General features: G+C 38.3%; 40 protein-coding genes (2 of these 40 running past the window's edge). 19 read left to right on the plus strand and 21 right to left on the minus strand.

The genetic code is table 11. The annotated features are described in order from the left end of the window. The 3 genes in view from J0M15_05995 to J0M15_06005 are tightly spaced (at most 26 nt apart) and all read left to right on the plus strand, a layout consistent with a single transcriptional unit that may run on beyond the window. Positions 1-5,546, plus strand: the 3' portion of a protein-coding gene (locus J0M15_05995; protein MBN8536585.1) for a fibronectin type III domain-containing protein. 370 nt of this gene lie to the left of the window's left edge; only the last 5,546 of its 5,916 coding nucleotides appear in the window; the start codon falls outside the window, past its left edge; its stop codon occupies positions 5,544-5,546. A gap of 26 nt (positions 5,547-5,572) precedes the next feature. Next, positions 5,573-8,878: a VCBS repeat-containing protein gene (locus J0M15_06000; protein MBN8536586.1), complete on the plus strand. Its 3,306-nt coding sequence runs from the start codon at positions 5,573-5,575 to the stop codon at positions 8,876-8,878. Next, a complete protein-coding gene (locus J0M15_06005) occupies positions 8,805-15,818 on the plus strand; it encodes a fibronectin type III domain-containing protein (GenBank protein MBN8536587.1) in 7,014 nt (2,337 codons plus the stop codon). The genes J0M15_06000 and J0M15_06005 overlap by 74 nt, the downstream gene beginning before the upstream one ends. A 24-nt stretch (positions 15,819-15,842) precedes the next feature. On the opposite strand, the gene J0M15_06010 is transcribed toward J0M15_06005, so the two are convergent. Next, positions 15,843-17,303, minus strand: coding sequence for a HalX domain-containing protein (locus tag J0M15_06010; GenBank protein MBN8536588.1), 1,461 nt, complete (start codon positions 17,301-17,303; stop codon positions 15,843-15,845). Positions 17,304-17,495: 192 nt separating this feature from the next. Between J0M15_06010 and J0M15_06015 the strand changes: the two genes are divergently transcribed. The 8 genes from J0M15_06015 to J0M15_06050 all read left to right on the plus strand — a co-directional run bounded on the left by J0M15_06015 (position 17,496) and on the right by J0M15_06050 (position 25,727). Beyond that, entirely contained in the window at positions 17,496-18,254 is a 759-nt protein-coding gene (locus J0M15_06015; protein ID MBN8536589.1) for a LysM peptidoglycan-binding domain-containing protein, read from the plus strand. Between the two features lie 72 nt (positions 18,255-18,326). Beyond that, the gene (locus J0M15_06020; protein MBN8536590.1) at positions 18,327-19,397 is read left to right on the plus strand and encodes a hypothetical protein; all 1,071 of its coding nucleotides are present in this window, start codon (positions 18,327-18,329) and stop codon (positions 19,395-19,397) included. A 106-nt stretch (positions 19,398-19,503) separates the two neighbouring features. Further along, positions 19,504-20,157, plus strand: coding sequence for a tetratricopeptide repeat protein (locus J0M15_06025; protein MBN8536591.1), 654 nt, complete (start codon positions 19,504-19,506; stop codon positions 20,155-20,157). Next, positions 20,154-21,965, plus strand: coding sequence for a hypothetical protein (locus J0M15_06030; protein MBN8536592.1), 1,812 nt, complete (start codon positions 20,154-20,156; stop codon positions 21,963-21,965). Before J0M15_06025 ends, J0M15_06030 begins: the two co-directional genes overlap by 4 nt. Next, complete coding sequence (locus J0M15_06035) at positions 21,940-22,566, plus strand: hypothetical protein (protein MBN8536593.1); 627 nt, start codon at positions 21,940-21,942, stop codon at positions 22,564-22,566. Before J0M15_06030 ends, J0M15_06035 begins: the two co-directional genes overlap by 26 nt. A 99-nt stretch (positions 22,567-22,665) precedes the next feature. Then, positions 22,666-23,454, plus strand: coding sequence for a MotA/TolQ/ExbB proton channel family protein (locus J0M15_06040; protein ID MBN8536594.1), 789 nt, complete (start codon positions 22,666-22,668; stop codon positions 23,452-23,454). Next, entirely contained in the window at positions 23,451-24,173 is a 723-nt protein-coding gene (locus J0M15_06045) for a flagellar motor protein MotB (GenBank protein MBN8536595.1), read from the plus strand. The genes J0M15_06040 and J0M15_06045 overlap by 4 nt, the downstream gene beginning before the upstream one ends. An 84-nt stretch (positions 24,174-24,257) precedes the next feature. Then, positions 24,258-25,727, plus strand: a complete 1,470-nt coding sequence (locus J0M15_06050) for a DUF4339 domain-containing protein (protein MBN8536596.1) — start codon at positions 24,258-24,260, stop codon at positions 25,725-25,727. Positions 25,728-25,806: 79 nt separating this feature from the next. Here J0M15_06050 and J0M15_06055 read toward each other — a convergent pair whose 3' ends face one another. The 9 genes from J0M15_06055 to J0M15_06095 form a co-directional block, all read right to left on the minus strand. Then, complete coding sequence (locus J0M15_06055) at positions 25,807-26,508, minus strand: DJ-1/PfpI family protein (GenBank protein ID MBN8536597.1); 702 nt, start codon at positions 26,506-26,508, stop codon at positions 25,807-25,809. 216 nt (positions 26,509-26,724) lie between these two features. Further along, entirely contained in the window at positions 26,725-27,393 is a 669-nt protein-coding gene (gene infC / locus J0M15_06060; GenBank protein MBN8536598.1) for a translation initiation factor IF-3, read from the minus strand. Further along, positions 27,389-29,353: a threonine--tRNA ligase gene (gene thrS / locus J0M15_06065; protein ID MBN8536599.1), complete on the minus strand. Its 1,965-nt coding sequence runs from the start codon at positions 29,351-29,353 to the stop codon at positions 27,389-27,391. Before thrS ends, infC begins: the two co-directional genes overlap by 5 nt. 132 nt (positions 29,354-29,485) lie before the next feature. Beyond that, positions 29,486-30,685: a molybdopterin oxidoreductase gene (locus J0M15_06070; protein MBN8536600.1), complete on the minus strand. Its 1,200-nt coding sequence runs from the start codon at positions 30,683-30,685 to the stop codon at positions 29,486-29,488. 8 nt (positions 30,686-30,693) lie between these two features. Beyond that, positions 30,694-31,251: a cytochrome c gene (locus J0M15_06075; protein ID MBN8536601.1), complete on the minus strand. Its 558-nt coding sequence runs from the start codon at positions 31,249-31,251 to the stop codon at positions 30,694-30,696. Between the two features lie 2 nt (positions 31,252-31,253). After that, the gene (locus tag J0M15_06080) at positions 31,254-31,778 is read right to left on the minus strand and encodes a DUF3341 domain-containing protein (protein ID MBN8536602.1); all 525 of its coding nucleotides are present in this window, start codon (positions 31,776-31,778) and stop codon (positions 31,254-31,256) included. After that, positions 31,778-33,154: a polysulfide reductase NrfD gene (nrfD, locus tag J0M15_06085; GenBank protein MBN8536603.1), complete on the minus strand. Its 1,377-nt coding sequence runs from the start codon at positions 33,152-33,154 to the stop codon at positions 31,778-31,780. Before nrfD ends, J0M15_06080 begins: the two co-directional genes overlap by 1 nt. Next, the gene (locus J0M15_06090) at positions 33,151-36,333 is read right to left on the minus strand and encodes a TAT-variant-translocated molybdopterin oxidoreductase (GenBank protein ID MBN8536604.1); all 3,183 of its coding nucleotides are present in this window, start codon (positions 36,331-36,333) and stop codon (positions 33,151-33,153) included. The genes nrfD and J0M15_06090 overlap by 4 nt, the downstream gene beginning before the upstream one ends. Positions 36,334-36,354: 21 nt before the next feature. Further along, complete coding sequence (locus J0M15_06095) at positions 36,355-36,918, minus strand: cytochrome c3 family protein (protein MBN8536605.1); 564 nt, start codon at positions 36,916-36,918, stop codon at positions 36,355-36,357. 586 nt (positions 36,919-37,504) lie between these two features. On the opposite strand from J0M15_06095, the gene J0M15_06100 reads away from it, so the two are divergent. The 3 genes from J0M15_06100 to J0M15_06110 all read left to right on the plus strand — a co-directional run bounded on the left by J0M15_06100 (position 37,505) and on the right by J0M15_06110 (position 42,761). Further along, positions 37,505-39,841, plus strand: coding sequence for a hypothetical protein (locus J0M15_06100; GenBank protein ID MBN8536606.1), 2,337 nt, complete (start codon positions 37,505-37,507; stop codon positions 39,839-39,841). Between the two features lie 276 nt (positions 39,842-40,117). Continuing rightward, complete coding sequence (locus J0M15_06105; GenBank protein ID MBN8536607.1) at positions 40,118-41,902, plus strand: hypothetical protein; 1,785 nt, start codon at positions 40,118-40,120, stop codon at positions 41,900-41,902. A 193-nt stretch (positions 41,903-42,095) separates the two neighbouring features. Further along, on the plus strand, positions 42,096-42,761 hold the full coding sequence (locus J0M15_06110; protein ID MBN8536608.1) for a hypothetical protein: 666 nt from the start codon (positions 42,096-42,098) through the stop codon (positions 42,759-42,761). Positions 42,762-42,868: 107 nt separating this feature from the next. Here the strand turns inward: J0M15_06110 and ccsA are convergent, their stop codons facing one another. From ccsA to J0M15_06125, 3 genes are all read right to left on the minus strand, one after another. Continuing rightward, positions 42,869-44,521 (minus strand): cytochrome c biogenesis protein CcsA, encoded by a 1,653-nt coding sequence (gene ccsA, locus J0M15_06115; GenBank protein MBN8536609.1) that lies wholly within the window; start codon positions 44,519-44,521, stop codon positions 42,869-42,871. Then, entirely contained in the window at positions 44,518-45,894 is a 1,377-nt protein-coding gene (locus J0M15_06120; protein MBN8536610.1) for a cytochrome c biogenesis protein ResB, read from the minus strand. Before J0M15_06120 ends, ccsA begins: the two co-directional genes overlap by 4 nt. 64 nt (positions 45,895-45,958) lie before the next feature. Beyond that, positions 45,959-46,756, minus strand: coding sequence for an N-formylglutamate amidohydrolase (locus J0M15_06125; GenBank protein MBN8536611.1), 798 nt, complete (start codon positions 46,754-46,756; stop codon positions 45,959-45,961). Between the two features lie 29 nt (positions 46,757-46,785). On the opposite strand from J0M15_06125, the gene J0M15_06130 reads away from it, so the two are divergent. Together J0M15_06130 and J0M15_06135 are read left to right on the plus strand one after the other, a co-directional pair. Then, on the plus strand, positions 46,786-47,403 hold the full coding sequence (locus J0M15_06130; GenBank protein ID MBN8536612.1) for a cob(I)yrinic acid a,c-diamide adenosyltransferase: 618 nt from the start codon (positions 46,786-46,788) through the stop codon (positions 47,401-47,403). Continuing rightward, complete coding sequence (locus J0M15_06135; GenBank protein ID MBN8536613.1) at positions 47,400-48,527, plus strand: hypothetical protein; 1,128 nt, start codon at positions 47,400-47,402, stop codon at positions 48,525-48,527. Before J0M15_06130 ends, J0M15_06135 begins: the two co-directional genes overlap by 4 nt. Positions 48,528-48,597: 70 nt before the next feature. Here the strand turns inward: J0M15_06135 and J0M15_06140 are convergent, their stop codons facing one another. Then, entirely contained in the window at positions 48,598-48,996 is a 399-nt protein-coding gene (locus J0M15_06140) for a (2Fe-2S)-binding protein (protein MBN8536614.1), read from the minus strand. A 54-nt stretch (positions 48,997-49,050) separates the two neighbouring features. On the opposite strand from J0M15_06140, the gene J0M15_06145 reads away from it, so the two are divergent. Further along, positions 49,051-49,983 carry a hypothetical protein gene (locus tag J0M15_06145; GenBank protein ID MBN8536615.1) on the plus strand — a complete coding sequence of 311 codons (933 nt, stop codon included), beginning with the start codon at positions 49,051-49,053 and terminating at the stop codon, positions 49,981-49,983. 128 nt (positions 49,984-50,111) lie between these two features. On the opposite strand, the gene J0M15_06150 is transcribed toward J0M15_06145, so the two are convergent. The 5 genes from J0M15_06150 to J0M15_06170 form a co-directional block, all read right to left on the minus strand. After that, positions 50,112-50,459 carry a nucleotidyltransferase domain-containing protein gene (locus tag J0M15_06150; GenBank protein MBN8536616.1) on the minus strand — a complete coding sequence of 116 codons (348 nt, stop codon included), beginning with the start codon at positions 50,457-50,459 and terminating at the stop codon, positions 50,112-50,114. Then, a complete protein-coding gene (locus tag J0M15_06155) occupies positions 50,456-50,857 on the minus strand; it encodes a HEPN domain-containing protein (protein ID MBN8536617.1) in 402 nt (133 codons plus the stop codon). Before J0M15_06155 ends, J0M15_06150 begins: the two co-directional genes overlap by 4 nt. A gap of 39 nt (positions 50,858-50,896) precedes the next feature. Continuing rightward, positions 50,897-51,934: a DUF21 domain-containing protein gene (locus tag J0M15_06160; protein MBN8536618.1), complete on the minus strand. Its 1,038-nt coding sequence runs from the start codon at positions 51,932-51,934 to the stop codon at positions 50,897-50,899. Positions 51,935-52,188: 254 nt separating this feature from the next. Next, positions 52,189-52,677, minus strand: a complete 489-nt coding sequence (locus J0M15_06165) for a TlpA family protein disulfide reductase (GenBank protein ID MBN8536619.1) — start codon at positions 52,675-52,677, stop codon at positions 52,189-52,191. Then, positions 52,667-53,317, minus strand: coding sequence for a hypothetical protein (locus J0M15_06170; protein MBN8536620.1), 651 nt, complete (start codon positions 53,315-53,317; stop codon positions 52,667-52,669). The genes J0M15_06165 and J0M15_06170 overlap by 11 nt, the downstream gene beginning before the upstream one ends. A gap of 74 nt (positions 53,318-53,391) precedes the next feature. Here J0M15_06170 and J0M15_06175 point away from each other — a divergent pair, with 74 nt between their 5' ends. Next, positions 53,392-54,291, plus strand: a complete 900-nt coding sequence (locus J0M15_06175; protein MBN8536621.1) for a glycosyltransferase family 2 protein — start codon at positions 53,392-53,394, stop codon at positions 54,289-54,291. Here the strand turns inward: J0M15_06175 and J0M15_06180 are convergent. Beyond that, entirely contained in the window at positions 54,229-55,230 is a 1,002-nt protein-coding gene (locus J0M15_06180; GenBank protein MBN8536622.1) for a COX15/CtaA family protein, read from the minus strand. The genes J0M15_06175 and J0M15_06180 overlap by 63 nt on opposite strands. 129 nt (positions 55,231-55,359) lie before the next feature. Between J0M15_06180 and J0M15_06185 the strand changes: the two genes are divergently transcribed. Further along, positions 55,360-57,354, plus strand: coding sequence for a DUF3854 domain-containing protein (locus J0M15_06185; GenBank protein ID MBN8536623.1), 1,995 nt, complete (start codon positions 55,360-55,362; stop codon positions 57,352-57,354). Here the strand turns inward: J0M15_06185 and J0M15_06190 are convergent. Next, positions 57,351-57,671, minus strand: partial view of an LON peptidase substrate-binding domain-containing protein gene (locus tag J0M15_06190; GenBank protein ID MBN8536624.1) — the 3' portion only. The gene runs 297 nt beyond the window's last position; the window shows 321 of its 618 coding nt (coding positions 298-618); its start codon lies off the right edge, out of view — the gene reads right to left on this strand; the stop codon is at positions 57,351-57,353. The genes J0M15_06185 and J0M15_06190 overlap by 4 nt on opposite strands.

A 57,671-nucleotide genomic window follows, 5' to 3' on the forward strand; every position in this document is an offset into this window, starting at 1 on the left:
AAGTTAATGATCCAAATAAAGTCGATATTGGAGCCATACCTTATGGAGGTATTTCTTCCGTAGAAGTTCAGAGTTCGACAACGGCAGTTTTTAAATATGCTGATGGAAGTAATGCAGATAAGATTTTAGTTTACTGTAAAGTTGGATTGCTTGCTATTGAAGAAACCCTAATTGCTACAATTACAAATACGACAAATTCGCAAAGTTTGATTTCTGATTTAATACCAGGAGAAACCTATAAATGCAGAGTTGTCTTAGATATTGGTGGGTTTCAAGATAACAATACAACTACAGTTACTTTTATTCCATTAGGTGAGGCTTCACAACTTGTTTTTTCCTCACAACCAACAAGTGGAAGCGCTGGCGTGGCTATTCCAGGACAACCCGTTGTTTCTATTCAAGACAGTAGCGGTAATGTGATTGTTGCAGGACCTGATTCTACGGCTCAGGTAACCCTGACCATTGCACCTCCTGGAGCTGGAGTGGTTGTTGGTACATCTACAGTTACAGCAGTTAAGGGAGTGGCCACATTTACGGGCCTAAGTTTCCAAGAGGCGGGATTAAAGTCTTTAAGGGCGACAAAATCAGACACTTCAAATCAAACAAATGGTTCAGCGCCCTTAACAGTTGATTCGGATAGTTTTACAATTTCTCCAGGACCAGTAGACGCAACAAAATCCTCCATCAGTATTTCCCCTGCCGTACCTCCTGCAACTCCATTGGTAGCGGATGGCAATGCCTCCTATTCCGTCATCATCACTTTAAAGGACCAATATAATAATCCGATTTCAGGTATTAAACCCACCTTTGCATCTTCAATTTCAGGAGACAATCTAACTCAACCTTCGGCATTTACAGACTCAACGGGAAGCTCTTCAGGATCAATAAGTTCAACCATCGCAGACACTTCGTCACCTTTTAGATCTTTAACGATTTCATCTCCGGCGGGTTTAGGAACCCTTTCGGTTTTGGCACCTTTTGTTCCTGGAGTCGCTACAAAGCTTGGCTATATTGTTCAACCCGTAAATTCGCCAGGCGGAGCCTTAGGGATGGCCCCCATTCAAATAGCTATCATGGATGCTAACAGTAACGTGGTTAATACGGGTGCGGCTTCGACATCTTCAATTACCGTATCCATTGCCTCGAATGTTAACGGCGCGGTGCTTTCAGGAACGACAACTGTTACTGCAGTTAATGGAATTGCTGCGTTTAGCAATTTAGGAATTGACAAGACTGCAGTAGGATATAAGCTGCTAGCCAGTTCTGGAAGCTATATTCCCTCCTATAGCAATTCGTTCAATATTACTTCGGGAACTCCGCAAAAAATAACAGTGACCTCAGGATCAAATTCTGTGGTTTCAAATGTTTGTAGCGGAGTTATTACGGTCCAGCTTAAAGACAACGGAAATAATCCAGCAAATGCCATTCAAAACACCCCCATTTCAATTTCAGGTTTAGGTAGTGGCTCTTTATATACAAGCAGTACTTGCAGCGGTTCACCCATTTCAGCAACTCTAACGTTTGCAGCAGCCACAAATACGAAAACTTTGTATCTAAAAGACTTATCCAGCGAAACCTTAAATTTAGTCTTTAGTGATACCTCCAGTGTTTTAACCACTGGTACCTTTACAATGAATGTATTGCCGAACAAGATTAGTATCGCAGCCAACATGCCCTCACCTCCAGCTGCTTCAGGCACACCGATGTCAGTTGTGGCAGGAGCTTGTTCACCCGCAATTGTTATCACTCCAAGGGGCGAGAATGGCACTCCCGGACCTTTACCAGCCATTACGAGTGTTTCAATCACAGGGTTAATCGGTACAAGTGCGCAAATATACTCAGACTCAAGTTGTACGCAGCTACTGACTCCCTCTAATGTCTCTTTGCCAATCACTGCAGGAACAGGGACTTACCCAATTAATATTTATTTAAAGGATCCAAAGTCTGAGGCCTTGAATCTCAATGTAACAGATAACGCAGCCGTTATGACTTCGACTTCTTCAAATCAACCAATTTCTATTTTACCCTCTAAAATTATTTTCAGCGGCCCCACGACTGTTGTTGCCGGAAGATGCTCAACGGCTTACACCGTGTCACTCAAAGACGAGCAAAATAATCTTGTAAATGCAGATACAAATAAAACAATAAATATCAATGGCCTTAGCGGGACAACAACTGGAGCTTTTTACAATACAAACAATTGCAGCGGTTCGCCATTGAACACACAACTTGTTATTCCCCAAGGGAGTCCATCGGTAATGGTCTATTTCTCAGACACAACAGCTGAAAGTTTAACTGTTCACCTGTCAGATCCCAATGGTCTAATGAGCAATTCAGCATCGATATCCATAGGAATTTCCCCTGCGGCATTTCAAATCACCGGGCCAACACCGGCAAACTCTAAAACAACGGTTTGTGCAGGTCCATTTACAGTCAACACCTTAGATGGAGCGACTGTACCTAACATCACGGCAGCTATTAATTCGATTGTAGCCAATCTAGCCCAATCAGGTTACGCCGCCGGATTTATTGATGCTGGGAAATTTTACAGTGATAGTCATTGCGGCACCCAAATAAGTAGTTTGACTTTTAATTCAGGAGATAATTCTAAAATCTTCTATTTTAAAGGCCAATACCCTGCCGCATCCCTTACAATTGCGGCGTCTGATGCGGCGGCAGTTTTAGATTCAGGTTCCACAAACTGGACAATCCTTGGTGAAAAGGGATGGATTGGAACTCTTGGCAGTTTTTTGGATTCCGCTGGAGAACTCCTCTGGTTTAGAACAGGAGTCAGCCCGGTTTCGGCAAGAATGGATGCTCCTTCGACTATTAGAGATTTAACTTTTGATTCATCTAAAACGTTTCTATATGCAGTGGATGAGTCTGGCCAAAGAATTATTAAATTTGATTACGTAAATCAAAGATATGTCGGATGGCTCGGTGGATTTTCTAATCCAAATAATGCAGCGGCACTCATTTCAGGAAGCAAGAAATCGCTTTACCCAGCTCTGCCTTCCTCAGCAAGTTGCATCGCCACCACCTCGGGAAACGTCACACCGGGATGGTGCTTAGGTGGTCAATCTTATGCTTCAAGTAATTCAACCTCTGGAGTTTTATATAAACCTCGACAATTGACAGTGGACAGCACTTACGTCTACGTAACCAATTACAATTCCCACATTGTCACCAGATATGATGCTAATTCTGGAGCCTATGCAGGCTGGATAGGAGGAATAGCTTCAACACCCACGGGAATTGGTCCTGGAGGTCCAGGAAGCTGTACAAGCACATCTTCTGGTATTACGCCTGGATGGTGCAAGGGGGGGAATAATGCCGCAAACACCAGCTCCACATCAACGTGGGGGAATGGAAATGGTTACATGTACTACCCGAATGCCATCGCAAATGACGGCACGTATTTATACGTCGGTACCTACGGTGCTATCTTAAGATTTAATCTAGCTAGTGGTGCTTTTGCAGGGTGGATTGGCAAAGCCTATACCACTCAACCAACCTCAGGTGCTTCGGGCTGTACCTCCTTATCTTCTGGAACAACGACGCCTGGATGGTGTTATGGTGGTACCTTTCAAAGTATCAATCCAAATACTGCCACAGGAATAGGAAGCCTAAGGGGAGGAATTAACTTTCCAAGATCCATATATTTAAAAGATGGTTTTCTTTATGTTCTTCATAATGATTCTAGTGGAACTATAAACTATTATAATGCCTCTACGGGAGCGTATGTCGATAGACTACCAAGCTTGTCTTTTAATTGGAATGGGTCTATCGATTTTGTTTTTGATACAATTACAAATCTATTTTATGTTGCTGACACATCAAGAGTCATCGCTGTGGATAGCGATGGATTAGTTAATGGCTGGCTTGGTAAAGTCAATAATACTAGTTCACTCACATCGGCGCTTGGCTATACCGGTGATTGTTCTGTTCTTGGAACCAACGACAACACCCCTGGATGGTGTTTAGGCGGATCTGCAAAATCTGGAATGGACGAACAGGCTTTTGAGGAAAGCTATTCTATAGAAAATGACGGCAATGGAAATATTCTCGTTGGAAATTACCGAACCGCCTTAATTAAAAAATATAATATGACGACAGGAGCCTACATTGGCTCCTTAGGCTATTCAAGCACGGCCCCTGAAGAGTGGTCAAATGACGCTACTACCGAGGCTGAATTGTATGGTTTTGGAAATAATGATTTTTATTCCCCGATGGGAGGATATAGTGACGGCACTTACCTCTACGTTTCAGATTGGGGAAATGGAAGAGTTAAAAAAATAAGCTTAGCAACCGGAAAGCTTATTGGTTGGATTGGTGGCGTCACAACTACGCCCACAGGAGGAACACACTCAGACTGTGTGACAACAAATCCTATGTCAGTGACTCCAGGCTGGTGCACAGGAGCCTTGGCTAATCCTTGGTACCATATTCTTAACTTCGCTGGAAGCGGTCAAATCAGTGGATTGATGCAAATTCCTAACGGAATTACTGGAGATGGAACCCATATTTATGTGACAGATCAGGCTTTACATCGAATCAACAAATTTAATGCCGCAACGGGAGCTTTTGTTGGGTGGGTTGGAAATATCGCAACTTCACCAACAGGAGGTGCCGGCGGCTGTGTGGGTGCCACTGTGGGAACATTCACTCCTGGTTGGTGTACCGGCGGTCAGAGTGGCTCTGGAACCGGCGATGGGATGTTAAATTACCCTAGCGCTATCACCTATGTGGCGGCCTCTGGAAAATTATACGTTGTTGATAATTTAAACCATCGAATTTCTTCTTATAACCCCTCAACAGGCGCCTTTACAGGCTGGATTGGGCGTATTGGGTCAGCTCCCAGCGGAGGATGCTCCACAGTAGACAATGGCTCTTACAACGTTTCTACAGGAGGTTGGTGCACGGGTGGAACCTCTGCCGAATCTAGTGGTTCCGGCGATAAATTTGGCGGATTTAGATTTTTTCATTGCACTGGCTGTTCACCTTTATCTGCATTCGGTTATCCTGGTGGAATTACTTCCGATGGAACAAATTTATATGTTTCTAATTTTTACAATTTTAGAATTGATAAAATTAGTTTAGATGGAACCTGGCAATCTGCAGTTCTTTCAAGATGGGATCAATATACCAATACTTGGCAGTCAAATGGAGCCGTGGTTGGTGGATGGAACCCAGGATGCGAGTACCCCATGGGGCTTTGGACTGATGGTACAAATTTATATGGAACTGGTTATAGCATGTGTAGTTATGGTCAATCTGGCGTAGCTGTTTGGAAAATGAATTTATCATCAGGAAATATGATTGGATGGCAAGGAGGAGTTTTACCAGGTGTTTCCATTGTTGGCGGCGAAACGGGGTGCATTGGTGCCAGCACAAAAACACCAGGTTGGTGCCAAGGGGGTGCCGCCATGCAGGGATTTAAGCTGGGGCAATTCAGCAATGCTTACTATGTAACTGGTGAGACATCTGGAAGTTATATTTATGTGATAGATGCAAACACGAACAGAGTGACTCGAATACTGAAGTAACTTTGAGTTTTTTAGAGGTGGTTTTCTTGAAGTTGATAGGACGTTTAATTAAATTAACTTTCGCTATTCTTTCAGGCTTTTGCTTGATGACTTCGCTTTCATGCAGAAGTGGAGGATCTGCGACCGGTGTTATTCCAACAGAATCTGCAGAATCATCCACTCCCCCAATCGTCAATATTCCAACAATTGCCTTTCCCTTGACGAGTCCCTATTATTCTCAAAGCGACTTTTTAGATATTTCTGGCTTGTGTATGGTTGGATACACGGTGGGTTTATCAGGATCCTTTAATGCACAAGAAATCTGCGAAAACTCCATGTTTACTTTCAGAGTGAATAAAAACACTGATGGTGTTTATGCCTTTTTAATCACCCAATCAAGTCCAAACAATGTTATTTCTAACCCTGTTTCAATACTTTGGGTGCGGAAAACAAGCGTCTCGAGTCCCGGCATTAAGTCACCGGCCATTAATCCCTACTTTTCTGCCGAGGGGGTTCTGACTATTTCCGGAGCCTGCGAAACAGGTGCGACAATTAGCCTCAGTGGGGACGGAGCCGGATCCACAACCTGTCAGGCATCACAATTTAGTTTAAGTCTTCCCAAAGCTTCTGATGGAGATTTTAACTTGTCGATTATTCAAGTAGACCAAGCCGGAAATTCTTCCACATTACCCTTTGTATGGAAAAAACACTCTCTGACAGTCCTCCCATCCCATCCAACTCTGACAGTAAATACCCCTCAGGTATTGACACTAAGTGGAGGTACAGAGTCTTTTTCCGTATCTATTTCAACAAACTCTTCGGGTGGTAACTACAATTCATCCACAAAAACCTACACTCCTGGAATTGTTGCCGGAGGAATTGATGTCTTAACAGTGACGGACAGCATAGGAGAAACAACTCAAATACAAATAACTGTTGTTCCCGGAGACCCAGATCATTTAGAAATGGGATCACCAAGTGGAGACAATCAAACCGGAAACCTTGGACAACTTTTGCCAACGGCCTTAAAAGCAAAAATAGTAGATAAATACGGAAATGGAATTTTCAATTACCCATTGTATTTTCAAAAACTATTAGGAGATGCCGAAATCGTTGACAATCCAATTCAATTTTCTGATTCTGCTGGTGCTGTTTCTGTCAATGTAAGAATGGGATCAGGAGCCTTATCAAACCAAATTAAAGTAGGACCATTATCGGGCGTTTTAATGGATGTGAACGCCACTGGAAATACCTCACTTCTTTTTAATGAACTCACTCTTTCAAGTTCTGCGGGGTACATTGGAGCGCTCTATGGGATTAGCCAAAATCCACAAGGAATGGTGGTGGCAGATTTTAATGGAGATGGAATCCAAGATATGGCGGCACTCAATTCAGGTGATCCAAGTATTGGCATTTTGTTGGGATCAGGTAAAGGAAATTTCAAAAAAATGACAAAGATCCTTTCTTTGTGTAGCTCTCCTAATGGGATTTCAAATGGAGACTTTAATTCTGATTCCAAAGTTGACCTGGTTGTTACCTGCGGAAGTTCAGCTTTTTATTCTTTGCAAATAATTCTTGGAAATGGAGATGGCACTTTTCAAGTACCTGCTAATATTGCTATCGATGCCAATGAAAACATTCCCTATGGAATCGTCGTAAGTGATTTTAGTGGTGACTCTAAACTTGATATAGCAACCACCTCAGCTGGATCTGGAAAAGTCTTTGTGAGAAAAGGCAATGGAAACGGAACTTTCCAAGCTCCAGTTTCATACGATGTCGCCAGCTCACCAGGGGCTTTAACTTATGTTGATGTCAATAATGATGGGAAACTGGATTTAGTTGTAGTCAATTCTGGTGATAACACCGTATCCGTTTTAAAAAATAATGGATCGGGAACATTTTCCACATTTGGACTCTACGGAACTGGGGTGGCACCTACAGCTGTGGCAGCGGCGGACTTTGATGGTGACGGATTTGCCGATTTAGCCATAGTTAATAATTCAGATAGTTCTGTTTCTATTTTTATCAATGATCAGACAGGACATTACAATGCAGGAACTGATCTTTCTGTAGGAACGAACCCAAACTCGATCATAGCTAAAGATCTAAATGGAGATAGCAAGATTGATTTAGTTATCAGTAATGGATCTGATAACAGTGTGAGTGTATTTTCTGGCGCTGGAAACGGAGTTTTTACCAATATTGCAAACGTGGCCACATTGACTAATCCAAATCAGGTAACCGCTTTTGATATTAATACCGATGGAAGTCAGGATTTATTGATTCTTGGATTTAGCTCTCAGCAGATTCAAGTTTTACCCGGTAGATCCAACTTTTCATTTGGATATCTTTCTACCGTTGGTGCAAATCCTGTAGCCATGGTCATCGTTGATTTGAATAAAGATCAAATTCAAGATGTTGCTGTTGTTAATAGCAATAGTAAAACGGTTAGTCTTCTTCAGGGTCTAGGAAATGGACTTTTCAATCTCACATCCACGTTAAATACAGGTGACAATTCAAATGCCATTGCATCAGGTGATTTACGAAAAAACAAAACTAAAGATTTGATTGTCACCTGTCCCAATCTGGGGCATGTGAAAGTTTATCTGGGTAATGGCGATGGTAGCTTTGCTGCCCCGGTAAATTATACAACGGGAGCTGGCCCCTCATCGGTAATTACCATTGACTTTAATAATGATGGACTTTTAGATATTGCTACCGCAAACCTATCCAGCAATACGGTAAGTGTCCTATTAGGAAATGGTGACGGAACCTTTCTTACCAAAGTTGAAAATCCTGTTGGTAATGGTGCCACCAGTCTTGTTGCGGCAGATTTAAATGGTGATAGAAAACTAGATATCGTTGTCGCCAATCTATATAATAATTCTATCAGCGTACTTCTTAACAACGGTGATGGAACCTTTCAAACTCAAGTAGAGTATTCTTCGGGTATGGGAACAATAAGTCTGCTGGCAGCTGACTTTAATAATGATGGAAAAGCAGATATTGCTGCGACGAATTCTGCAGAAGGTACTGTGAGTATTTTTATAGGTGTAGGAAATGGAGCTCTTAATTCTCCAAATGTTTTTTCAGCGGGCTTAGATCCAAACGGCCTCATCGCTGCAGATTTCAAGGGAAATGAAAAACTTTCTTTAGCTGTTGCCAATGGTTACAACAACACTTTCACTGTATTATGGGGTACTGGAAGCGGTCAATTTACGACCTCAACCACTTACTCTTCTCAAGGAAGTTTATCTGCAATAGGTGTTGGCGAACTGAATGGGGATAATGTCAGTGATGTCCTTGTTCTTGATAGTATTTCAAACAAACTGGAAGTGTGGATTGGACATTAAATTTAAGAGGATAATTACTTTATTTGAGTTGATCTTGATGTCATTTAGCTTGTCTTCATGCACTATTGCTTCAGATCCAGAGGGAAATAGTGGTACTTCTGCCATTCTTGAAAGCATTAATTTGGTTTCTTATACAGAATCAAAAGCCCTTGTAAAGGTTATTGGATCATTGCCAAGAATTAGTTCAGTAGAATTAAATGAAGTCATTTTTCATACCAAATTAGATTGCTCCGACGACCCCATTGGTCGAGGTCTACAAAAAGATTTTTTGACCACCGGTATCGAAATCCAAGTCTTCATTGATAAAAAAACAGATATTTATATTCAATCAAACACTTCAAGCGAATGTCATTTTTTAGGAAGTTATACTTTCACTTCATCTCCGCCAGAACCTCCCACTCTTTCTAAGATGATTCCCGCTTCCCCTTCAAGGACATCAACGACGCCAACACTTTTTGGGAAGGCATTACCAAACTCGAAGGTCTATTTCTACAAGGAACCTAATTGTTCCACCTTATTAGGAAATGGAAGTGCCAATGATTTTAGTTTAATTGGAATCATTTTAAATGTCCCTTCGGACAGTCAAGTTGAAATCTATGGACAAACAAGAGATCCATTAAATAAAGTATCTATCTGCCAACTTTTGACAACCTATCAACATATATCCAGCGGTCCAGATCCTGTGGTTTTTTCATCAACGGCTCCAGCTTCTCCGAACAATCAATCAACCAACCCAACTATTAAAGGAGTCGCATCTTCGAATTCAGAAACTGTGGCCCTATATAAAGATCCTGGCTGCTCCGATCTGATTTCTTCGGGAACAGCCGCTGATTTTAATTCAATAGGATTTTCAATAAATGTGAATCAAAATGTAAGTTTAACAATTTACGCTAAGGCCTTAGATGGAAATGGCAACCCATCTGTTTGCAGTTATTTAACAAGTTATCTTTTTGATAATGTGGCACCCTTAGCTCCCGTATTTAACTCGACAAACCCAACCTCCCCGACGAGGTTAACAATTTACCCCCAAGTTAAAGGAATCGCTTCCGTAGATACAGCAACTGTTAAGTTTTATAATTCTCCTTTGTGCCTTGTTCAGACAGGACTTGGAAGCAAAATGGATTTTGAAGGCAGCGGAGTTTTTGCAACTGTTGTTCAAAATTCAATCACGCCAATTTATGCAAAGTCATTCGATTTTGCAGGAAATGGTTCTGCTTGTACCTACTTTTTAGATTTTAAAAATCAAACCATTGCGCCAGATATTCCAGCATTCGGAGGAACAACACCGGCCTCACCCAATAATTTGACTCCCAATCCATTGATATTTGGAACAGCCTCTGAAACCACAGTGAGCTTAGATTTCTATTCAGATTCTACTTGCAATAGTTCTATAGGTTCAGGAACGGCTAGCAGCTTTAATGGAAGTGGTATTCAACTAAATACACCAAACATACCTAACTCGATAAACTTGACGCCGATATATGCCACAGCGACAGATACAGAAGGCAATGTCTCAACTTGTACACAAATTGCCACCTATGGTTACTCTACGGCCGCAGCAGCTAATGCCACTTTTATAGGTTCGGTACCCTTATCACCCTCCAGAACTTCAACCACACCCTTCATAGTTGGAAGTGCCCCCATTTCAGTGGCTCAAGTTTATCTCTTTAAAGATGTATCTTGCACTCAGCAAATAGGTTCTTCTACAAAGAATGTTTTTTTTGCTCAAGGAATTCAAGTTAATGTTTTACCCAATAGCGTGACAACAATTTACTCTAAAACACTTGATGTCTATGGAAATTATTCTAATTGTTCGTTTTTAACTTCTTACACCCACGACAATGTTCCTCTCTTTGATCCCTTAATTATTTCATCAACTCCGTCTTCGCCAAATAATGCTTCCTCAAACCCAAGCATTTTAGGCTCAGTCGTGATAAATGTTCCTGGCAAGATTTTACCTATGAACCAAGTAAAGCTCTATGACAGCTTTTTATGTATTAATGAAGTAGGTTCAGGAACGCCCAATTCTTTTACCACAACAGGAATACAATCCACCTTGGTTCCAAATAGTGTCAACTCAGTATATGCTAGAGCCTTTGATGCCGCAGGAAACAAATCAAATTGTGCCTATTTGTTAGATTATCTTTTTGATAATATTCCTCCTGGAAATCCATCCTTGGCATCTGCAACTCCCATGACGCCTTCCTATACCAGAGAGACCAACATTGTGGGCGTCATTTCAAGTTCTCAAAATCTCACGGCGCTCGCTTCCGTTTCCATTTATCTAGATTCCTTATGCACTAACTTGATCACATCAGTTTCACCGGCTCAATTTACTTCTTCAGGAGTCCTTCTTACTAGTAATCGCAATACCACGACGCCTTTTTATGCTCAAGTTCAAGATGCGGTTGGAAATAGATCAAGTTGTTCCCTATTAGTTAACTTTCTCCATAATGATATTGGTCCAGCGAATCTAATGACCACTCAAAATATAGATGGATCTGTGAACTTAAATTGGAATACTGATAATACGGCTAGTCCTTCTCCAAAATATATAATCAAAAAAGCAACTAAAAGTGGAGGGCCTTATACGGTTATCGAATGGAACAACTCAGGTAATTCATTTAAAGATAGTTCCGTATCTAACAATAAAAACTATTATTATGTGGTTGCAGCTACTAATAATACAGGAACTAGCAATAATTCATCCGAAGCCCATCGTCTTGTTTCCGCTGGCGCCGCTCAAACTGCAACAATGTTAGCTGCGACACCAGGAGCCAAAGTTGTTGAACTCTCTTGGCAAGGATATTCTCCAGATATGTACTATAAAGTTTTGCGATCGACCCAGCATGGAGGCCCTTATACTGAAATTAAGTCAGGAATTACAAGTACAACCTATAAAGACACAACTCCATCAAATGGCACGACGTATTTTTATGTTGTTAAAGGGGCGAATCCCAATGGAGTGAGTGTTCAATCCAATGAGGCTGTAGCCAGAGTTTTAAGTGCCCCTAGTGCTCCTCAAAATCTCGAAGGATTTTTAATTATGCAGAATCCTAATTGTGCCGGAAATCCTGGTATCACCTTAACTTGGACAGCACCAAGTTATTATAGTGCCTTTATGGTTCGAAGAAGTGCTATTCCTCAATCGACTCAAGACTACATAACGACATCCGCAACTTCATATACTGATTGCAATTTGAACACAAACGATACCAATTTTAGAGCGAACCATTATAGCGTCCAAACCCTATGGGGTCCATCTTCTGCTTACGTAAGGTCTCCGCTTTCCCAAACAGTAGGGTTTTCTTATTATTCAGGTACTAATTTTGTTGTCAATCCAGGGGATAATAAAATGATTCTTTCCTGGACAGACATTTATCCTGCTGAATCCTATCAAGTTTGGCGTTCAGACCAAGCCGGTTGGCCTAACTCAAATTATGTCCTCCTCGATGGGAATGTCTATGGGACAGTCTACACAGACAATACAGCACTGAATGGAACAGCTTATTTCTATATGGTATTAGCAAACTACCAGAACAATCAAACTGGAGGAAACGGCACCGAAGTGGGTAGGACACCAAGTGCGACATCTGGGGTCCCCTCTAACTTGCAAATTACCGAAGATAAGGGAAGTGGAAATCCATCTCTGGGTTGGTCTGCACCAGAAAAATATAATTATTTTAATATTTACAGATCTACTGCCTTAGGCGGCCCTTATGGCTATGTTGGCTCTTCTTATGTAAATTCCTATATCGACAACTTATCAACTCCAGATTTCTACTATTATCAGGTTGTGAGTGTTTGGGGTCAGGTAGAGTCACCACCCACAAATATACAATCTTATCGATTTGGTATAACCAACGTCACGGCTACGGCATCAGCAAGTCAAATAACACTTAATTTTTCATCGGTATCGGGTGCCAATCAATACCAAATTTATCGAAGTTTAAGTGAAACCGGATCCTTTTCACTCATTGATACAGTAGCATCAAGTCCTTTCGTAAATTCTAGCTCGTCCCCGGCCGCTCACCCTGCTTTGAGCGGGCAAGGCTATTTTTATTCCGTAAGACCCTCTTTCCCTGATGGAACTTTTGGACAGCATTCAAGCAAAGTAAACGCCCAACTTACAAGTGACAATGTTCCTTCGGGATTAACTATTGTAGCCTCTAGCGCCTCATCCATTTCACTTAAGTGGGCAAAAATTAATAATGCTACTCTCTATTACGTATACAAAGCGACAACCTCAGCAGGTCCTTACACTCTCGCCACAACAGTCTCTACTAATGAAGCTTTTGTCGGGGGATTGATTGGTAATACAGATTATTATTTCAAAGTGGAATCAAAAGTGGGAACCCAGGTTTCAAATAAATCTAATTTCATCCAAGGTTTACCTGTGGATATGCCAGAACAACCATCCTATGAAAAAGGAAATAACCAGATTAGTCTCTCATGGACGGCCCTTGCAGGTGCCACTTCCTATATTTTATACAGATCTTCTGATTTGATAAACTACACTCCCGTGTTGAGTTCTACCCTCAGCACCTCTTTTTCTGACGTGGGGGTGACGAACGGGAGTATCTATTTTTACAAACTAGAAGCTGTTTTTTCCTTATATTCTTGGACTTCCGAGTCAACTAAGGGAATCACACCAGGTATAACCCCCGCTGCTCCTCAGGGACTTGCCCTAGTTGAAACCTTATCTTCAACTAGTGTTAAATTAAGTTGGACATCGGTATCAAGTGCTAATTTATATAAAGTATATCTTTCTTCGGTTAGTGGTGGCCCCTGGGGGACTGCCGTACTTAGTAGTTCAGCAACCATTGGCATCGTCTTAACTGGTTTGACCACAGGGGCCGTTTACTATGCTTGTGTGACGGCATTAAATGGATTGCTTGAGTCTGGTTGTTCCTCAGAAATTTCCTTCATTCCAATCACCCCACCCAGCGCCCCTCTTGTCGTTGCAACGGGTGTAGGTATTGACCTCAGCTGGGGAAGCGTCGCCGGAGCGGCAACCTACGACATCTATCGATCCACAAACAAATTTATTTTTGAAATCATAGCTACTGGAATTGCCCCTACGGGATACTCTGATCTCACAGCAACAGCTGGTCAGCATTATTACTATAGATATGACCCATGGAATCCAAGTGGAAATCCGTATCCCTGGTCTGCCCCTTCAGTCGATATTGTCTTTGGATCATCCATTGCTATTCCAGCAAGTCTTTCTCTGCTTTCCCTGGACGCAAGCAATGTTGTCTTAAATTGGGCTCCCTCTAGTCAAGCTGCCAACTATAAAATTTATAGATCCCCAGTTTCGGGATCAGGACATGTATTAATTAACACGCTTAGTGCTTCTTTAAATGAATATACAGATTCTGGTCTATCCGCTGGAACAGATTATTATTATACAGTGAGTGCGGTAAATTCTTCAGGCGTTGAATCTGGAAAATCAAATGAAGTTGGAATAAGAATGGTAACAGGACCAACTTCTATTAGTACATCAAATGTAGCAAATAAAGTTCAAATATCTTGGAGCAGCCTAGCTGGAGCCAGCTCTTATGTGGTATCCAGAAGCGATTCCTCAGGAGGGCCCTATGGTTCTGTAGGGACAACAGCATCGAACAGTCTCCTGGATTCAAATATTGTTAATGGTAAAACATACTACTATGTCGTTGAAGCCAAATTTTCTGGAACGATAAAATCAGCTATTTCAAGTGAAAGTTCGATTTCTGCAATTAAAGTTATGAATCTTCAGGTCCCGATAGAGCTCACTGATCAAACACTGGCCTCGGACGTGATGGCGGTTACTTTTAATAGGGCGCAAGTAAGTTTAGATACTTCAGAATACGATGGAACCGTATCCTATGACTTTGAAATCCTAGCAACAAATGCAGATTCCAACAATTCAAATGTCGAAATTGTAGATTCCTCTGGAATAACCAAAGCAACTGTCATCATACCTTCTGGAACCTCTTCATTTACCAGATTAAGAAGCAGTTTCATCCCAAATGCAGGATTTGATTTTTATCAATTGAAGCTTAGCGCAACTACAAATAATTCAGATGTCAAAATTGAACAGGCAAGAATTTTGGTTACCCAAGTAGGGGCCAGCAAAACAAAAGTTTTTATCCCTCTCTTAGCCTCATCTAGGACACCATCAAGCATTGATGGTAGTTTACCCGTTGAAAGTACAACCAATAATAATTACTTTGTATTAAATAGTTCAACTGAATTTATCAGAGATTTAACCAAGTATTCAAAGTTAATAGCAAATAGCCCATGGGAATTTGAAGTCATCGTTAGTTCAAATGGCGGCAAAGGAGTTGTCTCCTTGTTTAACCAAAACCTTCAACTTCCTGTAGAAGACACAGAAATAGAATTTTCAGATAGTGCGTTAACGATTGTTAATTCACCTTTTAATGATGAAATTCAAAATTTTTCAAGTCCTGCAAATGATTTAAATATATTCAAAGTGGCAATGAGATGCACTAAAGATTGTAATTTAGGAGCTGTAAATATTTATAAAGCGGGAATCTGGATATCCTTGTCGGATCTTAGCAAAGTTGAGCTCATATTTAGAAATTCATTAGCAAAAGGCTCTCTCCTCACACCCTCTATAATGGAAGGAGGACGCACATTGATTGATCTTAGCCAATTTTCAAATCCAATATTCAATTTTCGAGTCATAGCCTCAGCGCCAGCTGGACTTTCAGGAGACTTTATGTTGCTTACTGGTGGTGTTTTGGATAGCGGCACGGCAGGAACAAGTATCATTTCTGGAAGTAATTTATCTTTTAGTACAATGGCACCTCTATCCCAGCAAACAGTGGCACCGCTTTCCTTAATCGGTAATGACAGGTACATGATGAAAGCGGATCCCAACGGTGGTGAACTGTCCCTTCTAGAGTCAGCGATAACCGTTAATCTCTCTCCATAGTTCCCATTCCCAATAGAATTGAACTTATGCTAATGGAGGCATTGGCGGAGTTTCGCTCAAAATTCCTGAATTTAAAATTCTTTCAAGGGAACTACTTTTTGATTGCAAAAGATTTTCGCTCTTTCTGATTAATAGTGCTAGGTGATCTCGCTGCTCTATGAGCATGCCAATTGAAGTCTCTAATGATTTTCTGTTTCCTGAAAGAGTCGGAGTGATCTTAAGTTCCCATTCGAGCCTAGAGATTTCCTTTTCTGTAACTGAAAGGTAATCATTTAAGGGATGCAAGGTAATGGCTTGCTGGATTTCTCTAGCTAACTGGGACACAATCTTTTGGTATTTCGATTTTTCTTGATTTTGAGATAAGACAAATTGAGAAAACTGTTTTTCTCTTTGATTTAACTGTGCAGCAATGAGTGAGTGAGCACCCTTTTCTTTAGAAAGAAGCTCCGTTTGTTCTTTTAATTTGAGTTCTAAAGTGTGTTTTTCCTCAGACATGTGCTGCAAAGTGCCGGATAAACTGTTTTGATAGTCAATCAAATCCGAATTCTTTTCCTTTAGCTTGGATATTTCGCATTCAAATTGGCTAGCAACATTTTCGAAATATTTTTTTGATTTTTCAAACTGATCTTGATTTTCCTTTGCAGAGGCTTTAACCGCATCCTTCTCACTCAGCAAAGAACTGATTTCACCCAGCAATGAGTTAATTTCAGTTTCATAGTATTGCTTTTCCATAATCCAGGTTTCTTTTGAAGTGCCATTCTCCAATTCCAATTTACTGACTTCATTTTTAAGAGCCAAAATATTTTCCTCTAAGGAAGCATTTATGCTCTCATGTCTTAAGTACTGTTCCTGTTTTTCATTTTCCATTGTCTTTAAAAGAGAAAGATTTTTGTCTAGCTCTGAATTGGCCTCGTCAAGAGTTTTACTCAGGTTTTGTTTCTCAGCTTTTAACTCAATTAAGTGAGCAGTATTTTGAGCTAACTCATGCTTGGTTTTTTCATTTAGTTCCATGGACAATTTAAGTTTAGAATTCAAATTATCCACTTCCGAAATCAAATTCGAGACTTTAGCACTATTTTCCTCTTTTTCAGTCCTAATTCTTTGAATTTCTTCACCTAAATTATTCTTTATTCTCTGAATTTCGTCACTAGAATTCATCTTTGCAGTTGTTATTTCACTATTTAAGGTATCAATTTTCGATTGTAATTCATGCACTTCTCGACTTGATCTTTGATATTCACTATCAATTCGAAGGCACTCATTCATTACAGAGTTAAATTTATTTATTGTTGATTCCACTAATTCTTTATTAAATTGATTCTGCTCATTCTTTTTTGTTAGGATTTTATTGTCATTCTTTATCGAATCAATCTTTAGCTGTAATCGGCATATCTCTTCTTCAAGACCTTCAATATGGGAAAATACTTTTTCTATGGAACTTTCCTTGAATTTTTTTGGCGCCGAATTTGAATTTAGAATCTCCATTACGAATCCTCCTTGAGAGTCATATTGAGACATGTCGGCCAACAAAATCCAAACTTGAGACAGTTTTTTGAAAATATTCTAAAATTAAGACATTCTGCTAGAAATGATCCAGTCTCGTTCAGAATCACAAGACCAATCCGACTTAAGAATAAGATTCTTGATAGCAATGATTTATAAGACTTGGAGTCAATAATGATTCATGAATTTAAAGCCAAATTAATAGTAGAATTGATTGTATTTTCAGTTCTATTGGTTTTAACTGGATGTAGTTTTTTTTCCTCTAAACCCATATCCAACCAGAATCAGTCGGCATTCCGCGCGACAGCTGCGCCAGTTGCTAATCCAATTCCAGTTCCCATTGAAGTTGCCACAGAAATATCAGAAATTATGCAGGGGAAAACAAAAAATGAAACTGGAAACAGAGAAACCAAGCAATTGATTGAAACTGAAAGATTAAGTGGTTCAGATTTCAAAAAAAAGCAGCAGGATGCTTCCAATAAAAAAGATCGAAAACCCTCGAATTCAAAAACTGAAAGATACGAAGTGAAACAAGGTGATACTTTGATGAAGATTGCTTTTGAAAAATATGCCAACATTTATCGATGGCGTGAAATCTATCAGACAAATAAGGGAAAAATTAAGGACTTCAATAGACTCGAATCTGGAACAGTACTGCTAATCGAAGGGGTTGAATACGTGTATATCGAAAAAAATGGAGAGGCCTATTTTATTATTAAAGATGATAGTTTGGTTAAAATTTCCAAAAAACTCTATGGCACGACATCAAACTGGAAAGTTCTTTGGAAAAACAACCCTCAACTCATCACTGATCCGAATAAAATCTATGCTGGGTTTACCCTCTACTACCCCAAAATGAATAATCAGCCAGCGGATAACATCAGAACTCCGGCAAGTAGAAATACAAAGACACTTAGAATCAATAATAAATAAAATATAAGCAAGATTTCTCACAACGGATAAGAAATATTTGATTTTATTATTAGTTAACGAGATTATGAAAGTATGATATTTTTTAGATTCATCTGTTTATTCCTTTTGATATTTGTACTAGAGGGCGTTTCTGCCCAGGAAAAAAATGAAGTTCAAAAACCTTTGCAAGAGTCTGTAAAAAGTCCAACTATCGATAATTCAAGTACCTGGGTGGCCCATCTCATTAGAGATAAGAATGTGAACCAAAGAATTTCTGACCTGCTGATAAAAGAAGGCACCATTCCCGTCACCATGATTTTTAAAGATCAAAAATTTAGACCCTTGGTTCAAATTCCAATTGAGTTTGCTCGTCCTGGTTGGTCTGTATTTATCCAAGAGAAATTTCTTGCTCCAATTTCAGATCAACCTGGTTCATACAAATTGTTTGCCTATCTTAATGATCGAGTCAACGAAGTCGAGATCGTTGTAAGAGGTCCGAAAAAAGAAATTGAAAGGGAGCGAGTTTATATCGTGTCTCCTGATGCACAGGAGTATAAAATAGTAAGTCCTTGGGATGCCTTAAGGCTAGGATTAGGAAGTGCCTTAATCAGTTACAAGCAGACTGGTTATAACAGCTATCAAGCTTGGACTGGAGTTTTGGCCGTTCAGTTCCACAGTCCTGAGGAAAAATCTAAATTTGGATTAATTTCCGACTTATCTATGACTGCATTAACAGTGTCTTCCAGCAATGGCTTAAGTCCTCAATTATTACAATTTAACGGGGATATTATCTATTTTTTTCATTGGTCCCCAAACTCTCGATGGAGGAAACAAGCCTTAGTCGGTTTAGACTACTTTACGATGCTTTCAAACGGCGCGCCGTTTGGATTTAAGGATTTAGTCACTCCTGAAGTTGGAGGAAGAGCCAGGTATATCGTAAATGAAAAAGAAGATATAATCTTCGAGCTTCGATATTCTCCCTTAAGTGGAATCAGCAATTTTAAGGAACGTGGATATATCGTTTCCTACTCAAGAAGTTGGTTGCTACCAAACCTTCATAGAGTTGAGGCTGGAATCAGACTCTTAGATTTCACCTATCAGTCAAACCCTAACATAACTGCCTCCGCCCAGACCTTATCATTGTTGCTTTCCTACTCCCTATAGAATCGATGTCTTGCTGCGGTGGCATCTCTTGACGTTTTTCCAGTTTCCACAGAAATGTTTAGCGCAGGACTTTTAATAACGAAGATTTTGATTGAATCTAAAAAGGATGGCAAAGAATCCTTGGTTTGACTTATCTATTATTTTTCTCTGCATTTTGAATTATATTTTCTTGTGCGGTTGTTCAACACCTAGTTTTGTGGTTAAAAGCGATCCTCTTCAAGCTGACGTTTTTGTTCAAGATCCTAAATCAAGCGACAAAAAACCGATAGGCAAAACACCGCTACAACTACCTCTGACTGAGGTGAGAAAAACACTTGGAAACTCTGTAGGTCCGGGTGAGTTTTTTAATGTTATTATTGAAAAACAAGGTTTTTTACCTCAGACCTATGCCGTCCCGGCTACAAAATTTGGGACCATGATAGTTCAATATGATATCAAACTAAAACCAGGAAATGCGCCAAAGGAAGTTAGAATAGCTAAAGAAATTTTGGATCATATTTTTGTGGCGCAAAAACTGGCATTGTTGCAGCAGTTCGAAAGGGCGCAAATTGAACTTGATAAAGTAATCATTCCGTTCCCAAATTTTGCGCGCGCACTTTCAATGAGAGCTTCCATCTATTTTGCTCAGAAAAATTATGTTGAGAGTTTGAAATGGTACGAAGAAGCAATTAAAAATGATCCGGAACTTGATGATGCTATAAAGATGATTGCTAAAATTAAAACTCTAAATGGTTCCAATGCAAAGGGATCCAACTTATGAAATTTAACAAGCATTTCATTTATTCATCATTGATTTTGCCTCTCTTCTTTTTATGTAGACTTTCTTTGGCTGCAGATGATTCAACCCCTGATGAAATTGGGGCCAAAGCCCTTTTAGAAGAAATTTTGATCAAAAGATATTCCCAGGGTTTGGCAACTCTTGTTGAAAAAAATTCCTTCAACGTTGGTGCACAAGTTCAATTAGTAAATGCCCCAAGTCCTCCGTCCGAAGAACCTCCCAAAAAAGCAGAGGTTGAAATACCTCAAGATTTATTAGTTGGTGTTTTAGATCCTGAGCAATTAATCAAGCAATCTGGCGTGGGCGAAGAAAAAAAAGCCATCGTCAGTTTGTTAACAACAAAAAGAATTAAGTCAGCATCTATTTCTGTTGGCCTGAGAGAGGATCTTGGCGCTGATGTAAAAAAAGATGTTGAAAGTTGGTTAGCCCTGCGGGTAAAAACCGAGTTTGGAAAAGCTGGAAAAAGCTCAGTGAGTTTTGTGAAATCAATTCAAGAAAAAAAGGTTGAGTCTCCGCCAAAGCAATGGTGGGATTGGGCGAATCAGTTTCAACACCTGATTGGGACAGCACTCCTAGCTTTAACTTTTCTAGTTGGGATTTTGTTTTGGCGGTTAACAACCTCGAAATCCTCAGTAAGTAAACAAAACCAAGGAGATTCTCCTTCTATTAAATTAACCTCCGAAGGTGCTATTGGAGAAAATAAAGATAATTCAAATAGAGTCACCGAAAAAGAAAGTGAAATCTCTGATGAAAAAATGAAGCTAATAAACAGTAAAGAGCTAGAATCGATAAATTCAAAAATAATTGGATTAGTTCCAAAGCTTTCCAAAGATTTTGAGTCTATCATAAGGTCTTGGTGCCAATCAGGTGAAGAGGGTTTATTCAAACTTGTATGCTTTTCAGAGGCCGTTGGAAAAGACATCGGAAGGCTTCCCATTCCTATTGATGCAATGAGTGATGTTGCCAATGTTTTTACCAGGATGTCTAAAATATCAACCAAAGAAAAAATCGAAACTTTGGAAAAATTATATTGGGATTTAGTTAGTGTTTTAAATTTAGGACCAGAAGTATTAAGTCAGCCCTTCGGATATTTATCAAGTGTCGATGCCGGAGTTATTAATCAACTTCTTATGGACCAAAATCCCAAAATGAAAACATTAGTATCGCTTTATTTGCCAGAAGAAGTTAGAAGAAGTTTTATTAAACCATTGTCTGAAGAAGAAAAACTAAAGATTTTGGAAAGTGCTGCTAATTTAACTGAAATCCCGAAATCTGAACTAAAAGGCATGGATACTACGATTATGGGTAAGATGAAATCCGATGATACCAAGGATTCCATTCAATTTAAAATGAATATTGAAAAAATAGTATCTATGCTCACCGAAAAGGAACAGATCACATTGTTAGGTCAGATTAAAGGAAATAGTTTAATTGAATATAGAAAAAACAATCCCAGTTTGGCTTTCATCCATCTTTGGCCGGACCAGGAAATTTCAAAACTACTTGGCAAAGCCAATTCCGACGAGGCTTTAAGCTACATTCGTGTTAAACCTGAAAGTAAGGAGCGAATTATCACTTTATCTCCCCCGTTTTTATCTGAAATGATCATTGATGAAGTGGATAAGCCAACGAAATCAACTTCAGAAGAAATGGATGGCCACTTACGATCGCTATTAACTAAATTAAAGGAACTTGTCGAAAGTAAAGAAATAAACTTAAAAGAGATTTTTGAACAAATAGACTCTGAGAAGCCCGGGGAAAATAATGTTATTCCAATTAAAACGGCCTAAAGTAGAGCTTGTTTTCTTTGTTGCCCTTTTTACCACTATTTTTTCTCAAGCTGATTATAGGGTTGGAGGATTGCTCGGCTTGGGGAGCACAGGAATTTCCAGCGTTGAAACTATTAGTGGCATTGAATTGAAAGTAAATCGAAGTGATGGACCAGGATATTTTGGTCTTTTTGTTGAAAAACTCATTTCTGATACGAACAGCCTGACTCTTGGACACAATCGCGGTTTTTTGTTTTCACCATTTTCATCTGGGATTGGGTTTACCGGCATCACTTACCGCTGGTTCTTTGGCGGTCCGGCGCCATCAATGGTTGAATCCGCATCTGAACAATCCACAATGCTAATCAAAAGGTATGCTTTCTTCCTTGGCTTAGAAGGTGGAATTGCCAATGGAACAGTAGTTCGTTCCAACGACTTAGTGCCCGTAGTAAGTGGATCAGGTGCTTTTATGGGATTTCATGCGGGATGGGACATTCAAACTGAACCCAACTATGTTTATAGATATGAGTTTGTATATGGTTTGACTCCTCCTTCTTCAGGTTTTGTTAAGACAGATCTCAGTGAACTTGCCTTTACGGCGGGAATATATTTCATATATTGACTTCAGAATCGACCTCCTTAAGTCTAAATTTTCCTGTTTTTTATGAGTCTCATTGTTAGTGGAGCAAAAAAAAAATAAAATGAGATCTCCGAGGTCTAAATGAACTTTTCTTCTTTATCAGGTCTTATAGCTGCCTTAGCTATTTTAATATTTGGAATTTTCGGCTCAGGCGCCTCACCAAAAGTATTTTTAGATGTGCATGGAATTCTTATTGTTTTCGGAGGTACTGCAGCCGCTGCTCTCATGTGTTTTCCCTTGCCGTTCTATGTACAGGTAGCAAAGGTTTTTGCCGCGAAATTTTTAGGGAAATACCGAGTCCGAAGAGAAATGGTGATCACTGAGCTGGTCGATCTGGCAAAGGGAGTAAGAGACACTCCTGATTATCTAAAAACAAAAGTGAAAACCATTAAAACACCTTTTCTTTCTGATGCCTTGGAATTAATAAATCAGGGTGGGATGTCTGAAAAAGAAATAGATGGCATCCTCTTAAAGAGGGCTTCAACGCTTTCAAAACGCTATGATCAAGATGCCGGTGTGTTTAAAACCGTAGCTAAATTTCCTCCAGCATTTGGACTCATGGGAACCACTCTGGGAATGATTACATTGCTACAGTCACTTGGTGGAAAAGATGCACAAAAATTGTTGGGTCCAGCGATGGCTGTAGGACTCGTAGCCACGTTCTATGGTTTAACACTAGCCAATCTGGTTTTGATCCCTATTGCCGAAAACCTTTCCGCCTTAAATCGTGATGATGAAAACTTAAGGATTATTGTTATCGAGGGATTAAGACTAGTCAGACAAAAGCAACACCCTAAATATGTTGAGGAGTATTTAAAAAGCCACTTGCTGCCTTCTGAACGAGCTAGCTTCAAAAAAGGTTTGAAATGAAACATGAGGAAAGCGAGTCATCAGAAGTCGATATCACTGATCTCTCTTCCGATCATGGTCATGGTGGCGGAGGTGACCACGATGAAAGCAATTGGTTAATTTCCTATGCTGATTTAATGACTCTTTTGGTCGGTTTCTTCGTTATTCTATTAAGCTTTTCAAAAGTAGATCAAGATGAGTTTGAAAAAGCAAAGCAATCACTATCAAAACAGTTTGGAGGAAATTATCAAAAACCATTTGCAGATATTGCTGATAAGATAAAAAATGCTATTGATAAAATAAATGCTGGAAATCAAGTCGAAATAAAAACAAATGAAACGGGAGTGAACATTTCCTTTATTGGTACTGTTTTCTTTAGCTCAGGGTCTGTAGATTTTAAAAATGAAGCAAAAAACATCTTAAATCAAATTCTACCAATTATAAAGCAAGAAGCTTCGGATTTTGGAATTGTCATCGAGGGACATACTGATGATGTTCCTCTGTCAGCTGGAGGAACATATAAAAACAATTGGGAACTTTCAAGCATCAGAGCCTGTAGGGTTTTGGAATATATGATAACTTTCGGGTTTTCTTCAGAAAATGTTGTTGCCGTCGGATACGGTGAAGCAAGACCTGTTGTGCCTAACAGAGACGAAAATGGCATTCCAAATCCTATCAACCAAAGTCAAAATAGAAGAGTCATAATTAAGTTAATCAAAAATGGAGCTCAGACTATCTAAAGATAAAGTCTAGTTGGCCTTTTATTAAAAATCAAAATCTAATAGAATGAATAAACGGATTTAAAGTGAACGGATTTAAAGCAGATGGATTTAGATTTAAGCAATAAAAGCCATTCAAAAAAGTGGTATGTAAGTACTAATCAAGGCTGCTTGGGCCCCCTTTCCACTATTCAATTACTTAATATGGGAAAGAAAAATGAAATTAATTCGCAAAATTTCGTTTGGCATGAAGGCTGGAATGATTGGAAGGCAATATCACAAGTTTATGACCTAGAGCTTCTTTATGCAAATAATGACTCTATTGAATTGGAATCGAAGGTAGGTTTAAAGGTAGATTCAAAATTAGGTTCAAAGGCAAAGTCAGAAGCAGAATTGGAAAATAAAGATTCATGGAATAGTAGCGACGAATTTTGGAAAGAAATCCATCAAGAGATTATAAATTTTTCGCCCGATGAATACACAAGGGTCGAAACAATATCAAAAGACAAGAATCAGTGTTCTTTAAACCTAGAAGTCCAGCCCGCCAAGAATATAAATCAGTTCAAAACAAACAAGATCATTCTGTTTTTGGTTTTGGCTTTATTGGCATGCTTCTTCATCATATTGAAGTTTACAAGAGGAAATAGTTATAAAAAAAGTAGCTATAGAGAATATTTGGAAAAGTCATTGACTAGGAATGAATACCGAGAATTGATTTCAGCCATTGATGAATCATTAGAAAAATCAGGTCCTGCGGCCAGTATCGGAATTATAAACAATAATGAGAGATCAAAAGGTCTGCAAATTTATTTTGCCGTAGGTACGAATTTACAAGATGGAACAGAGCTAAAATTGAACGTATGGAGTACGCCTGGAACACTTTTATCTTTAAACAACGTTTCTGTTGAATCAAAACTCTTTGTTAAAGACGGTATCGCATTCTCCCCTGCTATGTATGGAAAAGAAGGAGGTCCTTTGGCTGAAGGCGAATATCAAGTCATGGTTAGATGTCAGAAATGCAAAAACATGCCTCTTGAAGAAAATAATTTAATAAAAAACCAGAATGAAAGAGAAATCACCTTAGCACATAAGGCCTATTTTATTGGTGGAAAGAAAGACAGCAATTACTTAGAAGAATTAAAAGTGATTCAAGATCAAATTAACCAAAAAAGCAAAGGGGAACTGATTGAAGCGGCTCAATTAATTGGTATAATTCGAAAACAATTTAATGAATTGAGGGTAAACCAAATTCAACTCACTCAGGGGAAAAATAATAGGAATCGGAAGGAAAATCAAAACACCTATTCCAATTGGAATGAGTCTGATTGGATTCAAATCGACGAACAGTTATTTGTATTAATCGATAGATGGAAATCACTAACCCTCCATAATGAAGTCGTTCATAAAGAACTATTTGGTGAAATAGATAGAGCCTACTTAAAACTAAAAGAAATTTATGAAATTCAAACTAAATTCTCATTCCAGCAAAAAGAAGCTAAAATTCAATACGAAAAAATTGATTCGCTTTTTATTCAAACTGAGAAAGAGATTTCATCCATAGAAAAGAAGTTATAGCTTCATTAGCTTTTATCAAAAATAATCTGGAAGACGTTTGGCACCCGTCTTCCAAATCAATGCTTTTTTTTCTCTGATTTTACCTTGTTACTAAGACTTGCTTTAGTCCTTGTACAAAATAACCAAGATCGTCAGGTGAACGGCTCGTCACTAAATTTCTTTCAATAACCAAAGGTAAATTTTGATAGCGAGCTCCTGCATTTATTAAATCTTGCTTGATTACTGGCGACCCTGTGAGGTTAAAGCCACGAGTGAGACCCGCATTGATTAATACAGAGGATCCCGCACAGATAGCAGCTAAAGGCAGACCTTTTTGATACTGACTTCGTACTAGTTGCAAGGCCTTTTCATCACTTCTTACCACCTGAGCGTTCCAAGCGCCTCCCGTAAGCACCACAAGATCATACTTGATCAGTAAGCCTTGAGTGAAAGTCCCAGAAGCCTTTACGAAAAGACTCGGCATCAAAAATCGAGAGGTAATGATCCCTTCGGGAGTCCAATCTGGAACTAAAATATCCACTTGAGCCCCCCTTTGAATTAAATAAGTGTAAGGGAATACAATTTCACTTTCTTCAACACCATGGGAAGCTAAAATAGCGACTCTCTTTCCCATGAAAAGTTGAGCTGACTCTATAGGAGGTTGTTGCACATTAGGTGGAGTCCCCTGTGGAATTTGTTGCGAACTCACAGGGCTAAAAATGCTCCCGGAACGAAGGGGGCGCATTTGTGCGATACTTGCTAGAGCAAAGAATAAAGTTAAAATAATGCCTTTTGTTTTCATATTGAAATCCTTTTTTGTGTCAAAAATATATTGTTTATTGTTACTCTTGTTGAATCGATTCCAGAGTTAAATAGAATGATTACAACTTCAGATCAATGCAATAAAATGCATTCGTAAAATGCATTTTTGTCAATTTACAAATTTTTTTGTTTCTACCGGACTCATTTTGATTATCTACCAGACTTCCCACATTAGATCCATATTAGATATAGATCTTCACTCTTCTTCTTGGTCTTCAGGTTCATCTTTGAGTTCGGGGAGAACTTCTTTGGTCACCTTTGGGTTTTTCTTTTCATATTCTTTTATCTTTAAAGGGTCTGGAGCCAAGAGTGTAAACATTTGCTTGCCCTCAAAACGTGGAGAAGTTTCAATCAGGGCTAAGTCTTCAACGAACTTCACCGCTTTTTTCATTAAATTCATACCAAATTCTTGGTGGGCCAATTCTCTTCCTAAAAATCGCATATTGATTTTGACTTTGTCTCCATCCAAAAGAAAATTTCTGGCATGTTTCATTTTGGTTTCAAAATCATGTTGATCCGTTCTTGGTCGCATTTGAATTTCTTTGACCACAATGACGGTTTGCTTTTTTCTCGCAGCAGCCTGTTTCTTTTTATTTTCATATTTCCACTTGCCATAATCCATGATCTTACAAGTTGGAGGTGTTGCAGTTGGTGCAATTTCCAAAAGATCCAATCCCTTATCTTCTGCAATCCTTAAGGCTTCAGGAACTGTCATTACCCCTAACATTTGCCCACTATCATCAATCACACGAATTTGAGGGGCTCGGATATCACGATTGACTCGTAATCCATCTTTGTCTTCTTTCTTTTTAAACCGATCAAAACCACCTTTTTTTAACTCGCCACGATTCTCAAACTTGTTAATGGGAAACCTCCTGCTTTTGCATGTAGATAGAAATTAAATTCCTATTTTTTATATCTTGTTCTAAATTTTTTACGACTTGATCCAAATCAAGCTCTTGAAACATTTTTCCATCTTTAGTACGTAGGGACACTTTTCTCATCTCGGCTTCTTTGTCTCCGACGATAATCATATAGGGAATTTTTCCCATTTGCGCTTCTCTAATTTTGAAATTTAATTTTTCATTTCGAGAATCAAACTCCACACGTACCTTAGCTTGGTTTAGTTTTTCTTTTATCTCTAAACAAAATGGATTAACTCGATCAGTTACATTAAGAATGACCGCCTGGGTTGGACACAACCAAGGTGGTAAATGACCAGCGGTATGCTCTAAAAAGACCCCAATAAATCTTTCGAGGCTGCCCAGAATCGCACGGTGAAGCATCACAGGACGATGTTCTTTATTATCTTCACCTGTGTATTTAAGATCAAAATTTTCAGGCAAATTAAAGTCACATTGTAAGGTTCCTAGTTGCCAAGGTCTTCCAATGGCATCCACAAACATAATATCGAGTTTTGGACCATAAAAAGCCCCGTCTCCAGGATTGATGGTAAAAGGCAATCCCAGCTTATCCAATGCCTGGGACAAAGCCCCTTCAGCCTTATCCCACACTTCATCACTACCCATTCTCTTTTCTGGACGAGTGCTTAAAAATATCTTGTAATTATCCATTCCCAAAGTTTTGTATACCCGATTGAGCATGACCATAAAATTTTCGATTTCAAGCTGGAGCTGATCAACCCGACAAAATATATGGGCATCGTCCTGACAGAAGGTACGTACCCTCGTTAACCCGTGCATAGCACCCGATTTTTCAAATCGATGAAGTCGGCCAAAATCAGCTATTCTTAATGGCAGCTCTCGATAAGAATGTTTTCCTGCATGGAACATCATGCAGTGTGAAGGACAGTTCATCGGTTTAGCCGAAAAATCTCTTTCATCTACCTTCATGAAATACATATTTTCTTTATAATTGGTGTAATGACCTGATTTATGAAAGAGGCTCACATCAAAAAATTGAGGAGTGATCACTTCTTGATAACCAAACTCCAAATACAATTCCCTCATGAAACCTACTAATTGGTTATAAATGATCGTTCCCCTGCCTGTAAAAAAAGGAGAACCTGGGGCCCATTCATGGAACATAAATAAATCTAGTTCCTTACCAAGCTTTCGATGATCTCGTTTTTTTGCTTCTTCCAATTGCATGATGTAAAGATCTAGATCTTTCTTGTCAGCAAAGGCTGTGGCGTAGATTCTTTGGAGCATGGGGTTTTTCTCATCCCCCCGCCAGTAGGCACCAGCAACACTTAATAGCTTGAAGGCCTTTACCTGACCCGTTGCCTGGACGTGGGGACCACGGCACAAATCAAACCAATCGCCTTGGTCATAAATACTGACCTGGGTTTCCCCCTTGGAAGCCAGATCTTTGATAATCTCCACTTTAAAACGCTCTGACATTTTTTCAAAAACTGAAATAGCCTCACCGGTAGAAAGAAATCTTTTTACCAAAGGTTCATTGGCATCAATGATTTTTTGCATTTCTTTTTCTATTTTTTCAAAATGTTCTTCGGTAAACGAAAAAGGCGAATCAAAATCATAGAAGAAACCATTTTCAACAACGGGTCCAATGGTGACTTTCACCTCGGGCCAAATTTTTTGTACAGCTTGAGCCATAATATGGGCACAGGAATGCCGAAGCACTTCATTTGCTTCTGGGCTTTTCACCGTTACAATTTGCAACTGAGTTTGGTCTTTGAGCTTGCTTCTTAAATCCAGAACCTCTGGATTCCCATTTATTTTTCCGCCCAACGTGTCTTTGGCTAGCCTTGGACCAATGGACTCTGCCACTTCTAATACTGTTGGTTCCTGGTCAAAACATTTAACTGATTTATCGGGTAATATAATAGAAATTTGAGACATTAATAAACCATTTATAACCTTTTTCATTCTTAATTAACATAAAAATATATTCCACCAATAAAAATTCACAAAAATTGTGACTCAAAGCGCAGATTAGACTTAAAATGAGCGTTAAAATCTAAAATTTTAGATCTAATAAGTCACATGATGATGAATAGCCTCGTGAAGTCTTGGATCTTTTAACGGTACCAATGAAAATTTCTTAAAAAAGGTGGTTAGACCAAATAAAAATAAACCTGCAAAACCAGCAAAGACACCAACTTCCCAAAAACCAAACTGAATTAAGCCCTCATTAAAGTTAGGGTAAACCATCCAGTAAATGTCTAAATACTGCATCATGAGAATTAAGATAGAAACAGCAATAACATGATTCTCATTTCTTTTGAGCCCTCGAGGTAAGAGAGCAATAAAAGGAACCACAAATCTAAAAATTAATAATAGGAAAGAAATAACCAACCATCCGTTCTGAGATCTTAGAATATAATATTCTGTTTCTTCTGGGATATTGGCGTACCAAATCAACATAAACTGTGAAAAGGCAATATAGGCCCAAAAAACCGTAAAACCTTTCATAAATTTTACAATATCGTGCTGGTGTTCGACATTAACATAGCCCTTTACAAATCCTGATCTTTTCAAAAAAATAAGAATCAAAGTGAGAACTGCAAAAGTACTTTGAAACAATCCCGAAAAACAATAAATACCAAATATAGTTGAATACCATGTTGGTGACAGGGACATGAGCAAGTCCATGCTGAATAAAGTAAAGGTCAAAGCAAAAAATAAAACGAAAGCAATGGATAAGCCTACGTTTTTCAAAGTTAATTTGGGATCTCCAGACTGATCTTGATTCAAAGAATTCCCAACAATAAACCATTTGAATCCCAACCAACCCAAAGCAAAAACAAGGATCCTCACTGCTAAAAATGGAATATTTAAGTAAGCTGTTTTAGCCTCCAACAATGGAGAAGAGTGAATGACCTCTGATTGGGTCCAAGGAAAAATAGACTTAGCTCCAAAAATTAAAACTATCCCACCGATAAGGATAAAAGGAACAAAGGAAGTCATCGCCTCTGCATATCTTCTAATGGAAGAGGACCACCCCGCTTTAGTGATATGCTGAATGGACGCAAAAAATAGGCCTCCCAAACCCAAACAAGAAAAGTAGAAAAAGGAAACCAAATAGGAAGTCCAGGCTCTTTCTTGATTCAAGAATAGACCCAAAGCAAAAGTGAGTAATCCTATCCCTAAAAGAGCGATAATTAAGATTTTTAGTTTTGGTGATGTTTGAAAGGGTTTTACTTCAAGTTCATGATGTTCAAAATTTGCCATATTTTTTCCTATTTTTTTGCTTCTTTTTGTAAATGCCTTATATAGTTAACAACTTGCCATCTGTATTTCTGTGGAATGTGATGATCATAAGCTCCCATTAACCCCTGCCCCTTAGAAATAACAAAATAAATATGAGCATCAGTCCAAGAAGAAATTTTCTCGTTATTGATAGCCGGAGGTTTTAAAGCCATGAATTCACCAATACTGCTTTTAGCTTCGACAGCCCCTTCACCTTTTTGTCCATGACAAAGGGCACAGTTTGTCACATAAAATTTATTTCCAGTCATCAATACATCTTTAGACATGTCTCCAACTAAAGGATTCTTAATTTCTTTTTCAACTATCGCTAAATCTGTCAAGTTTTCAGAAATAAAACCCACAGGAATCGTTCCTTTGACGGGCTCTCGCAGCCCGATCCCATTGGGTGCTGTGGGATCCGACTCCTGTGGCTTAACTCCAGGAGATTCCATCATGTCTTGAACTAATTCAATATTAGGTACGGACTTGTCGATATTACAAGAAACTAAAAATAAAATTATTGGGAATAAACCTAATTTTATAAACATGATTAATACTCCATCACTTTCTTAACTTCACTAGCTCCAAGCCCCTTATAGAAAGTTTCTAATTTTTGCACATTATACCCAGCTTCATTTTCAGGAACGAAAATCGCAAATTTATGGGAAGTTAAATCGGGATCTATCGTGGGTGGATCTATTCTTGGAATTCCACTATAATAAAACAAACCTGCCACTGAACACAAAGCTGCAAACAAAACAGTTAACTCAAACAAGATGGGAATGAATGCAGGCAAAGAAAACAAAGGTTTTCCACCCACATTGATCGGCCAATCCGCAACCGAAGTGTACCAAGTTACAAAAAGACCTACTAATAAACCCGTGATCCCAGCACCAAAAGTCATGTAAGGAATGGGGGATCTTTTAATTCCACAAGCCTCTTCCATTCCATGAATAGGATAAGGGGAAATGGCATCAAATTTAGTCATGCCCATGTCTCGCGACTTTCTAGCAGCGGATAAAACCAAATTTTCCTCTTCAAAAATGGCCGCAATTCCAGATACTGTTTTTGCCATTAGTGACCTCCTTTTTGATCATCTCGACCCACATTTAACATGGGCTTGATCTCTGCGATGGAAATAGCTGGGAATAATCGTAAATAGAGTAAAAATAAAGTTAAGAACATTCCAAAACTTCCGACCAAAACTCCGGCATCCCAAATACTCCAAGCATAGTTTCCCCAATTAGATGGCAGGAAATCATTGTGAAGCGAAGTGATCGTGATCACAAAACGTTCAAACCACATTCCAATATTAACGAAAATACTGATAACAAACATCACGGGAATACTTCGTCGCGCCCACTTCATCCAAAAAATTTGCGGAATAACCACATTACAACAAACCATAATCCAGTAGGACCAAGCATAATCACCTGAAGTTCCAGGCAAGCCGGCTCGGTTCATAAAAACATAGCGTTCATAGGGATTTCCAGAATACCAGGCGATAAAAAATTCTGTCGCATAGGCATAGCCCACCATTAACCCCGTAGACATGATTATTTTATTCATGACTTCCATATGATCAATGGTGATGTAATCTTTAAACTGAGGGAATCCAATTCGTACCAAAGTCATTAAAGTTACCACCATGGCAAATCCAGAAAAAATCGCACCCGCTACAAAGTAAGGAGGAAAAATAGTAGTATGCCATCCAGGTAAACCAGCGACAGCAAAGTCAAAAGAAACGATCGTGTGAACTGATAACACCAAGGGTGTCGACAAGCCTGCTAAAATTAAATAGAGCATTTCATAGTGACTCCAATTTCTAGCTGTTCCTCTCCACCCAAGGGACAAAATCCCATAAATCAATTTTCTGGCTTTATTCTTTGCTCTGTCTTTGATGGTTGCAAAGTCGGGAACTAACCCCACATACCAAAAGATAATTGAAACAGTGGCATAAGTAGATACTGCAAAAACATCCCAAAGCAAGGGCGATCTGAAATTCACCCACAAAGGACCACGTTGATTAGGATAAGGAAATAACCAAAAATCAAGCCAAGGCCTTCCGGTATGAAGCAAGGGAAATAGACCTGCTGTCATCACCGCAAAAACCGTCATCGCCTCGGCAGTTCTGGCTACTGAAGTTCTCCACTTTTGGCGAAATAGAAACAAGATAGCTGATATCAAAGTTCCCGCGTGGCCAATACCGATCCAGAAAACGAAGGTGATAATCATCGTTCCCCACGCATTAGGATGATTGACCCCCAAAAGTCCCATCCCATTTGCCATCACAAAACCCAAAACAAAAAGATAACAAATCAATAAACTTTTAGCACTTAGGAACAAAGCCACCCAACCTTTTCCTGGAAGCTTCTCAACAGGTGCACAAATATCATCGGTGATATCTTTGAGATTTTTATTTCCTAAAATCAGCTGATTTCTTTTAATCATACATGTCCACCTTTATCACTTTCAGGCTTAGTTTTATTTAATACTTTTGCATCCTTGCCATTGTTTCGAATTTTAGCCATGTACCTCACCGATGGAGCCGCATGCCACTCCTCAAGAAGAGCGTAGGACCGATCATTCTTAAACAGTTTTGAAACCTGAGATTCCGGATTATTCATATCTCCAAAAACAATGGCCTTCGTAGGACAAGAAGTTTGGCAAGCTGTTTTAATCTCACCATCTTTCAAAACTCTTTTTTCTAATTTAGCTTTATTCTTACCCTCTTTAATTCGTTGTACGCAGAAGGTACATTTTTCCATAACCCCTCGCACGCGAACCGTGACATCAGGATTGAGAGCCAAATGAAGGGGCTTCTCGATTTTTTTAGTCCATGCAAACCAATTAAATCTTCGAACCTTGTAGGGACAGTTGTTGGAACAATATCTAGTTCCCACACAGCGGTTATAAACCATTTCATTTAAACCCTCTGAAGAGTGAACCGTTGCCAACACGGGGCAAACAGTTTCACAAGGGGCATTATCACAGTGCTGACACATGACTGGCTGGAACACCACCTCAGCATTTTCAGGAGTGCCTGTAAAATACCGATCGATACGGATCCAGTGCATTTCACGACCTTCAATCACGTATTTTTTTCCAACAACAGGAATATTATTTTCCGACTGACAAGCCACCATGCAGGCTGAGCAGCCTGTACAAGAATTCAAATCTATTGCCATTCCCCACTTGTGTCCATTGTACTGATGCCCTGACCAAATGGACCAAATGGGGTGTTTATGAATTAAATGAGACTTTTTTTCTTGATATTCTTTAAGCGTCGCCTCGACAACTATCTGTCGGCCTTCCATAGAATGATGGGTTTGAGTTTGCGCAAGAACATACTTTTTATTCGTTACTTTCGCTTCAACTCTAGAGCCTGTTAATAAAATAGCATTCTTTTCAAATTTTGCTAATTGATAAGTATTTTTTCCAACATGATTAGTGACTTCTCCACCATGAGTTCGTCCATAACCTATGGCCACAGCAAGCACCTCATCGTGAAGTCCTGGTTGAATATGAAGTGGCAACTCCATCTTTTCACCTTGAACATTTAATTCCAGGATTTGACCTTCTTTGGCATTTAATTTTATGGCTGTCGCAAGGGACACCGACACATAGTTATCCCATACAATTTTAGTGATGGGATCCGGGAGCTCATGCAACCAAGAAATGTTGGAATTCAACCCATCCCCAATCTGAACTGTTGGGTAAAAAACCATTTCATAAGAAGCAGAGCTTGATTCAACCGAAGATGCCTGCAGACTTGATTTTTGAACTAAAGACAAAGCCTCTAATTCAAAACTTCTGGAAGAGCTTTTTCCTTCAATCTCTCCAAGGCTCCCCTTTTGAAGTGCTTCTTCCCAGAATCCTTGAAAAGTTTTTCCCTTGCCCAAAACAGGATAGAGCTCGGTCTTCCAAAAATTTCTTAAATAATCATAGAACGTTTCAAATTCTTGAATTCTCTTTGGCCCTTGCTTGGCTTGAAAGGCCCAGTTCATTAAGGTTAATTGAAAGGACTGAGTGTCATACATAGGGCGAAGAGTGGGTTGCTGAATCGAATACAATCCACTCACCGCCTCAAAATCTCCCCAGGTTTCCAAGGCATGGTTTTCCGGCAGAACGATTTGGGAATGCTGAGCCATCTCATCCATTTTATCGCCGATATAAACCACTAATCCCACATTTTTCAGCGCCGATATAAATTCAGACTTTTCAGACAAAGCAAACGCGGGGTTAGATCGATGAATAATCATCGTTTTTACTTTTTTAGCTTTCATCTCTTGGATCAAATCCAACATTTCTGTGTAGGAAGACTGGGTCGTCAAAACAGCAGGTTTAGATAAAATAGTTTTTCCCTCATTTTCCAATAGGGAATTTAAAAAATTAACAGCTACTTGCAATTCCAAGGATTGCCTGGAGTGGGCTGAAATTCCTCCGGCAACAACTAAACTTTCACCCTTGTTATCCCAAAGATCCTTAGCAATCTCTTTAATTAACGCTGGCTCTACAGCCAATCCCTGGGTCAGAGAACCCGAAGAAGAACCCTCAGAGGAACTAAATTGAGAAATCCAATTCTTAACCTTTGCATTTCCTGCAGCATTTCCTGCATAGAATGACTTTTCTTGAACCACGAGGATTTCATGAATCAACGCCACCACTACCTGCAGCTGCTGGGACGGCTTGATGCGAATACGGATATCACTGTTGGCTCCTGTTAGTGAATAATTGGAATCAAAAGTGACCAATCTGGACATTTTAGCAAGGTCTTTTCTTGTTTTAGAAAATTGCTTTGTAAATACAGTTGGCATCAACCAAGTCCCAAGGAAATCGGCGTCCACAGACACTATCATTTTTGCCTTATCAAAACGATAAAAGGGAACAAGCGAAGACTTATAACACTTCGCTTGGCCAAGCTTTATATCCTCATAACTTAAGGGTTCCCAAGATACATGCTTTACCTTGAAAGCTTCAGAAAAATCCTTTATGAGAGCTTTTGTTGAAGGTGAGGCTTCGTTCCCAGTTAGCAAAACCACTTCACCTTTTTTTAATTCAGAGACAATAGCCTTATCTGCGTCTTCCCACTTTATCGAAATGGTGTCCTTATTTGTTCTACTCTCATTAAATAAATTCTTTTTAGGCGAAGTTAATCTATCTGGATCATACAAGGACAAAATACTTGCCTGAGCCCGAACAGAAGTCCCACCTTCATTCAGAGGATAAGAACTCAAACCCTCTAATTTTATAGGACGCCCTTCTCTGGTTTTAACTAAAACCCCCAATACTTCCTGACCATCGTAATAGGCAGAGGTATAGTAATTGGGAACACCCAGGGTTATTTCTTCAGGTTGTTTGCTATAAGGAATAATCTTTTGCACGGGCCGTCGCACGCAACTTGCAGCACTTAATGCCAATGAGGCGCCCATGAGTTTCAAAAATTCACGACGTGCCCAGGGCTCTTCTTTATCTTCTCGCAAGGGTGAGGATAAAAATTCTGTCTCTGCTAACTTTTTCATTTCAGGATCTTGATAATAATTTTCTAAACTGAGCCAATAATTATTATCGGTCTCAATCACAGGCTTCTTAGAATTTTTCGCAGTTTCTTCAATATGATTTTCAGACATAATCTTATTTCCTTAATCTTCTTAATGATGGCAAGTGGTACAATTAAGTGAGGCTTTATTCTCTGGCTGGCGATGACAATTCACACACCAACCCATTGACAGATCAGCATGCTGAGCCACACGACTCATGGTTTCGATAGGTCCATGGCAGGTTTGACAGTTCACACCCTTGCTTAAGTGTGCCGAGTGATTAAACTGAACATGATCGGGAAGCATGTGAACTTTCACCCACTCGATGGATTTTCCATTATCATAGGCATCACGCAATTTTTGAATAAAAGGAGAATCTGTCTTCACCTGTAAATGACAATTCATGCAGGTCTGCAAACTAGGAATATTGGCGTGCTTAGAACGCTCGACTTGATTGTGACAATATTGACATTGCATGCCATGTTTTCCCACATGAAGTTCATGGGAAAAAGGGATGGGCTGCTCTGGGGAATACCCTTTATTGTATCCAAGACTTGGCTGGAACTTACAACCTGATAAGGTCAAAATAAAGATCACAGAAGTACAAATAAAAAGAATCAAAGGTTTCTTCCAACCCTTGATGGCTCTAGGAAATACAGCTTTTTTTGAAAACATGAAAAACCCTATAACTTTGTTAATAGTTTAAGTACAGTTTTAAGATCAACTTCGGTTTTAGTTTGAGACCTGCGACCAAGGTTAAATCAAAATTTTTATTATCGTTTAATTTAAAATCCGAAACTTAAAAATTTGCAAGATTCTTTTTACAAACCAACTAAAAATAAGTCCTTGCTTCCTAACTGCCCATAGAGCGAGCAGTTATTCTGAAGCCAAGAAAAATATTTCCTTAAAAAAGAAATATTTTTTTCTATTTATAAAAATGAATTCACCTCAGAGAGGCGATTAAATTGGCTTTAAGAAAGTCAGTTTATCTCAGATTTACCTCTGACAAGCGTCTCATCTTTTAGCGATCTCATAATGAGCCAAGCCCTTGGTCTCAAGTTCCTCCCAAAGATACTGGGTAATTTGTGATGAAAATCTCAAAAAGGGATCCTATTATTGATACGAAAACTTCAAAGGTTTGAAAAATTTGTACTCACCAATTATACTAAGAAAATCTTTTTATGCTGTAACTTTTATGGAAACATTTTGATTAAGTTTTTGTTTACTATCGCCGACAGATCTATTGACAGGAGAAATAAGCATGAATCCACGAGTTGTCCTTATTGGAAAAATATTTTTAGCCTTTTTATTTATGTTATTTTTACCTTTGGGGTTTCAGAACTGCTCCTCCTCCTTTACTACCTCCCAGCAGGATCCATCACCTATTCCTGTTCCGGGACCTACAGCGAGTCCCACCGCTCAAAATGAAGTTGCTGCCCCACCAAAGACATTTAATATTAACGAAACTGTTCTTAAACTCAAATCTCAGCCGGATTTGGCTACGAATACTTCTGACGCTTTCTTTGAACTTACCGTGAGTGAAGAAAGGCAAGAAATTGTGAATGAGTTATTGTATAAACTTGATGATGGTAAATGGTCCTCAACAACAGAATCTTTACAATTAAATGACCTTCCCCATGGTAATCATCAAGTTCAATTTAAAGCAATTTCCAAAAGTGGCACCGAATCTTCGGTTCTCATTTATCAATGGATGGTAGACTTAAAGAAGCCAAAAATTGCGTTTAGTTTGACACCGCAATCTATCGCTGGTCGTAACAAAGTAAAATTTCTTTACGTCATTCAAGAGGAACTAAGCGGCATTCATCAAGTGTCTTGTCTACTTAATGAAACTGCCCTGCCTAATTGTGGTCAGGATGGCGAGATTATTTTGTCTGGTTTGAGTCCTGGGGTACAGACTTTTAAGGTCAATGTTTCTGACAAAGCCGGTAATACGTCGGACCTGGCTCAGTTTTCATTCACAGTAAATCTGCAAGCACCTTGGATAGAACTCACACAGCATCCCGAAGGATTTTCAAATGCTGCGAATGCTATTTTTAGTTTTAGCTCGACCTCTATAGGCAATGCTATAACTTCCTTTGAGTGCAAGTTAGATTCCGCCGAATTTCAAACTTGCGTAAGTCCGGTCAGCATCAATATTCCTTCACAGGGCAGCCATCTCTTCTCTGTAAGAGGTGTTACCGATGATGGTTTCGCTTCTGAACCGCTAAACTACCAGTGGATTTTTGATGCAACTGCCCCTACCCTTGTCATTGATACCAAAGACTCATTGCTTCAGCAGCTGAGTTTTCAATTTAATGGATCAGATGTAAATGGAAGTGGGATCAAAAGCTATGAATGTGGATCAGCTTCAGAGGGCCCATTTTCTCCCTGCACCAGTCCCTTTGATGGGACTACATTATTTTCTAACCTTCACCCAGGTGAAAATAGATTTTTTGTAAAAGCAATAGATAATGCAGGAAATGTTTCAGAAAAAGTAAGCCACCCATTCTTTCTTCAGGAAAAAAATATTCCTTTCATTACCTTAAATCTTTCGGGAGGAGCAGCGCTTTCTAGCAATGTAATACCTCTCAATGCAAATAAGAAACTGCTCAGGTCTTACTCTAAAATGGGAATGGGTCTTTCAAGTTCCATTTTGATTAGTGAGGCTTTTGGAGCTCCATGGTATGGAGGATCATTCTTCGTTCCGGAAAACGAAAGCGGCATATTGAAAGGAATCAGATCGGAGGTTGAATATTCGAACTTCGATCAGGTGAAGGTTTTTTCTATTGCAAACAAGAGTAAATGCGATACACACACTAACAAGCTGGATGCTTCAGGAATGATTCAAAAAGCAGGCCTCAGAGGAACCTACATTGGCAACCTTGGGACTATAGACTCCCATACTGGCGTTGGTCAAGACTTTGCTGTGATAGAACCGAAAAAACCCACCATTGTGGAAAATGTTCTCAATTTTCTTCAGGGTAAAGAAGCAAATCAGCATTTTAATCCATCTGACGATTCTACTTTTTCTTCAATTTGGAATATTCCTAGCACACCATCGATTATTGGCTCTTCTGAAAGCGTGTTTAGAACAATAGTCTACAATTCCCTCAATCATAATGCAGGTCCAATTGGGCTCCATATGGGCGGGTTTGACTATCATGATGGAACTCGAAGTACTGGTGATGGAAGAGATTTCGTGGCCGGGGTCTTGTTGGGAAAAATCATTAAGTCAGCACTAAAAATGGGTCCTGCTTTTATAAGTGTCACAACAGATGGAGGGAATATCAGCAAAGAAGATGAACGAGGCGGAACACCATGGATAGCAGATAACTGCAATAACTCAACCCAACTTTTTTTCATTGTCGATCCATCCAAATCGTATTCTTACAAAAATTATTTTATTGGTGCATTCGATGAAAACCAAACTGTTGACGATAGTTCCATTGCTGCAAATTCAACTGAAAAGGCAGCTGCCATAGTTGTATGTAATTATATGAAGTTCAATGGAAATAAAGATTGTTCTTCTGTAATTGGCAATACATTAACCAAGGAAGAAATTGTTCAAAGTACGATTTTAGAAGCTATATTTAAATAAAACATAGCTAATCAACTTAAACAAAAGAGCCTCTTAAACAATTAATCACCTTCGGAGCGAGCAGTTATTCTGAAACCAAGAAAAATATTTCCTTAAAAAAGAAATATTTTTTTCTATTTATAAAAATGAATTTACCTCAGAGAGACGATTAAATTGGCTTTAAGAAAGTCAATTTATCTCAGATTTATCTCTGACAAGCGTCTCATCTTTTAGCGATCTCATAATGAGCCAAGCCCTTGGTCTAAAGGTCCTTCCAAAGATACCGATTTTAGTGAGATGAAATTTAGTCTCGCCATCCTTACTGCTATTACTGCTTCTTTAAGTTTGAGTGGTTGCACGCCAAATGAAGTCTCTTGGTCTTCTAATAATTACGACCAAATGAAGTACCTTTTTTCTGCAGAAAATAAAACTAGCTCCGAGAGTCTGTATCTATCTGGTAATAATTTTGAACTCAGCTATTTAAGTACTGATACTATCGGAATTGATACCAAATTGAAGTTGAATATTTTGGTGGAGGGATCTCAAACCTCTCCAACAACCAGCTTTCAAGTGAATGATATTTTCGAAAATTTAAATACAGAAATGGTCCTAAAAGCTTCAAGCAATAAACTGGTATTGCCATTTAAAATCAAATCGCAACTTCCCTATGCTGAATCATTTAAAATTAATATAACGCTCTCGGATGAAAACGATAGCATCCAGTTCTCACCGAGCCCTATAGAAATTAAAATAACGAACGATAATTATCCCCAAACACCCGTGGTTTTTTCCCCTTCGAGTGGCTCTTATTTCCGCGATCATATTACCATCAAGGGATCTTGTTCAGGAAATAATGACATTAAGGTTTCAGCAAGCTTCTCGGCTGCAAATTTAGATAACCCAGCACTTTCTATTCAAGACTCTTTTACTTGCAGCAAAGAGGAATTTTTAATCCCCATGGACTTAACTAGTTTGGCCGATGGTCTTGTCTATTTGAGTGTCTCTCAAGAAAGCTTTTATTCGAACAAAGCTCCGCCATTTTTCTTTACCTTACAAAAAGATACACAAAACCCCTTTGATCTCTCCCTGATTATCAATAACAATTCAAAATATACCGGAAGTAACAAAGTGGACCTCGCCTTATCAGCAAAAAATGCAGATTATATGTACCTCTCCAACGATCCTAGCTGCCTTGCCGGCGGCAGTTGGCAGGCCTATTCGACTTTTGTAACTCAGTGGGAAATTTTCTCTTCAACTGGGCCTATTCCGGCTTCAGGGACAAGTCTTTTCGTTTCAGTCAAATTTAAAGATAATGCTGGAAATGAATCAGCCTGCATCTCAAGCTCCATCAAATTTAATTTCTTGGCTCCATCCACACCCCTTCCAAGTAATTTTTACACCGATCAATTTTTGGCAGAAATATTTTCAGCGCCTCTTAATTTTAATGGGACAGCCACCTTTTTTGCCAGCGCAGAAGATTTATCATCAACGAATAAATTTACTATTTCTGTTTGGGTAAAACCGACTTCAGACAGTGGATTCTATACCCATATTTCCCATCTCTTCTGGGAGGGAAACCACGAAGGAAATGGTTTTGGCTATACCTTAGCAACCCCGCGCCAGGAAATGAGCTTATCTATTGGTAATGTTTGTTTACTTGGACAAGCCTTCCCTTGTTCTCCCCTACAAACAACTGACTACACCTACAAAACTGTCTTGGCATTTCATATGGGAGATGTTTTAAAATCAGAGAGCCCAGATGTGCTAAATGTAGTCGTCCCCTTTGATGTAAGTTTATCCCAACCCCAAATGATCACTGTAACCGTGGATCTGGATGCGACCCCTCCCAAAGCAGAGATTTATAAAGATGGCATATTCATGGGCTCCGACACCGGTGGGCTTGTTCGATTACAACGCAACAAATGGGACACTCCTCTCCGTTTTGGCAAATCGGGAAAATCAGATAGATATTTTAAGGGCGATATTTTTAGTACTTTGGTTTATTCCAAGGTCATGACCTCTTCGGACATCAAACAACTCTGCTGGGAGAAACAAGATCTTTACGGAAATGTTTGTAACTAGTTCACGTCATCAATCTCCTAATTCCAAGTATTTTTTTCAGAGCATTTTTTACTGTCTAAACCTTAACAGCTGCAAAGATTCTGAAGTCTGGTAAACCCTTTCTACTTTAAGAAAAACAACAACCCACAACCTAAACACATTTATTTATTTTAATCACATTTATTTGTTACAGGTTGTCTAACGAAAGGACTTTATGAATACTTTATTTAAATCACTTTTAGCACTTGTTGCTATTTCGACACTTGCCAAAGCAGATTATCTTGGCAGATTCGATATGACTTACGATAATTACAAAAGAATCACTCTTAGCGAATGCGAGGGCTTTGCCACGGTTTCAGCACAACGTAACACTTTAACTCTTAGCGTTTTTGGAAATAACAATTGCTCACGAGTGGTTGTCAATGGTCAAACTTTTACTTCTGAAGAAAATTACGCAGGAGATAGAAGCGCTAGAATTAATATTAACTTGGTATCAGGCTACAATACAACAAATGTAGAAATCACATCAAAGTCAGGAAAAACAAAAGACACCATGACTCTTGTGAAAAACAATAGTCACCATACTCCTGTATTAACAGATGAGGACTGGGTTTACCTTCCTCGTTGTGGCGGATCAGCTAAATTTGACGTTCAAAATGGGCAGGCTAATTTAAAACTCAAAGGTATATCAACTTATACCTGTGACTCTATAACTATTAGCGCCAATGGTGAATCAAGAACTTACAATTTAAATAGTTCAAATTCTAGCTTTACTGTACCAAGATCGATGATTGACTATGGATCAAATAGTGTACGAGTTAAACTTTCTAGCTCTGGTTATGCCGTAGAAACTGTTGTCTTAAAATTCAGAGCTTACTAAAGGTTTTTAAAGCTTACTAAATATTTCCATATTGAAGAAATTTAGCCAAAGACCTCTATGAATTTAGGGGTCTTTGGCAGAGTTCTCAAAATGAGAATATTCGGATATTAACTCTCGAGTCTGTTTTTTCTTAATACCGTTACATAAATGACTAAAAGGATATGGGCCATCACAAAGCCAGCGACATATTCGACCCCACCTGCTCCAAAACCGTAGGAATGAAGTCCTGCCCCCAAAACAAAATTCACTCCGTACCAGGCCATAATGACCAAAGAAAAAGTAATTACGCCACTGACGACCATTCCAAAATCCTTGATCCATCCAACCAATCTTGCATGGAGTACGAGAATATAACCCAATAAAGCAATCAGAGCCCAGGTTTCCTTAGGATCCCAACCCCAAAATCGCCCCCAAGAATAATCGGCCCAAATGCCTCCTAAAATAATTCCTGGAGCTAAAAAAACAACTCCAATTTGTATGGCTTTGTATGTGGCCATCACTATGGCTTTAATTTTATCATGATTTTTCTTTTCACCTTTCAAAAAATAAATCAATCCTATATCCCCCAAAGCAAAAGCTAAGAAAAAAGCAGAATAGCTAATGGTGATGGTCATCACATGAATGGTCAGCCAATAATTACTTCTTAAGACTGGCTCTAATGGCTGCAGCGCTGGATCTAAAACAACTGGGGTTGAATCCGCAATAATCATTCCAAAACCAGCAACAATGGAGCCAGCGAGCAAGGTAAATTTAAATTTGTAGATCTTTTCTAAAATCCCAGCGAATAAAAGACTTCCCCAAGAAACCCAAACAACGGTTTCATACATGTTCGTAACAGGAGCTCTTCCCATCAGGTAAGATCTTAATCCAAATCCATATATATGCAGAAAAAAACCACAGCCTAAAACAAGCCAGGCTAGGGTCATTGCCCTTTCATTACTGGTAATCCAAGAGAACAAAACCAAAAGGGCTCCTATGATATAAAATATATAGGCCCATCGAAAAGGATGAAATAAATTATAATGAATTTCAGCATCAATGCGAAACGGATCAGGATAAAGGGTCGGATTATTTTGTTTTGCGATCTCTTTGAACTTTGCTACTTGAGTATCTAATTTTATTTTTTTAACCTCTAAAGAATCCGTGCCTTCTGTGTTATTGGAAACCCCATAAGAAATCACCGAAATAAAGGCTTTACTTAATTCTAAAAACTGAGCCTGCAACTCGCCGTCAAGTTGGGACACCGGAAGCCAATCCTTACCTTCTTTAGGTGGAACCATTTTGATCATCCGACCAGAGGCGATTTCACTAAAAATAAAAAACTGATTCTCTAATCTTTGGAGCGCCTGAAAATAGGGATTTAATTTTTCTTTTGATTCCCGTTTGATATTTAGATCGGCCCTTAAATCATTAAATTTGGCATTTGAAAAAAGTTCATCTCCTTTGAAGTATCTTTTTGTCAAATCCATTCCCAGATTTTTTAGAACTTCATGATTTCGAACTTCAAATAGCTCTTTCGAAGCCCAAGCCTGAGGAGCCAACATCCATGTAAGGATTATCTCGTAAGCATCCCGACCTTCATATTTTTGCTTACCATAAACAAGCTCCAGCATTTCTCTGGCAAAGCTATCAAAAGGTTTCAGGCGTCCATCCGACTGTACAGGCAAGGCTCTTAGCGCTTCGCCATCTTTCAAAGCCAGAGCTTGCGAAAATGAAGTTAATATAAAAACGAAGAGAACTAGTAATCTGATCTGACTCATTTTGAAGCTCCTTTTTTTTGGCCAATACCCATTTTCTTAAAATAGAAAAGCAAAACTATACCGAGGGTCATAATCAACGAGCCCAAATATTTTAACCATCTCCCAGGATCTTTGTTAATTGAAAATATAGAAGCAACGGGCTTCCCCATAGGACCATCTTGAAAGCTCGCCTGGTAAATAGTTAATCCCATATGCTTCAAAGGTTCATTCATTGAAATTTCAAAATCACCCTTCCCTGGAATCACCACATGGGATTTATAGGCCATGGCTCTAGAGGTCCCTTCATATTTATCAACAACAAAATTATCTAATTGAAGATTAAACCCAATATCCAATCTTCTATTAGCATAGGTTAAAAAATAAACGGCTGTATCTGAAAAAAACTTCATCGTGTCATTTAACAGTATCCATTGGCTCTTCCCTTGATACTCTACCTGAAGAGCTTCGGTGGTCAAAGGCGTCGGGAAATCTTTTTTTTCAATTTTCCAATTCTCTTCAGCTTGAGGAAAATATCTTAAAATTCGCAATTCTAATCCCATCCAACCTGTGGGAACTGACTTTCCTTCTTCAATGAAGCCTTCTTGTTTAGGATCTACTGATTCTTTAGCGTAAAACACATACTTAATCTTACCATTTTCTTCAGGTTTGAGATAAATTTCATTTTGACCTATTCCTGCATATGGCAAAGGACCCAAATGAACTTTTAAAGGGCCTAAATCCACCAAGGCTTTACTATGAGGGCTTCTTTGCACTAACCATTCTATAAAGTTAGCTTTTCCGTTTGAAATTTGAATACGAACACCTGCTCCCAATTTTTTATTTTCGGAAGCCGTAATTTCTTTGCTCGCTAAAGCATAGCGATAATAATCTTTTAATTTAATATTGACCTGTTCTGGCAAAATAACTTCTGGTTTTTCAGGTGTCGGCGGCTCACGAAAAAAATCCACTTCTTTTTCTAAAATTTTAGTATAGTTATTTCCGTCATAAGAGGAATACAAAATGAGATCCGTTTGCGGAAGCTGAATTAAACGCGCATCACCTCCAATTTCCACACGCATCGAACCGTCTATTCCTAATTTAGAAGTCATTAGCTGCCCCAACATGAGGGTTAAAATTCCAATATGTGCAAAAATAAAAGGTATATGACGAATTTTCCAAGGCCAACGATCCACCATAACCGCCGTTAAATTAATGGCAAAGACCGTCATGATAATATTCATATAAACCGAATCATAGACTAGTTTCTTCGCAGCTGTGGCATCAAATTTAGCTTCCACAAAAGTACCTACAGCCGTGATAATAGCGATCGAAGCTATGACTAATACCGCCAACTTAATGGAGGCAAGAAATTTTAATATTTTTTGAAAATTCATTGACAGATTTTCTCCCCCAAACTGGCGTGGTTACTATAATAAATCAAGTAGTTACTTTAATAAATCAAACTGGTAAATTATGAAAAACATATTCGATGGCTCTTGCTAGTTTTTCTTTTACGAGAGCAAAATTATCTATTGTTTTTTTACTCACCTCATCCATATACAATTTTCGATTCAATTCGACCTGAATAACTTGCTGACCTTTTTCAGGTCTTCCATAATGCTGAGAAAGGCGCCCTCCCTTGTAGGGCCAGTTATAGCCGACTTTAAAACCAGAAATGGCATAGGCAGCAATTACTAAATCTCGAAATTTTGAATGACAACTTTTTTGTTCACAGTCACTCACTACCACATCGGCCCGCAGCTCTCCAGGGTCTAAGTGCATTTTGGTTCCAAGAGATGGCATCGAATGCAAGTCCATTTGATAAATGGTATGAACGTTCAATTCCTTTCGAAGTTGATGATAACATCCTTCAACCTTTAAGTGAAAAGGATCATAAACAATTTTTCTTAAATCTTCATGAACTGATTTTTTCATAGGTGCGGGCAAAATTTTTTCATTTAAAGTCGTTACCGACCAATGAAAGCCTCGTTCGTGACCTTTGGCTAGGCTTGCTTCAACAACTGTTGATTGATCCACATCCTCTGGCAGCCGATTTAAATCAACGGCATAGCGATGCCATTCGGTGGTGATGTGTGGGATTTTTAATTTTTCCAATATTGGTAAATACAACCGATCCACATAGCGATCTACATCCCTCATCAAAATCTCTTCCGAAAGGTTTTGCAACCACTCCGCAGGGGCTGGGATTTTTTCACCCGAATGTGGGATAGTTACAAAAAAAGGTTTTTGACTCAACTCAACCTCCTTGAGACAATAACAACATCATGTCTGAGGAATTTAAAAAATCAAGAATATACACAAAGAAAGGGGACCAAGGCAAAACTTTTTTGGTCAGCGGATCCTGCGTTGAAAAATTCAACGTTCGTGTTGAAGCCTATGGAACCATTGATGAGCTAAATTCTCAATTAGGGCTTTTGCGCTTTCACTTAAAATCCCTACCAAAAACTTCAAATCTTCGATTTCCAGAGGGTCCAAAGCAACAGGATATACTTCTTGAGAAAATTCAAAATCATTTATTCTGCATTGGAAGTTTGTTAGCCTGTGAGGATCTACAAATTCAAAAAAACCTCCCCCAGCTTACGGATTCTCAAATTCAATTTCTTGAAATGGAAATTGATAAATATGATTCCCCCCTGCCTGAGTTAAAACAGTTTATTCTACCCTCAGGAGGGCTTTTTTCTAATTATTACCATGTGGCTCGCACTTTTTGTCGACGCTCAGAAAGAAGAACTGCCGAAATTTTTTCATCTGCACCCCATGCAGAATTAATTCATAAGTCTTTGATTTATTTAAACCGCTTGAGTGATCTCTTCTTTGTTTTGGCTCGGTGGAATAATTGGAATGAAAATATAGAAGACGCTCTTTGGGATAAAACAAAATGAATTTAGAAGTTGCCCAACCCCAAAACAATGAAGAGCTTTTAGAGTTCTATCGTAGCTTTCCACTAGACGGTCTTATCCATTTGCGATTAGATCGAAGTCAGGATTTCTTTAAATACTATGGACTTCAGTCAGATCAATACTTGACCTATATTCTTAGATCCTCAAATAGAATCATGGGCGTGGTGAGCTTTATCATTGATCATGTAGTCATTGAAGGAAAATTAACCACCATAGCCTGGGCCAGAGACTTAAGAATTGCCCATGACCGTATGGCTATCCTTGGCTGGGCCGAACACACCCAATTTGTTTTTGAAGAGATTAAAAAAATATTCAAAGTAGAACACTTTTTCTCGACCCTGAATCTTTCCGAAGAAAAACCACTCAATACTTTTATTCGTCCTAGATCGCAAAAAAGAGCCCTACCTAAATACCATCTCTATCGTAAGTTTCAGCTTGTTAGTGCCCATGGATTTTATCCTTGGGCTCGCCAAACTTGGCCTCAACTTAAAATCCGCAGAGGCAACGAGAAAAATCAAGATGCCCTTTTAGAATATCTTGTAAAATCTTCTCAAAATTATTCCTTTCATTCGGCGGTTAGCAAGGATTTATTACTTGAAAAATTAGATCGCTGGATTGGCTTTGATTGGAATGATTTTATTATTGCCTATGATCGAAAAGACAATATTGTGGGAACCCTTTCAAGTTGGTCTTCCGCAGGAATACAGGATTTTATTCCCTTAAGATATTCCTTTCGGGCCCATAACTTCAGACAATTTTTAAAATTCGCCCATCTCCTTGGGTGGTCCCGAACCTTAACAAAGCCTTACCATCGTATCAAAATTGAATCTTCTTTAAACTTTAGATTGCTAAATTATATCCGAGTCGATCATCCTGATGTTTTTTCAAGTTTAATGACCAGTGCCTATCACGAGTCTAAAGAAAATGAATTTTTACTTTTTTTTCGGGATCAAAAGAATATCCAATTAAAAGCCCCACGGGGTTGGATATCCGCAGAACAAACCTACGGATTATTCTGTCCTGTTTTACCTAACGAACAAACACCCGATTTTCTTCACCCTAAATATGACGGTTTTGCTGATATTGAAACCACTCGGATCATTTAGTGAAAACGTAATTGAAAAAACTTTTCGAACAACCTCTCAGAAATTTTCAAGAGCCTGTCCCCAAAAGGTCCTATACAAGCCGGTAATTTATTATTTTCTCTACGTCAGGCTTACATGTTCCACAGGCTGTGGAACTTCCTGTCCAAAGGGAAACTAAATCACTCGAATGGGCCCCGTTAAGAATTGCCTCATCGATGGTTTGCGTGCTGACATGACGGCAATGACAAAGCTCTTCATCCTTATAGGGATAATCCCATTTTCCTTGAAGCTTAAGAATCATTTCTCGAATTAAGATTTCAGAATGATTATTTCCCTTAGGGATTGGCCAAGTTGAAATGTCCACACCAAAATTTTTTTTAAATAAATTCATTAACGCCGTAAATTCATGACAAGCCTTAAATACAACATGTGTTTTATCATCTTTTTTTTCAATTTGAATAAAATCCCGGCCCGGGATATTAATAGTCATATTGCCTAATTGTTCTATGCTCATAGTCTCGCAGTATAACACAAGGAATGTTAAATGAAACAACCTCTAGACCTTGATATAGTCGTGATTTCTTGGTTACCTAGTTTATATTCAAATACCCGATTTATTGCAGAGGGCAATAAGAATAATTTAAAAATAAAAATTCTTTCTCCCTTTGAAATCACTTTAGAACATTCCAAGAAATATTCTCAGATTCCTCATATTTTAAGAATTGGCGATTTCCGTTATCACGAAACCATCTCTCATTTACAACAGTTTGATCTGAACTATATCAACAACATTTTAAGCTTTACGAAATACCGAAATAAAATGACTACCTATAAAATATGGTCAAAAGAACAAATACCGTTTCCTGAAACCTATACTCTTTCTTTTTCTACAAATGAAATACTCAATAGCCAACTTGAAACTATAGACGAGATCAAAAAAAATAATATTTCGTTATTATATGGAAAAATTCAAAATTTATTTATTCATAGTAAAAACAATTCCAAACCCATTGAATTTAAAGCGTCCCGGGGATCTGAACCCTTTGTTCTCAAGCACCCCTATGGCTTGAAGGGAAAAAATGTTCATTTAATTAAAACTCCGTCAGAACTAGAAACCTATTCTCAAAATGCAGACTACCTTATCCTACAAAAATACCATCCTGAATGCTATGGAGTTGATTACAGAACTTTCCTGATTCAAGATCAGATTTTTACCATCCAAAGAACAAATCCAAATGATTTTAGAAGTAATCTCTCTTTGGGAGCTACTGCAAAAGCCTTTCAACTGAGCTCCTCAGAGATCAATCAATGTAAAAATATTTTCAAGCTTTCTGGTCTTTGTTACGCTGGTATTGACATGATCCAAACCAATGAAGGGGCAAAGTTTTTAGAAATCAATGTAAGTCCAGGATTTGAGGGAATTGAAAAAAACTATGGCGTTAACATCGCAAAACTTATTTTTTCAAACACGCTCTAAAACAGGGGTTACGCCTATGCGTCAAATCGAGGCCGCAGGAGGGCGGCGACAGAGGCTTGGCAAAGCCAAGTCGCAGGGAGTCCTACCGACGAGAACGAAGAGTTGAGGCATAGGCGTAACCCCTGGCTCTAATACTCTTTACCCTCTTCCTTTGCAACGGCATAGATACCACCAATTTGAGATTTTTTATTAAATGTTTGTTCATCAACACAAAGTATTTCGATGGGATGAATTATCGTTGGCCGAGGGATATTATATAACTTTCGTCTTGCTAAATCTGCCTCTTGTGGAGTCTTATAAATGGCCACCACATCAATATCTGACTGTGCATCAAAACTTTCTTTTAAAATGGATCCAAAAACAATCGTTTTTATTGGTGTTGTCTCATTTTTAATAAAATTAACAGTCGTTGAAATTAATTTTTGTTTTTCTTCAATTGAAATTTTTGGTAACTTAAGACGTCCCAAGTTCCTCATTCAATCATTTCCTGCCGAGCCCATTTTAATACGTTTTCAGCAGCAGAAAGAGCATTCACCACATCATTTTCATCTATGATGTAATTCCCCTCTTCATATCTTTTTATGGTAGCAAAGGGAGTTAAATCATGAAGTGAATAGCCACCAGGAGGCATCTCTGTAGAATCAAATCTTTGTATCAAAGAATACAAATCATGAGTAAACGGAATTGGCCTTCCTTTATAACAAAGGACTGCTTTTAAACTTTTCTCAACAACTTGTTCAATATGAAACAGAACCGTTTCTTTTCGAACTTCTTTGCTCTGACTTAATAGTTTACTGGTAATCAAGTCATTTTCAGCAATCAGCAATAATTCTTTTGAATAATCCTTCTTAAAGATTTTTTCATTTGGTCCCATTATTTGGATGGTAACCTACTAAAAGATCTAGATCAAAACTTATTTTTTCATTTTAAAGATCCGCTGACTCAGTACTTTTCTGAGCATTCCATCATCATCTTCATCATAAATATCACCAATTATTTCTTCAAAAATATCTTCCAAGGTGACAATTCCTAGCTTTTCATCACCGCTCAGAACCATTGCCATATGACTTTTCTTTTCCTGCATCAATCGAAGAGTCTTTAATATCCCCTCGTTTGGCCCCACCTTTAAAATTGGTCTTATGATATTTTTCCAGTTTTCATCACCGGAAGAAATAAAGGTTATAAACTCTTTTGAATGCAAAATACCTACAACTTCGTTATCTGAAATGACCGGCAATCTTGTATGACCACTTTTTATAACCATAGATAAAACTTCATTTAAATTACTAGAAGAATAAATCACATTCACCTGATCCCAAGGCAACATGATTTCGCGCATTTTCTTAGTTTCAATATGAACTAAATTGATCACATATTGTTGATGAGTGTTTGATAGATAAGAAATATTCAAAGACTCTGCATTTTCAGAATTTTGGCTTGAACTTTTTGGAAGAAATGAAAAAAGTTTTAAACAAATTTGAGTTGATTTTTCTAGCACTTCGACAAAAGGAGAAAGAAATCGTTGAGCCACGTTCAAAGCATAAACCGATCTTAAAGAGATTTTCATTGGAAACCTCAAGGCTAAGGTTTTGGGAACAAGTTCACCAATCACGGTATTGATATATGTTAATGGCACGACTACTAAAACAACAGCTACAAACTTTGCAATAGACTCTGAAAGCCCCATATTTTGAATATAAGGCGAAATCTTGTCATCAGCACCAATTCCACCAACAGCAGCAGATATTCCCCCAACAACCGTGATCCCAATTTGCAAAACTGAAAGTGTCTGTTCCGGTTTCTCGCGAAATTTCAATAATTTTAAAGCCATGGGATTGTTTTTTGATAAACTTTTAAGTTCTGACTTAGAAACACTCACAAAAGCCATCTCAACCAAAGCCAGTAAGGCATTTAATAAAATACAGATAAGAATAATAATAATTTCAACCATAGATGATCTAAATTAAATCAAGACTTTGATGTGAATCATATCTATTACGCAATGCTCTTTAAAAATGCCCAACAAAATAGATACATAAGAATACAAACAGAAGCGAAAAATTAAATGATCTCTTTCAATCACTCAAAGTTATATAATAAATTTAAATTTCTCAGAACTTACACGCGGTCTGCTCACGCCTTTAAACAATATTATTGAAATTCATTGAGAATTGCAAACCCTTGCTTACAATTTCACCCTCTTTACTACTTTATTTTTTCTACCAGTGTTTTAACTTTTTTCCTTGTTTTGGAGTTAAATCCTTTGATGCTATCGACTAATTCCCACTTACCATTAAAAATAGCCATGTAGGGTATGAAATCAAAATTCAGCTTTTTCATAAATATTTTCGATTTATCCCAATAGGAAGGAAAAGTTGTTGGAAATTCTTTCAAGAATTTTAAAGCTGGTTCTTTTTCATCATCCAAATTAATTGAAATAAACAAAATATTTTTATCTTTTTTTTCTTTAATTAATTTCTCATAGAACGGGAAACTTTCTTTACAGGGATCACACCAACTTGCCCAAAAATCAACAACGATAAGTTCATAATTCTTATTCATATCCATCGATGACTGTCCGATACTTTCTAAAGATAAAATATCCTTTTTCATAGTCTTTGTTTCTGCGAAGCCTAATTGAAAAAAAGAAAAAATTAAAATGAGAACTATTCCTGGTAAAAATCTATGAATCACTTGTCCCCCTCGTTCGATCATTGAATTCCAATATGTCTATCTTTTGAGCTTTAAGATTTAAGGTTTTAATACGATGATCAAAAGTAGACTCTAAATGAGCCTTAAATAAAGCATTCCCTGCTTCCTTAGTAAAGGCAATTATTCCCCAGGCTTCATAATCGTGTAAAAAGTGAATTGGCTTTTCACATAAGGAAAGACCATTGTTCGTATTTACAAATCCCCAATTTAATTTTCTAGTTTTAAACACACCATAAACAACTTCCATCGATGGAATTCTTATCTTTTCTGAAATGTCCTTTAATAAAGGCGCTGGTTTCCAATCTGTATCTGGCAGCAACAAAATGTTTTTATCTCCCCATAAAGACTCTGATCTTAATACGGTCTCTGGCCACTCTGAAGAAGGAGAAATTTCTAAAATTTCCAAAGAAAGAAAGTTCTGCCTACAATAATCAATAGCCCAATTCTTAAGTGCCTTTTTTTCTTCCCTGATAATTAGTACAATGGGAGCATCTAACATCCGAGCCTGAGAAAAAGAAAATTCGATAAAGGGTTTTCCTGTATAAGGATTTATAAGTAATTCCTTAGCTTCTGGCGAACCCATTCTTGTTCCATATCCAGCGGCAGGAATAATGACGTTCAAATTTTACCTTGCCTCTCTACAAAAATAAATGTTAGCACTACTATTTTAATGTTCGCACTGACTATTTTAATATTATGAGTCGTTTTGGATTTGTTATTTTGTCTTTTAATCACCTACAACATACCTCTGAATGCCTTCATTCCGTTTTAAATTTGTGTTCAACTGCTAGAATTTATTTAGTCCATAATGGAAGCGATAAAAAGCAAATTCTTCAATTAAAAAATCAATTTAGCTTACCACAAGTTCAACATTTTATTTTAGAACAAAACCAAGGGTATTCAGGTGGCGCGAACTATGGTCTTAAAATGGCCTTTTTAATGGAAGATTGGGTCCTATTTTTGACAAATGATACCTTACTCGATCAGCTTCCATCCCACTTGCCAAGAAATAAAGGTCTTTATGCTCCTCTGATTTTCATGAAACGAAATAGAAAAGTAGACTCTCTCGGTGGAGGTCTTACTCTTTCCAACGGACACCTCTACCATATTAAAGATGATCCCACTTTCCAGAAATTAAAACCAAAAGATAAAAACCAAAGAAGAAATACATTTTCATTTCATAACGATTTGCTTTATGTTCCAGGCACCGCGTTCTTAATTGATAAAGAAACATTTGAAAAAGTGGGTGGCTTTGATGCTCGCTTAGGAACCTATTGGGAAGATGTGGATTTTTCATTAAAATTGCAACAAAAAGGTCTTATCCTAGAGACATTCCCAGAACTAAAGGTTCTACATAAAGTAGGGAAAACCTGTCACAAAGATACCTACTATTCAACTTATTTATTTCAAAGAAATCGCCTCATCATTTCTTGGAAATACGCTTCACTGTTTGAAAAATTATCATTAATTGCAAGTATTATTTCTGAAATCCCAAAACGATTTTTTCGGGATTTCAAATATAAGAAACTATCCCTATTTCTGTTGTATTTGAAGGCTCTCTTCCAGGCCTTTAAAATGATAGTAACAAATAAATAATGCCCAAAGAAGATGCGCCCAAGTTAAATGAAGGATCTTTAAAGCCAGAGGTGATAAAGTCAACAGAGTGATTATCCCAATAACGATTGCTAAAGTTATTGCCATGGAGGTCAGAAATGAAGTTTTATATAACAAATAATGAAGCCTACTCTGAGTTGAAAGAGAAAAGTAATGCTGTGATTTTTTATAAAAGAAAATCGCCATGGAACTTCCTAAAAGAATTCCTAAAATAGGATGTGTCACTCTGATTTTAAGCAGATAATGAGAATCTGCAGAAAAATCTTTTAATAAGCCCTCCAGCAAACTTATCGATGGAAACAAGGTTGTTGATAAAGCGGCCCAGGCACCGGTCATCGCCAAAAAAAGTATAAAATACAAAGGCAAAGGAAACCTTAGATTTTTTATTTTTCCTTTGAAAGTAATTTCTGATTTGCCTCCCTCTAACCCCCACTCTAGTGAAGAACAATACAATCTGACTGTAAAGGCGACTAATAAAAAACTATTCAATTGATGAAGAGACATCGCGACAAGTCTCCAAACAGAGTCATTTTGGTTAACTAAATGAAATAAAACTAACTTCGCTCCTAATAAAGCTTCCGTGATCATGAAAAGCAACACGAGGCGGGCCCACTTCAAAGAGGAGCTCTTAAATATCACCTCGGTGCGACTGGAAAAATTTCTTTTAATCCAAAAATAGATACCGACGACCAAAACCCCATAGAGACCACTTGTAAATCGATGGCTGTATTCTACCCAAGTTTTTTGCACAGCCTCCTGAGGGATCAGCTTTCCCTGGCACAAGGGCCAAGTATCTCCGCAGCCATCACCCGAATGGGAAATCCTCACCCAGGCTCCCCATAAAATAACTAACAAGGTATAAAGTATCAATCCCATGGAAACTTGATTTAACCGTGAATAAATTTTTTCGTTAAGAGACACTTGCCGTTCCTTTCCTAAAATTCAAACAAAACCATAGAAGTCAGTAACCGCGATTTGAAGTTTTTACCCTATTCCGGTGACTAAAAATCTACACTGGTTTTTGGCACTGTTTACTATAAAACCTCCCACATGAAAAGAATTCATCTTCATTTTGTTTTAACAGTCCAAGTCAGTATTTTTTTCTTGGTGCCATTAAGCCTCTGGGGTTCAAGCATTACTCCTAACATTTCAAGCTTCAATCCTAACAGTTGTTATTCAATCTATTCTCCAAAAAAAGATTTAACAAAATTCAACTCTTATTTTACTGCCCCCAATTTTACTGGCCCAAATTTTACTACTTCAGATCAAATAACCAATTCCGCACTTGCTAATCAGATACGTCAGACTCTATTTTCAACAAAAAATTACATACAGCAAATAGAGAAGCTCAACTCATCGCTCAAAGAATATGAAAAGTATTTATTTTTTATTCGCCCTTCATTTGGAACTTATAATGGAAAAAAATATTTTGATTTTTATCGAAATCCTGATTTTTTGAGTGATGTGGAATATAAAGTTTCCAATCACACTCACCTTTTTAAAAACCAGTTTGTTTATGGATATCATAAATCACACCATGACATGATGGAAAAGCAACTTGGCAGGATACTCGATATTGAGTTAACCCCCGCAGGTCAGATCAAATCCTTAACCTTCAGTTCTGAAAAACAACGCGATCATTTTAAAAAACATTTCTTAGGTGTTGAGTTTACAAAAAGAAGAAAAGATCGAATACTCAAAATCAATACTGAAATCTTTAACCAATTGAGAAATATCCCGGCTGCGAATGAAAAAGTTATTGAATTTGAAAAGTCTCGGGGTTGGCCTGCTGGTACAGCTGAAAAGCTAGGATTGGTCTATTATTCTCGTGAACTATTTGATATTAAGACTTGGGCTCGTGAAAAGTGGCTTCGTGAAAAAACTCCAATCAGTTACAATGATCTTGTGGACGCCGGTTGGCTCAACGTTGAATTTCGAAATGATGGTAGAGCCGTTTATCGCGAAAACTATGACGATTCAATTAAAATTCCTCTCTATGATTTAAATTCTTCAAGTCAAAGTCAAAAAAGTCAAATTGCCTCATGGCGAACTCGTAACCTCAAAAGTCGACCAAATTTGCCTAAGTATTTAAGCTGGCCTAAGGACCGATCTTTGATTGAAGTGGAGCCCCTCATTGAAGAGTTTTATAACTCCTGGCAATTAGAAAAAGCGAAGGGACAGAAATTAGTCATTACTGAAGGTGAATTTAAATGCGCCATCGGGCAAATGTACACGGGTATTCTCCATCTTGGATTACCTGGAATCTCACAATTTAATACCTCAATAAAAAATAAAATTCTGGCTGCAAGTCCTTCTGAGGTCATTGTTTTATTTGATCGTGACCCGAAAGGAAAGGCCCTCTTCCGAATAGATCTTGTTACTGATAGCGAGAGAGCCTCGTACCTTATTGCCAAAGAGCTTGAAGCAGCTGGAATCAAAGTTAAAGTGGCTTATCTTCCTGATGTTAACTCCGGAGGAAAAGTAGGAATAGATGATCTTATTTTAGAGAAAGGCGCAGATGCCTATTTAAAATCCCTTGACCAGGCGGTCTCGCCTGATGAATTTGCTCAGATTAAAAATATGGATACCACTCTAACGGAGTTAAGTTCTAGAAAAAATAAAATCAACAAAACCATTCAAACTTATGAGCAGGCTCTGGATTCCACTTTGGGCTTTTCCAATTTATCGGATCATGAGGTATTAAATGAATTAAAAAAACAATTAGCTCTTCTGGAAAAAACTCTTGAAAAATATATGAATTCTTCTTATCCAGGAAGAAAAGGAATTCTCCATATCAACCCTAAGTTTTCATTTATTTTACAGAAAAGACATTCAAACAATTCGGCTCTTGATAAAGTCCTTATTTTGGATAAGAAAATAATTGATCCAGAATTAAGCTCTATTGAATTTTCTAACTACTTAAAATCTATTTTTCCATCCGATGATTACACGTTTGTTGAGAACGTTTCTTCTGAAAATCAAAACTACCCTCTTTTAATTGTTAAAAAAGACAACTCAACAGCGGTGGCATTAGTAAAATTTTAAGTTAAAATTTCATTAGATTCAACAAGACGGTAGAGTAATTCAATTTTTTCATTGATATCATTTAACTCTAAAACCATTTGTTGAAAGTCATAGTCTTTAACAAGATACGCGGTAAAGGCCGAAACAATAGCTTCTGGTCCTTCTAAATTTCTAATAAACATTTCAGCTTGAGTTGGATTTCCAAAGTACTTGGTTATCCATGAAACGAGTATTTTATTAAGAACAGTAATTTTATTTTTTAAATTTGGATTTGGGATATTATTTTCTTCTATACCTGTAGCTTCACAGACATAATAAGGATTCTTCTTGTCAAGGAC

The organism is Deltaproteobacteria bacterium (assembly GCA_017302835.1).
Lineage (GTDB): Bacteria > Bdellovibrionota > Bdellovibrionia > Bdellovibrionales > Bdellovibrionaceae > UBA2316.

What these genes read in the sequence shown, in the direction of transcription:
- J0M15_06050 (MBN8536596.1), top strand. Translation starts at nt 24,258, where the DNA reads ATGGATTTAGATTTAAGCAATAAAAGCCATTCAAAAAAGTGGTATGTA.
- J0M15_06110 (MBN8536608.1), top strand. Translation starts at nt 42,096, where the DNA reads ATGAATACTTTATTTAAATCACTTTTAGCACTTGTTGCTATTTCGACA.
- J0M15_06120 (MBN8536610.1), bottom strand. Translation starts at nt 45,894, where the DNA reads ATGAATTTTCAAAAAATATTAAAATTTCTTGCCTCCATTAAGTTGGCG.
- J0M15_06105 (MBN8536607.1), top strand. Translation starts at nt 40,118, where the DNA reads ATGAAATTTAGTCTCGCCATCCTTACTGCTATTACTGCTTCTTTAAGT.
- J0M15_06005 (MBN8536587.1), top strand. Translation starts at nt 8,805, where the DNA reads ATGGGGATAATGTCAGTGATGTCCTTGTTCTTGATAGTATTTCAAACA.
- J0M15_06090 (MBN8536604.1), bottom strand. Translation starts at nt 36,333, where the DNA reads ATGTCTGAAAATCATATTGAAGAAACTGCGAAAAATTCTAAGAAGCCT.
- J0M15_06010 (MBN8536588.1), bottom strand. Translation starts at nt 17,303, where the DNA reads ATGGAGATTCTAAATTCAAATTCGGCGCCAAAAAAATTCAAGGAAAGT.
- ccsA (MBN8536609.1), bottom strand. Translation starts at nt 44,521, where the DNA reads ATGAGTCAGATCAGATTACTAGTTCTCTTCGTTTTTATATTAACTTCA.
- J0M15_06130 (MBN8536612.1), top strand. Translation starts at nt 46,786, where the DNA reads ATGTCTGAGGAATTTAAAAAATCAAGAATATACACAAAGAAAGGGGAC.
- J0M15_06075 (MBN8536601.1), bottom strand. Translation starts at nt 31,251, where the DNA reads ATGTTTATAAAATTAGGTTTATTCCCAATAATTTTATTTTTAGTTTCT.
- J0M15_06135 (MBN8536613.1), top strand. Translation starts at nt 47,400, where the DNA reads ATGAATTTAGAAGTTGCCCAACCCCAAAACAATGAAGAGCTTTTAGAG.
- thrS (MBN8536599.1), bottom strand. Translation starts at nt 29,353, where the DNA reads ATGTCTCAAATTTCTATTATATTACCCGATAAATCAGTTAAATGTTTT.
- J0M15_06155 (MBN8536617.1), bottom strand. Translation starts at nt 50,857, where the DNA reads ATGGGACCAAATGAAAAAATCTTTAAGAAGGATTATTCAAAAGAATTA.
- J0M15_06185 (MBN8536623.1), top strand. Translation starts at nt 55,360, where the DNA reads ATGAAAAGAATTCATCTTCATTTTGTTTTAACAGTCCAAGTCAGTATT.
- J0M15_06095 (MBN8536605.1), bottom strand. Translation starts at nt 36,918, where the DNA reads ATGTTTTCAAAAAAAGCTGTATTTCCTAGAGCCATCAAGGGTTGGAAG.
- J0M15_06055 (MBN8536597.1), bottom strand. Translation starts at nt 26,508, where the DNA reads ATGAAAACAAAAGGCATTATTTTAACTTTATTCTTTGCTCTAGCAAGT.
- J0M15_06035 (MBN8536593.1), top strand. Translation starts at nt 21,940, where the DNA reads ATGTTATTCCAATTAAAACGGCCTAAAGTAGAGCTTGTTTTCTTTGTT.
- J0M15_06140 (MBN8536614.1), bottom strand. Translation starts at nt 48,996, where the DNA reads ATGACTATTAATATCCCGGGCCGGGATTTTATTCAAATTGAAAAAAAA.
- J0M15_06045 (MBN8536595.1), top strand. Translation starts at nt 23,451, where the DNA reads ATGAAACATGAGGAAAGCGAGTCATCAGAAGTCGATATCACTGATCTC.
- J0M15_06175 (MBN8536621.1), top strand. Translation starts at nt 53,392, where the DNA reads ATGAGTCGTTTTGGATTTGTTATTTTGTCTTTTAATCACCTACAACAT.
- nrfD (MBN8536603.1), bottom strand. Translation starts at nt 33,154, where the DNA reads ATGATTAAAAGAAATCAGCTGATTTTAGGAAATAAAAATCTCAAAGAT.
- J0M15_06080 (MBN8536602.1), bottom strand. Translation starts at nt 31,778, where the DNA reads ATGGCAAAAACAGTATCTGGAATTGCGGCCATTTTTGAAGAGGAAAAT.
- J0M15_06100 (MBN8536606.1), top strand. Translation starts at nt 37,505, where the DNA reads ATGAATCCACGAGTTGTCCTTATTGGAAAAATATTTTTAGCCTTTTTA.
- J0M15_06030 (MBN8536592.1), top strand. Translation starts at nt 20,154, where the DNA reads ATGAAATTTAACAAGCATTTCATTTATTCATCATTGATTTTGCCTCTC.
- J0M15_06160 (MBN8536618.1), bottom strand. Translation starts at nt 51,934, where the DNA reads ATGGTTGAAATTATTATTATTCTTATCTGTATTTTATTAAATGCCTTA.
- J0M15_06020 (MBN8536590.1), top strand. Translation starts at nt 18,327, where the DNA reads ATGATATTTTTTAGATTCATCTGTTTATTCCTTTTGATATTTGTACTA.
- J0M15_06145 (MBN8536615.1), top strand. Translation starts at nt 49,051, where the DNA reads ATGAAACAACCTCTAGACCTTGATATAGTCGTGATTTCTTGGTTACCT.
- J0M15_06070 (MBN8536600.1), bottom strand. Translation starts at nt 30,685, where the DNA reads ATGGCAAATTTTGAACATCATGAACTTGAAGTAAAACCCTTTCAAACA.
- J0M15_06150 (MBN8536616.1), bottom strand. Translation starts at nt 50,459, where the DNA reads ATGAGGAACTTGGGACGTCTTAAGTTACCAAAAATTTCAATTGAAGAA.
- J0M15_06015 (MBN8536589.1), top strand. Translation starts at nt 17,496, where the DNA reads ATGATTCATGAATTTAAAGCCAAATTAATAGTAGAATTGATTGTATTT.
- J0M15_06025 (MBN8536591.1), top strand. Translation starts at nt 19,504, where the DNA reads ATGGCAAAGAATCCTTGGTTTGACTTATCTATTATTTTTCTCTGCATT.
- J0M15_06040 (MBN8536594.1), top strand. Translation starts at nt 22,666, where the DNA reads ATGAACTTTTCTTCTTTATCAGGTCTTATAGCTGCCTTAGCTATTTTA.